This is a genomic window from Caballeronia sp. LZ008, assembly GCF_031451435.1.
Taxonomy (GTDB): domain Bacteria; phylum Pseudomonadota; class Gammaproteobacteria; order Burkholderiales; family Burkholderiaceae; genus Caballeronia; species Caballeronia zhejiangensis.
Genome location: NZ_JARUXK010000002.1, coordinates 54576 through 110952, shown reverse-complemented (window position 1 = coordinate 110952; position 56377 = coordinate 54576). Strand labels below are relative to the sequence as shown.

Below are 56377 nucleotides of genomic sequence, written 5' to 3'. Positions count from 1 at the left end.
TGACCTCCAGTGGAAGGTGAGCGGCCGCCTCGTCCCGACGGATCAGTTCGAGGGCCGCGACCTCCGCAATGTCGCGGGTGTTCACCATTGCGACGCCCTTCGTTCCGATAGGCATCGGGTAGACGCCGTGCTCGATGACCACGTCCTTGATCATCAGTTCGTTGTCCATGAAGTACGCGGGCCGCAGGATAGTGGCGCTGAAGCCCATCGCCTCGATCATATGCTCCGCACCGGACTTGACGGCGAAATGCGGCACATTGACGAAGCGCTCTGCGTGCATCACCGACAGATACACGACGCGTTCGACGCCGGACTCGCGGGCGATATTCAGCGCGATCAGCGCCTGCGTGAATTCATCGCCCGAGACCGCGTTGAGCAAGAACAATGTGCGCACGCCGGCGAACGCGCGGCGAAGTGAGTCGATGTCGAGCATTTCGCCCTGCACGACACTCACGGCGCTGGGAAAGTCGGCCTTCGACGGATCGCGCACGAGTACGCGCACGTCGGCATTGCGACGCACGAGCTGGTCGACGACCTGGCGGCCGACACGGCCGGTGGCGCCGGTAACGAGAATAGTCATGGTGTTGCTCCTTGAGCGTGGTTGGGATGGCTCAAAGGTACGTGATCCAAATTTGGTCCGGAAGATGCTATAAAGAGACGACGTGTCTCACCAATGGAACGCTGGAATAGCGCGAATGGATCTTCTTGCTCTTGCTGATTTCAACCTCGTCGCTCGTTACGGAAGCTTCGGCGAGGCGGCTCGCGCCGCGGGTCGTCCGAAGGCGACGCTTTCGCGAAGGGTGAGCGAACTCGAAAGCGACCTTCAAATCCGGCTTCTCGAACGGGGACCGCGAGGCGTAAAGCTCACGCAGGAAGGACTGGCGCTCTATGAGCGCACCGGTGCGCTTCTCGCCGAGCTCAACGCCAGTGCCGCAGCGATAGCATCGAGCAGCGAGCAGCCTCGCGGCCGCTTGCGAATCAGCGCACCCGCGCTTTTCTCGCAAATCGCCATGGGAAAACTGGTCGCCTCGTTCGCGCTGAAGTGGCCGGAGGTTCGATTGGAAGTCACGACGGAAGATCGCCCGGTCGACATGATCGAAGAAGGTTATGACCTGGTTATACGGGTCAACCCGGCTCCCGACGAGAATCTGGTTGGACGGATCATCCTGCACGACCGGCTCGTCGTCGTGGCGAAGCCCGGACTGGAGCCGCCCGAGGGAAAAGCGCGCGTGCCGGCAGTCATCCGTGGAGCGGCCGATCAAACGTCGTTCTGGGATGTCACCGGCGCCGAGGGGAGAAAGCGCATATTCGTCGAGCCATTCGCCAGACTGTCATCGCTCGTCATGGTGCGCGACACGGTCCGGCTTGGCGTTGGGATCGCGTGCCTGCCGCTGTCGCTCGTCAGCCGCGATATCGCCGCCGGTCGACTTTCACAGTGGGGCGAGCTGGACGGGTCCGACATCGCGCTGTGGGCGCTTTACCCTTCAAGGCGCTTTCTGAGCGCGCGCGTGTCCGCTTTCCTGAACCACCTCAAAGCATCGTTTCCCTCCGGCGCTCCGGAGGAATTGGCGGCGTTAATCGACGGGTAGGAGCGTCAGACGATGCGCTGATACGAGGGTCTCGCCGTTGCGTTCGTCTTCGAGCCGGCCGCAACAAGCTGCGCTGCGGTGAATCGCGCTCGGACGCTTCGCCCTCAAGCCTTTGCCCACGCTGCCGATAACAAACGCATGGTGGCGTCAGCGACGCAAGTGGATGATTATCGGTGCCGGACGACGGCGCGGCAGGATAGGAGTATGTCGGGGTTGCCCAACACATCGCGGGAGATTACGGAAGGCGCAACGATCGGCGTGGCTATCGTGGGCCGCAATGCGCGCGGCGGTCTGATCGTCAGGACCTGCAACGACGCGTTCATGCGCATGACGGACGCCTCGCGAGCGGACACGCCCGCGCTTCCCCTCGCGGTCGATGCCATGATGCCGGCCGAGGCGCATCCGATCCTCATCGAAAAGTTGAAGGCGTGCTTCGACGGCCAGACGCACACGCATCGATTCATCGACGGCGCGCGTTCGTGGCGTCTCACGCTCGAACCGCTCAGGGGGCCGGGCGCGCTCGAAGCCGTGCACGAAGTCATGATTTCGTGCATCGACGATACGCCGAAGAAGCCGCTCACGCGCGAAGTCGAATTCGACGCGTCGCGCTTTCGCGCGGTCGTGGACTCGGCGTACGACGCGATCGTGAGCATCGACGAGCGGCACGAGATCACGCTGTTCAATCGGGCCGCCGAAAATCTGTTCGGCTACACATCGGCAGAAGCGCTCGGGAGGCGCATCGAGATGTTGCTGCCGGAGCGCGCGCGTGCGCATCACGCGGACAACGTGCGGCAGTTCGCGAATTCGCCGATGACGAACCTGCGCGCGATGACCGCGCCGCGCATGGACGAAAGCAACAGCGTTTTCGGGCGGCATCGCGACGGCACCATCATTCCGGTGGAAATCGCCATCTCCAAGATCGACGTGGGCGGCGTGGTCGAGTTCACCGCGGTCATTCGCGACATCACCGAGCGCGCGCGGCTCATGGAACTGCTGAAGCAACAGGCCGTCACCGATGCGCTCACCGGTCTGCCGAACCGACGCGAGTTCATCGACTTCGTCGAAAAGCTGCTCGCGACCGACGAGATCCTGTCCGTCTTCATTCTCGACATCGATTTCTTCAAGGCGATCAACGATAACTACGGCCACGATATCGGCGATGAAGTGCTGCGCGTGCTCGCGAATGTCGGAAAGTCGATCCCGCTCGAATCCATGCTGTTCGCGCGCTGGGGCGGCGAGGAGTTCGTCGCGGCGCTGCCGGGCGCGGACGCGAGTGCCGCGCCGCGGATCGCGGACGCCTTGCGCCAGCGTCTGGAGCGGCAGGATGTCGAGCATGTCTGGCGCGTCAAGGCGATTCCTTTCACCGTGAGCATCGGCGTGGTGACACGCGAGCCCGGCGAGCGCGACGTGGATGCGCTCATGCGCCGCGCGGACCGGGCGTTGTATCACGCGAAGGCGGCGGGGCGTAACCGTGTAGAGGTCAGATGAACGCGGGCAGAAGCCCGGCCTGCACGAAGCGCGGGACCGCGCTCAATCCGTGAACAACGCCTTGCGGATGATCGCGTGCACGCCCCAGTTGCCATCGACGACTTGCGTGACGCCGAAGTCCACCGCCACCGACATCAGCGAGATGGCTTCGTCTTCGGTGAGTCCCTTGGTGGACATCAGAAACCGCCGCGTCTTGATGAAGGCATCGCGCATGGCCTGATCCAGCGTGGACTTCTGATAGACCTCGCTTTGCGCGCTGGTGCCGAACTCGGCCAGATAGTCGGGATGGCTGAAGCCGTGCAGCACCCATTCATCGGCGGTTTCGACGAGCGGATACGTGAGGTCCGCGAACGACTGCGAGGCAAGCGTGTGCTTCTTGTGCAGGATCAGTTCGAAGTCGCCGGTGAGCGAGCATTCGATGGCCGTGCCGCACAACTCGGAATCGCCTTGCGACGCGTGCGGGTCGCCGATCGACAAGAGCGCCCCGGCCACGCCGACCGGCAGAAACACGCTCGCACCGGGACCGACGCGCCAGTTGTCGAGATTGCCGCCGAAGGCCGAAGGCGGAATCGAATCGATCAGACCGTTCTGCTGCGGCGCCACGCCGATCACGCCGAAGTGCGGTCGCACGGGAATGGTCACGTTCTTCAGCACGTCGTGATTCTCGACGACGCTCGCGTGATCCACCGGCACGCCCGGATAATCGATGATCGGATGCAGCACGCCGAAAGGATCGCGCTGCGGCGTCCAGCGGTAGTTGTAGACGGCGCGCGCATAGGCGCTGTCGTCGCGCGCTTCGTCCGTGTGGATCTCGTAGATGGTCACGACTTCGCGCGGCTTCGGTTCGGTGAGCAGTTCGCGATAATGAAAGCCCCACCACGCCGCGACGTTGCTGCCGAACGCGCGGCCGTGGAACTTCGGGTTCCGGCAGCGGCGAGGATGAATATCGACGATGCGCACTTCCAGGACATCGCCCGGTTCCGCGCCTGTCACCGCAATCGGCCCGGTGCAGATATGCACGCCGAAGCCTTCGCCCGCGCCGCGTCCATAGATGGAGGCGTTCATCGGGCCCGCGCCGCGACGGTCCACGTTCTTGCGTTCGGCTGTCCAGTGGAACACGCTCTCCGCGCCGGGATCGCCCGCGATCATGCGGTCCCAGTCATCCGACGCATGCTGCGTGAGCGTTTCGACCGTCACCGTATCGCCGCTCGCGACTTCGAGCACGGGCTTGAGATCGTGGCTGAAATAGCCCCAGTGCACCGTGTTCGCCGTTGCGCGCAGCAAATGATGCCGCGGCCTGCCGCCCGTCCGCGCAGGCCGCGCTTGCACGGCATCGCTTTCGTCGCGCACGGCGACGAGCGTGTCGCCCGTCTCTTCGCTGCGCGCCTGCGCGATCAGACTCGCGGCGTTCACCGGCAGCCCGCGCGATAGCGAATGCACGAGATGGCGCGCGAGTTCCAGGTTCGCTTCGTGCCGGAACGTGCGCGGCGATGCGCCATAACGCTCGCGGAATACGCGGCTGAAGTGCGCCGGATCGTTGAAGCCCCAGCGAAAGCAGATGTCGGATATGGAGACTTTCTCCGAGAGCGGATCGGCCAGTTCCGCGCGGCAGCGTTCGAGGCGGCGCGAGCGCACATACGTCGAGAAACTCTGTCCGGCGAGTTCGAACAGCTTCTGCACGTAACGCGGCGACACGCGTTCGTCTTTGGCGAGCGAGGCCACGCTCAGGGTCGAATCGGCGAGATGCGTTTCGATGAAGCGGCACAGTCGCGCGAACAACGCCGACTGCGGCGGCGTCAGCCCGTTGAACGAACCTTTGCGTTCCTGTCCGGCGAGACAGGCCACGAGCATTTCGGCGAGCGCGAGTTCGGTGGGACGCAACTCCTCCGCGCTCAGCGTTTCGAGGCTTTCCACGACCGAACGCAGAAAGCCCGAGAAGATGTGGCCGATGCCCGTCGCGCCCGGCAACAAGGCCACGCGCAGCGAGAGCGGCGAAATGAGACGCGCGTTGATGGCGCTCCTGGGCGCCCGCACGATGAACGCGCGAAAGCGTCCCGCGAAAACCAGCGACGCGCTCTGGCCCGGCGCGGCATAGACGATGTCATGCGGGCTCACGCGCTCGCGCAGACCATCGGCGACGAGCGTGGCGTCGCCATCGATCAGCAGCACGAGCATGAGACTGTCCGCGTGATCCGCGCTCATCTGCAGCGTCTGCGCGGCCGAGGCGATGGTCGTGAACTCGATCCCGCCCGCCGATACGCGCGATGTCAGCGTGCCGTGCAAACCGCGTTCGCCGCCTTCGATCTTGCCGCGCCATCCGAGACGTGCGAGCGCCGCGTTCCATTCATGCCGGCGCTCGAACTCGGGATACGACTCGGTAGTGAAGCGCGACAGATTCAACGAAAACTCCACGATAGGCGAAGCAGCAAGCGCTTTTCAAAAGCAACCTTCGCGCCATCGCGATGCTGACGGCGGCGGGTGCATCGCGTATCGAAGACAGTGCATACATGCGCCATCGCGGCGCACGTCTGCACTTGCGCGCATCACCCGACGCGCGGCCTCATGCGTTCTTGGACGAGCGTGCACGCCAATACCAGCAGTTGTGCGCAGCCAGTCAAGTTCGCGGGATTTCGGTCGCCTACGCTCTGGGCATCGCAAGTCAATCGTCATCAGCCGTCAGGAGCGTATCGATGCAAAGGAATCTCGTGGGCCGTTTATCTCGCGCAGGACTTGGCGCGCTGTGCGCGGTGTTGTTCGCCTTCGCGGGACAGGCGCACGCCGCCGCGCCCGCCGAATGCAGCGCGTTGCAGGCGAAGTACCCGCAGTTCAAGGGCAAGACACTCACCAATGCGATCAATCCGCATACGCCGGGCTATGAAGCGCTCGACCCGAACGATCCGAGCAAGTACATCGGCTTCGATATCGATCTGGGCGAGTTGATCGCGCAATGCCTCGGCTTCACGATGGCCTACAAGCCCGTGACCTTCGCCGCGCTGCTCACGACCTTGCAGAGCGGTCAGGCCGATATCGTCATCTCCGATATCTACGCGACCGAGGAGCGCGCCAAGGCCGCCGACTTCATCACGTACTCGAAGGTGTTCGACGGCGTACTCGTCGCCAAGGGCAATCCGAAGAAGATCACCGGCATCAACACGTCGATGTGCGGCACGACAGCCGCCGAAAACACGGGCTATGTGGAAGTGCCGCTGATTCAGGCACTGGCGCCGCAATGCAAGGCGGCCGGCAAGCCCGAAGCCACCGTGCAGCTCTACGACAACAACGCCAACTGCATCCAGGCCATTCTCGCGGGCCGCGCGGATACGTACATCAACGACGTGAACACGGTCGACCAGGCGGTGAAGGCGTATCCGGACAAGCTGGAGAAAGCGACCGCCGTGACCTTGCCGTACTTCGTGGGCATCGGCGTGCCGAAGGACAAGCCCGATTTCCGCGATGCCGTGATGGCCGCGCTCGTCGCCATTCAGAAGAGCGGCGCGCAGTCCGAACTGCTGAAGAAGTGGGGCCTCGGCGTCGAGAATCTCGCGACGCCGCAACTCGTCGTTGCCAAGTAAGCGCGGAAGCATCGGCATATGGACCTGTTCCTTCACTATCTCGGCCTGCCTTATCTGCTCGACGGCATCCGCTTCACGATCACCGTCACCTTGCTCGGACTCGCGGGCGGGCTCGTGCTGGGACTCGTCCTTGCCGCCATGCAACTGAGCCGAATCGGACCGCTCGCGGCCATCGCGCGCGGCTATACGGTGATTTTTCGCGGCACGCCGCTGATTCTGCAACTCGTGTTCGCCTACGACGCCCTGCCGCATATCGGCATCAAGCTGAGCGCCATCGGCGCGGCGGGCCTCGCGCTCGCCGCGAACGAAGCGCCGTTCATCGCGGAGATATTCCGCTCGGGCGTGCTCGGCGTGGATCGCGGACAGACGCTCGCGGGGCAGGCGCTCGGCATGACGCCTTCCGTGCTGATGCGCCGGATCATCGCGCCGCAGGCCCTTCGCTCGATGATTCCCGCGCTCGGAAACGAAACCGTCAGCGCGTTGAAGAACTCTTCGCTGGCTTCGGTCATCTCGGTGGGCGAGCTGACCTTGCGCAGCACGCAGCTTGCTTCGTCGACGTTCGACTTCTTTTCGATCTTCTTTGCGTCGGGTCTCTTGTATTTGTGTCTGACGGGCGCGATCGCCGCCATTCAGCTGATGATCGAACGCGCGCTCGATCTGGACCGCGCCAGCACGCGCGGCGGCTTCTGGGGACGACGCCGGAGCACGCCCGTACCGACGAAGCCCGCAGGCCCGACCGATCTGCCGCCGGTCTTCGTCCCGGCTCGCGTCACACCCGGCGACCGCGCACGCCGCTACGACGCGCTGTCTCGCAACGGCACCGCCGTGCAGATCAATGGCGTACACAAGCGCTACGGCGAGCAGCCGGTGCTCAATGGCTTCGATCTCGACATCCGCTCGGGCGAAGTCGTCGCGTTGCTCGGACCGAGCGGCTCGGGCAAGAGCACGCTGCTTCGCTGCATCAATCATCTGGAACAGTGGGAACAAGGCGAGATACGCGTGGGCGGACGGCGCCTGGGCTTTCGCGATGACGGGCGGCGCATGAATCCGCGCGAGCTTGCGAAGGAGCGCGCGAGTCTCGGCGTCGCCATGGTGTTCCAGCAGTTCAATCTTTTCGGCCATCTGACGGCGCGCGAGAACATTGCATTGCCGCTCGTCTGGGTGCACGGCGCGACGCTCGCCGATGCCAACCGACGCGCGGATGCCCTGCTCGAACGCGTGGGCCTCGCGCATCGCGCCGATGCGTTGCCGCGTCATCTGTCGGGCGGCCAGCAACAACGCGTGGCGATTGCGCGTGCGCTCGCGCCGAATCCGCGCGTGCTGCTGCTCGACGAGCCGACTTCCGCGCTCGATCCGGAACTCGTGGGCGAAGTGCTCGAAGTGATCCGCCGCCTCGCGCTCGACGATGGCCTGACGATGATCATTTCGACGCATCAGTTGCGCTTCGCCGATGAAGTGGCCGACCGCGTCGTGTTCCTGAGCGGCGGGCGCGTCGTGGAGGACGGACCCGCGCATCAGGTCTTGACGCGGCCGCATCATCCGTTGACGGCGCGCTTTCTCAACGTGATGGGCGCGGGGAGCACGCTCGAAACCGTGCACTGAATCGCATCGATAACACAGCCACTCGCCGAGGACGAATCAATGAAGCATTACACGCTGCCCGTTTCATCATCCACCGTGCATTGGGGATACTTCAGCAAACGGGTAGAACCGCGCCTCACGCTGAAGTCGGGCGACCGCGCCACCATCGAAACGCTGACGCATCACGCGAACGACGACCACGAGCGCATGATCGCGGGCGATCCGGGCGCGCAGAGCGTGTTCGAATGGACGCGCGAGCACAAGGCCGTTTCGCGGCGCGGCGCGGGTCCGACCGAAGGACCGTTCCGCCTCGGCGCTGGCGAAGGCGTGGGCGTGCATCTGCTCACCGGTCCGGTGGCAATCGAAGGCGCCGAACCCGGGGACGTGCTCGAAGTTCGCATCCTCGACGTCAGGCCGCGGCCGAGTTGCAGCGCGTGTCATGCGGGCAAGTGCTTCGGCTCGAACGTGGCCGCGTCGTGGGGCTTTCAGTATCACGATCTGATCGAGGAGCCGAAGCCGCGCGAAGTGGTGACCATCTTCGAACTCGATACTTCCGGCGAGCCGTATGCGCGCGCGGTCTACAACTATGTGTGGACGCCGCAGACCGACCCGGATGGCATCGTGCACGCGACGATCGATTATCCCGGCGTGCAGGTGGATCACCGGCTCGTGACGAAGCGCGAAAACATCTTGCCGGATATCCGCGTGCCGGCGCGACTGCATTTCGGCACCATGGGCGTCGCGCCCGCCGAAGCGGACTATGTCAGTTCGATTCCGCCGAGCTACACGGGCGGCAACATCGACGACTGGCGCATCGGCCGGGGCGCGACCATGTATTACCCGGTCGCGGTCGAAGGCGCGCTTTTCTCGGTGGGCGACCCGCATGCCGCGCAGGGCGACAGCGAACTGGGCGGCACCGCTATCGAAACATCGTTGACGGGGGACTTCGAATTCATCCTGCACAAGAAAGCGGATCTCGAAGGCACGCTCCTTGAAGGGCTCACGCATCCGCTGCTCGAAACGGATCAGCAATGGTCGGTGTACGGCTTCACGTTCCCCAACTATCTGGCCGAACTCGGGACGAACGCGCAAGTGGAAGTGGCGCAGCATGCGAGCCTCGACAAAGCCATGCGCGATGCCTTTCGCAAGCTGCGCCGCTTTCTGATGACGGTGCACGGCTTGAGCGAAGACGAAGCCATTGCGCTGATGTCGGTAGCGGCGGACTTCGGCGTGACGCAGGTGGTCGACGCGAATTGGGGCGTACACGGTTCGATCCGCAAGGAAGTGTTCAAGAACTACAAGAAGCGTTGATCGACGCGATTCAAGACATCGATCCATAGCCTGTCAATCAGCGCGCACGCGCGCGTCGCTTGCCTGACTGAGGCGAGCGGCCTGTCCATCCATCCATAACGTTCACGAAACCCTCGCCAAGGGAATGCCGGGTCGCGTCCGTTCGTATCGGCGGGCGAGAAGAGGGCATCGCCTGCACTTCGGCGATGCGCGTCGCGCACCAATGTGTTTCGTCGCCTTACGTGCGTTTTTGTCCGTCCGTGTCGCTTCGGAACAGAACGGACATGCGCTCATGCACGCCGCGCCAAGTATCGCCCGATGGCGGCCAAGCGCGGGAAATCGGAACGGAAGCCGCTAAAGGGTAGGCGTTCCTAATCGACGCACGCGAAGGATAACCCTCATGCGACCCGCCAAAGTGCCTGCCACTGTCATTACCGGTTTCCTTGGAGCCGGCAAGACCACGCTCGTGAATCACCTGCTCGAATCCACGCGGCCGATGCAGATCGGCATCGTCGTGAACGAATTCGGCGAAGTCGGTATCGACGGGCAGTTGATCGTCGCCGATGAACGCGCCGTGATCGAGATCAACAACGGCTGCGTCTGCTGCACGGTCCGCACCGATCTCGTCGCCAGCGTGCGCGACATGTTGATGCGCTTCGGCGATCGGCTCGCGCGTCTCATCATCGAAACGTCGGGCCTCGCCGATCCCGCGCCGGTGCTGCAGACCTTTCTCGCCGATCCCGACGTGCGCGAGCGCGTGGAACTGGAATCGGTCGTCGCCGTGGTCGATGCAATGCACGCGCAATCCCAGCTACATGACGACATCGCGCGGGAGCAAGTGGTGTTCGCGGACCGCATCGTCATCAACAAGACCGATCTCGTTTCGACCGATGCCGTCGATGCGCTCGTCGCCGGGATTCGCCGGCTCAATCCCACTGCACGCATCGAGTACGCGCAGCGTTCGAGGATCGACGCCCATGCGCTTTTCGGCACGCGGAGCTTTTCGGTCGACAACCTGCTCGCCATCGAGCCGAATCTGCTCGACGAAGACGGCCACGATCACGAACACGACGACAGCATTGCATCGTGCGCGATCGTGGTGCCCGGCGGCATCGATGCGACGCGTTTCAACCGCTGGATCAATCAGCTCGTGCAAACGCAAGGCACACAACTTCTGCGCATGAAAGGCGTGCTCAACATGCACGACGAACCGCGACGCCTGCATTTCCATAGCGTGCATATGTTGCTCGACACCACGTTCGGCCGTGCGTGGATGCGCGACGAAACACGAGAGAGCCGTTTCGTGATGATCGGCCGCAACATCGACGCCGCGCGAATGCGCGATGGCCTTCTGAGTTGCATGAACTGAAGCCTTCATTCATTTCTTCTTCAAGGAGCTACGCATGAAAAAGCCAGAGGCATACACGGTGAGCATCGGCGTATTGGCGGTCGTCGATACATGGCTCACCGGCACGATCTTTCCGGTTCCGGTTTGGGTGACGTTCATCGCGTGGGCGTCGTTCTTCGTGCTCGGCGGCGGGCGCGCGGGCTTCGTCAAGAGCGTGGCGTCGAATCTCACGGGACTCGTCATCGCTTCGCTTACCTTGCTCTGCATTGCGACGACGAGCGGCGGCGCGATCGCGGTGGCCGTGCTGGTTGGCATCGGCAGCGCGGCGATGGTTCAGGCGTCGAAGATCAAATTGCTCGATGTCTTGCCCGCGATCGTCTGGGGCTTCGCCTCGACGGTCGGCACGATGGTCGCAACGGGCAAGGCGATCACCACGGCGGGCATCGGCAATCCTGCGCTGGTCGCGGCCGCCGCGCTCGTTACCGGCGCAGTGTTCGGCTTCGTCTCGGAAGTGGTCGGCGAAGCCCTGCAATTCAGACGCGAGCATCGGCTCGGATAAGACCGTTTCCATTCAAGCGGAGCACAACATGAAGCTGCAACATCATCTCGGCGGCATCGAAAATCTGGGGCCGGTCAGCACTGAAAAGCGCGTATTCGTCGAGCCGTGGGAGAAGCGCATCTTCGGCATTCATACGGTGATGATGGCGGAGAGTGCGCATCTGTCGGACACGCCGCATCGCTATCCGGTCGATACGCTGCCCACCGCCTTCAAGAGCAACTGGACCTGGGCCTCGCTGCGCACCGGCGCCGAAGACATGCAGCCGTTCGAGTACTTCAAGTATCGCTACTACGAGAAATGGCTCGGCGGCATTGCGCAGTTTTTCGTCGATCAGGGGTATGTGTCGGCGGAGGAACTCGCTGAGAAAACCGCCCACTACAGCGCGCACCCGGACGCGCCTTTACCCGATCGCCCCAATGCCGAACTCGCGGCGCAGATCGACGCCTATTTGCAGCACGGCGACTCGGGCTATCACGCGCTCGACGGCGCGGCGCGCTTTCGAGCGGGCGATGCCGTGCGTATCGCCGATCCCGAAGCGGTGGACCACACGCGCTTGCCGGGGTATTTGCGCAACAAGACCGGCGTGGTGGATCTCGTCTATCCCGGCGCGTTCTCCTATTTCGTCTCGACGGGCGTGGACGGTATCGGCGCGCCGATGCCTGTGTATCGCGTTGCCTTCGACGCCGCGTCGATCTGGGGCGCCGGCAAAAGCGAGCCGAACACGACCATTTACGCCGACCTGTACGAAGCCTACGTGCAGGCCGCCGATTGAACTCGAACATAAGCCAACCCCGAGCGAACCCATGAGCCAACTCTTCGAATTTACCGGCGACCGCGAAGCATCGAGCGCCGCCAAAGTGCGTGCGCTGGAAGCCTTGCTGATCGAAAAAGGCGTGATTGCCACCGACTCCGTCGATGTCGTGCTCAAGCACTTCGAGACGATGGCCGGCCCGTTCAACGGCGCGAAGATCGTCGCGCGCGCATGGGTCGATCCCGACTACGCGAGACGTCTCGTCGAAGACACACCGAAGGCGATCGCCGAACTCTCGCTTCCGCTCGGCATGGCGGGCGCGGAAGGCGAGCATATGGCGGCGGTCGCAAACGACGCGAACGTGCATAACCTCATCATCTGCACGCTGTGTTCGTGTTATCCGTGGCCGGTGCTCGGCCTGCCGCCGTATTGGTACAAGGACCCTGTATTTCGCGCGCGCGGCGTGCGCGAACCGCGCGCCGTCCTGCAGGAATTCGGCGTACAGGTGCCCGCCACGAAGGAGGTGAAGGTGTGGGACAGCAGCGCGCAGATTCGCTGGTTCGTGGTGCCCGAGCGCCCCGCGAACACGGAGCATCTGAGTGAGGAAGAACTCGCCGCGCTCGTTACGCCCGAGTCGATGATGGGCGTCGCACTCGTCGAAGCGCCCGCAGCCTGAGGAGCGTGCCATGTTCACGCGTTTCGAAGAATACGCTGCCGCGTCGATGCTCGGCGCAACAGATTCTCCGCCGCGTCTCGACGGCAAGCTGCTGTTCACCAATCGCTGGGAGCGCGATGTGTTCGGCCTCGCGCTCTCGCTATCGAAGGCAGGATGTTTCGAGTGGGAGGACTTTCGCCAGAGCCTGATCGCGTCCATCGCGAAGTGGGAAGCAATCGAATGCGCGAATCAGCCGCGCTGGGACTACTACGAGCGTTTTCTCGAAGCGCTGCTGAACGTGGTCGAGACGAGCGGCGTGCTGTCGCGCCGCGAGATCGAAGCGATCGTCGCGGCGCGCAGCCGTTAACATTTTTCCGACTCTTTTGGAGGTACTTCATGAATCAAGCTGTCCTGCATTCCACTGACACGTTCGAACCGATTCCACTGCGCGAACTGCTGCCGTGGACGATCTTCGGCGGATTGCTGATGCTGCTGGCGCTGTATTTCGTCGGCGCGGAGCAGGGTGCTACCGCGGTCTTTCAGGGCACCGCCATTCACGAGTTCGTGCATGACGGACGCCATCTGTTGGGCTTCCCCTGCCACTGACGAGGAGACGACGATGGTCGGCAAACTGTTGATGCGCGGCATGCTCGCGGGCCTCATCGCGGGACTGCTGGCGTTCTGCTTCGCGCGGGTGGCGGGCGAGCCGCAAGTCGAACGCGCGATCGCTTTCGAGGCCCATGAAGCGCACGAGCACGCTCACGCCGGCGATGCGCCCGAGCCTGAAATCGTCAGTCGTGAAACGCAAGCGGGCGTGGGCTTGCTGACGGGCGTACTCGCGTACGGCGCTGCATTCGGTGGGCTCTTCGCGTTGTGCTTCGCCTATGCGTGGGGACGCGCGGGAAGCATGGGCGCGCGGCCGCTTGCAGCATGGCTTGCGCTCGCGGCTTTCGCCGCCCTGGTGGTGCTGCCGGCGCTGAAATATCCGGCGAATCCGCCTTCGGTGGGCGCGGCGGAAACCATCGGCGTGCGCACCGCGCTTTATTTTTTATGCATGGGGATTTCCGTCGCCATTACACTGCTGTCGATAGCTTTGCGCCAAGCCCTGTCGCGCAAATGGGGCGATGCCAACGCGACGCTCGCCGGTCTGCTGGCTTTCGCGATCATGGCCGCCGCGATGCTCGCGCTGTTACCGGCTATCGACGAAGTGCCCGCCGAGTTTCCCGCCACGTTGCTGTGGCAATTCCGGGTGGCGTCGATCGGCATGCAGGCGATCATCTGGACGGTCATCGGCGCTGCGTTCGGCGTGGCGGCGGAGCGCATGGCGTTGCCCGGCGCTGCGCGCGTGGGTCGAGGCATGACCATGAGCAAGTCTGTTCTCAGAGGATCCGGATATCCGCGATGAAACGCATCAAGGTCGGAATGCTCGTCTTTCCTGGATTTCAGCTGCTCGACATCGCCGGGCCGAAGGATGCGTTCGCCGAAGTCAAGGTGCTGAGTTCAGGCGAGTGCGAGTACGAAATGATGATGGTCGGCACGACGCGGGGCACGGTGCAATCGTCGAGCGGCCTGACTACCGTGCCGGATCGTACGATCTTCGATCCGTGCCCGGAGTTCGACACCATCATCGTGCCGGGCGGGCTCGGCATCTTCGACGCCTTCGACGATCCGGCGCTGAGCAACTGGCTGCGCGCGCAGCATCGGCAGTGCCGCCGCGTGTCCGCTATCTGCAACGGGTTGTTCGCCCTCGGCTCGGCGGGGCTGCTCGACAACAAACTGGTGACGACTCACTGGATGGACGTGCCCCGGCTCGCCAGCACTTTTCCGAAGGCGCGCATCGAGCCGGATCATATCTTCGTTCGCGACGGCAGCATCTACACGACGGCCGGTGTCACGGCGGGCATCGACCTCTCGCTCGCGATGATCGAAGACGACTTCGGCCGGCAAATGGCGCTCGATGTCGCCAAGTATCTGATCGTCTATCTGCGGCGCTCGGGCGGGCAGTCGCAGTTCAGCCCGCTGCTGGAAACGCAGGCTTCGCCGGGTTCGCAGACTATCGAAGTCCAGCAATTCATGCTGGATAACCTGCATGTGGATCATACGGTCGCGTCGCTCGCGGAACGCGTGCATATGAGCGCGCGCAATCTCTCGCGCATCTTCGCCAAGGATTGCGGCATCACGCCGATGACTTACCTCGCCAATGCGCGCATCGATGCCGCGCGGCGCTACCTGGAAGCCACGGACTTGCCGCTGAGAGTCATCGCACACCGATGCGGCTTCGAGGACACCGACAAATTCCGCCGCACCTTCCTGCGCCGTCTGCAGATCAGTCCGGTCGATTACCGCAACCGGTTCAGATCGATGAACAAGCAAGAGTCGCTCAGTGCGGTCTGAAGAGACTCGCCACGCGGGGATGATGCGCTGAGCGTGACTTTTCCGGCACTAAACGCGTGCATGGCCATGCACTTCTTCGGGGCTAAAGCGGCGCACTAAGACTTTAATTAAAGGTTAATTTTGGCGAGCCGTAAGAGGCGTAATAGATAGGTGGGCGAACACGATCGCCGGCGGCCATTCGCTGCCCTGTGAACGCCCGCCTGCATGACTCTTCTTGCACGTTTCCAAACGTCTCGCCCATGAAACGGAATCCTTTCTTCAAGCTGCTCGCGCGTTTGCGCGTGGGGCACAAGTTGCTGCTCATCTACCTGCTCGATCTCAGCGCGGTGATCTACATCAGCGGGATTCTGATTCACGAAAAGTATCTGGCGATCGATTTTTCGAACAAGGAGATTGTCGGCAACGCGTATGTTCACGAGGTCGAACATGGCATCACGTCCATCGCGATGGCGGGCGCGGGCAAACCGCCGACGGCGGCGCAACTCGATGCCGAGATCGACAGGCTCGTTCGTGCCGAGCAGCAATACGGCGCGCAAATGGGAAGCGCGGAGCCGAGCAACGCGCTGCGGACCGCTCTGCAGACGATGGCGCACGAACGCGAGGTCGGGATCGCGTCGACGGACCAGGCGCTGACGGCCTCCCGCGATCTGATAACGCGCATCGGTAATCAGTCGAACCTGATTCTCGACCCGGATCTCGACAGCTACTACGCGATGTCGCTCTCGATCTTGCGCTATCCCGCGCTGCTGACCGCGGTGAACAGCATCGGGCGCCATCTGCACGACGGCGCTCACGCCCGCTCGCGAGAGGAAGTGCGTTCGCGCTATCTGGTCCTCGAAGGGCAACTCGACGGGGTCATGCAAGGTTTGCGGTCGGACTACGCCGAGGCGGGGGCTGCCAATCGTCAATTCGAGCGCACACTCAGCCCGTCGTTCGATCGAATGCGCATTGCCGTCGAGGCATTCAGGCATGCGGCGCGCGTGGTGGTGGACGACAACGTGGCGCCGGATGCAGCTGTGCTGATGATCGTCGACAGCGCGCAGCAAGCGCTCGTTCAAAGCGTAGACGGCCTCTGGCGCGATACCGGCGAGCAGCTAGACGGCCTGCTGCATGCACGCGTGCAAGCCCTGTTTTCGCGCATGTGGCTGCATTTGGGCACGGCGCTTTTCCTGCTCTGCGCCATCCTGACACTGGTTTATTGCGTCGCGCAGCAGATTTCGTCGCCGCTACGCAAACTCGCGCGCGTGATGGATGTGGTGCGCCGCACCGGCGATCACACGAAGCGCGCCGACTGGGACAGTCAGGACGAGATCGGCCAACTCGTGCGCGGCTTCAACGAAATGCTTGCGCAACTGGATCGCGAACGCGTCGTGCAGAAGGAATTGGCGGCGACCGCCCGCGCGTCGGCCGCGCAATCAGCGCTCGTGGAAGCCACGCCCGTGCCGATGGTCGTCACCGCCATTCCCGGCCACGAGGTATTGCACGCCAATGCGCCTGGACTCTTCTGGCTCAATGGGAGCAGCACCGACCCGTGGGCTCAGGGTCTCGACTCCGCGACCCGCGCGCGCTTCTTTCAGCAACTTTCCGACCGCGAAGCCATCGACGAATTCGAAGTTCACTGGAAAGCGACCTCGCAGCCGAGCTGGGCGATGCTGTCGGCGCGCCGTCTCGACTTCCAGGGACGCGACGCCATTCTCACCGCCTTCACGCCGATCAATCAGATCAAGCTCATGGAGCAGCGGCTGGAACTGTGGGGCAAGGTGTTCGAGGCATCGTCCGAGGCGATCGTCATCCTGAACGCCGAGGCGCGTCTGCTCACTGCGAATCCTTCGTTCTTTCGCGCAACCGGTTATCGGATGGACGACGTGGCGGGCAAGCCGCCGGCCTTCATCGACACGCAGGCGCAGGAAGACGAAAACGGTCCGCTGGGTAACCTCTTGCAACGCGTCGGGCGCAGCAGCACCTGGCACGGCGAAGCGCAAATAAGCCGCCGCGAGGGCGGTGATTATCCGGCGTGGCTCATGATCAGCGCGGTACACGACAAGCGCGGCACCGTATCGCATTACATCTGCACGCTGATCGACATCACGGACCGCAAGAAGAGCGAAGCGCGCATTCAGTTTCTCGCGCAGCATGACGTGCTCACCGAACTGCCCAACCGTGCACTCTTTGCCGCGAAGCTCGGCGTTGCCATCGCAGCAGCGCAGCGAACGCGGCAGCGCGTCGCGGTGCTGTTCATCGATCTGGACCGCTTCAAGAACATCAACGATTCGCTCGGACATCACATCGGTGATGGCCTGTTGCGGTCCGTGTCGCGACGCCTGCTCAATGCGGTCGGCACCCACGACACCGTGAGCCGCCTGGGCGGAGACGAGTTCACGGTGCTGCTCAACGGAGTCGGTCACGCGAGCGAAGTGGCGCGCAGCATCGAACAGCGGCTGCTCCCGCTGCTTCGCGAAGCGCATGAAGTGAGCGGGCTGACACTGCAGGTTGCGAGCAGCATCGGCGTCGCACTGTACCCGGATGATGGCGAAGACATCGATACGTTGATGCAGAACGCCGACGCCGCGATGTATCAGGCCAAGTCTGCCGGACGAAATCAGGTCAAGTTTTTCTCGGCCGACATGGCCGAACAGGCGAGGCATCGGCTCACGCTGGAAACGTGTTTGCGCACGGCTATCGAGTTCGGCGAGTTGCGGCTCGAGTGGCAGCCGTGCCTCGAAGCGCGGTCCGGTGCGCTCGCGAGCGTCGAAGGACTGCTGCGCTGGAAGAGCGCGGTACTGGGTGAAATCGGTCCGGCTGTGTTTATCCCGGTGGCGGAGGACACGCGCCTCATCGTTGCCATTGGCGCGTGGGTGATCGAGGAAGCGTGCCGGCAGCTTGCCGCCTGGCGCGACGAAGAGGGCCTCGAAATACGCGCGTCCGTCAACATTTCGGCGCTCCAGCTACGCGAGCCGGAGCTCGTTGCGGCGCTTGGCACGAGTCTGCTCGCGCATGGCGTGCCGCCGCATTGCCTGGAACTCGAAATCACCGAGACGGTTCTCATGGATGGCGCCGAACACTACGCGCAAGCCATTCACGCCATTCGCGGGCTAGGCGTCAAGCTCTCGCTCGACGACTTCGGCACCGGCTACTCGAGTCTCAGCTATCTGAACCGGTTTCCGCTCGACCGTCTGAAGATCGACCGCGCGTTCGTGCGAGACATGCTCGACGCATCTGCCGATCTTGCCATCGTCAAGGCGATCGTCGATCTCGGGCATGAGCTTGGTTTGCGCGTGGTGGCCGAAGGGGTGGAAACCGGCCATCAAGCGCAAGTGTTGCGCAAGATCGGCTGCGATGAGTTGCAAGGTTTCCTGTTCGCACCGGCGATCCCAGCCGAGGAATTGGTGCTGTGGAACAGGGCGCGGCAGGACGAGGCGCTCGATGCTTCGCCGGCTTGAGGCGAAGCATCGAGGCCGGCGCCCGTGCAGCCGTCGAACTCTGCTGGAATGACGAGCGGGATTGAGCAAACGGCCGAATTTGGCCGATCCCGCTCGAGACAGCGCGCCCCCTTTACTTGCCTAATTTCTCAGCCTCGCTCGGCTCCTCTCTGGGGTTGTAGCGCGGCGTGGGCTGTGGCAGCAGAAAGAAGGCGATGGACAGCAGTGCAATGGCCACGCCGATGCGGCACGCCGCGATCGCGACGGGAACTGCAGCGATCTGAACCAGCGTCGCAGCGCCGTAGCGGCGCGTCATCTGCTGGAGGAAATCCGGCGCGAGCCGTTCGTCCATCAGCCGGCGGCCTGGCATTGCATAGAACCACTTCGCCATCCAGGTGCAGGCGGTCAGGGCAAGACCGGCAACGAGGGTTACTGATGCGACGGGCTCGAAGCCCGTGCCCAGGTGAAAGCACCACACGCGGATCGGATAAGGAATGACGACGATCGCCAGCAGGAACAGGAGGTTGATTACGCCGAACCAGTGATCGCTCTTTGCATAAATGCGACCCGAATAATGGTGTTGCAGCCAGTAGGCTCCGATCACGACATAGCAGAGAACGAGCGCGAGATATTCGCGCCACTGCTCCGCCATGGCGCTTGCCAGGTCGCTGTAGTCATGCGTGCCCTCGGGGGATCCGGGAACCTTGATCTCGACGATCAGCAGGGTCAGCGCGATCGCGAACACCGCGTCGCTGAATCCCTCGAAGCGGTCGAGTCCGCGCTCGGCACCATGCGTTTCCGTGTCGGCAGATTTACGCCTGTTACGTAGCATCATCTGAGTCCTTTCGCGCTCGGCAAGATCAGAATCACCGGCCGAAAAACGGCAACGCTTTTCCTTTGCGTGCCGCCTTCATTGGCAGCCGACGAAGCACGGCCCGGACGACTCGCGCGTTCGCAAGGCTGACTCGAGCGCCGAACCCGTCTGACGCGGCCCCGCTACGACGGCGTCGCGGCGGAAAGACTCGAAGCATTCGGTGTGCCGCCCACGCGTTCGCAAGCGGGGGTTGGGCATCACGATACCGGCCGACCAGACGTAGTTTGGCTTGAAAGGGGTCAAGTCGACCTTTGAACACGTCCGACGGGGGAACGCTCGCGTACCGCGGCAGCGTGTCCGCAGCGCGTCCCGCGGTCGGCCAGACGAAAACCGGATGTCCGCCGCGATCCTCGACTCAAGTGCTTGCGGTTAGTGCCGTTAGCAGGGAGGACGCCGCGAATTGCCGCGACCACAACCATGCACACGGAATCTGCAATGAAAGTTTCTACTCGGCTGACACTGTTAGCCGTCACAGCGCTTATCGCTTTGCTCGTAGTCGGAGGATACAGCGTCTATAGCGAGCGACGCGCAATGCTCGATGCGAAACAGGCGGAGATAGTCAACCTGTTGAAAATGGCCGAGCACCTCGCTGAGTATTATCACAATCAGGAAGTTGCCGGTGCGATGACTACGGAGCAAGCGCAGTCCGCAACGAAGACCGCTTTGAACAGGATGAATCATTCCGATCAGAGTTACTTCTGGGCCCGCCTCCCGGATGGGACCTCGCTCGTTCATCGCAAACAGGAGAACATCGGCAAAATCCTGCTGGGCAAGGCGCCGGACGGACGGCCAGACACGGAGTTCTATCGCGAGATGCTCGCCAAGGAGCACATCCCCGTGGTGATGGTGGTCACCGCCCACCCATCGACCGGCGTCATGACAGGCAAGATGAACGGCATTGTCGAGTTCAAGCCTTGGGGCTGGTGGATCGGCACCGGATTCTTCACCGACGATATCAGCGCCACCATCCTGCATACGACGCTTCAGACTGCCGGCTTGATAGGCGTAGCGCTCTTGGTCATTGCTGCGTTGGCGTGGAAAATCATACGCAGCGTCACCGGAGCCCTCGGCGGGGAACCAGAGTTTGCCGCGCGCGTTGTTCGGGAGATTGCAGGCGGAGACCTCGGTTCGCCAACGCCCTTGAAGGACGGTGATGACCGCAGCCTTCTCGCGGCAGTCGAAAGCATGCGCCGTGGTCTGCAAGACATGGTTATCACGATCCGCACAAGTTCGGAATCCGTATCATTGGGCGCTGTTGAGATTGCGGCTGGCAATACCGACCTCTCGAGTCGCACAGAGCAGCAAGCGGCATCGCTGCAAGAAACCGCCGCGAGCATGGAGGAACTGACGGCGACGGTTAAGCAAAACTCGGAGAACGCCCAGCAAGCGAGCGGACTGGCGGACAATGCGAATGCGGTCGCCAACGAAGGAAGCGCCATCATCGGTCAGGTGATTCAGACGATGGATGGCATCGAGCAGAGCTCCGAAAAGATCGCCGAAATCATCGGGATTATCGAAGGCATCGCATTCCAGACCAACATCCTGGCGCTCAACGCTGCAGTCGAAGCAGCACGCGCCGGCGAGCAGGGCCGCGGCTTTGCCGTCGTTGCGAGCGAAGTGCGCAACCTTGCGCAGCGGTCATCGACGGCCGCCAGGGAGATCAAGGATCTCATCGAAACGTCAGGCGGAAGAGTCCAAGAAGGGACCGTACTCGTCGCACAGGCAGGCGAGACGATGAAGCGTGTGGGCGCGGCGATCCAGCGAGTCACCGACATCATGGGCGAGATCGCGTCCGCATCCAACGAGCAAAGCCGTGGCATCGAGCAAGTGAATCAAGCTATCTCGCAGATGGACGAGGTGACGCAGCAGAACGCCGCGCTCGTTGAAGAGGCAGCGGCCGCGGCAGGTTCGATGGAGGACCAGGCGAAGCAACTGACCGCCGCCGTAGGCGTGTTTCGCACCGGTCAGACGCTCGCCGTCAAGCCAATCAGTCATCGCGCTCCTCAGACGCCGCGATCCGCACTCGCCGAAAAGAGCGGGACGACGCCGCGCGTGCCGAAGCCTTCGAGCGGGCAGAAGCCGGTTACAGTCGCGGCGGCGGCTGACGGCGACTGGTCGACGTTTTGAGCGTGGCGGGCGGCCGATGCCTTGGCCTGAGTCGGCGGCGAAGGCTTGCGTCGAATTCGACGCGTCGTCTCGATCGGACGTCCTTGGGCTCGCTCAACACCGTCGTCTCGAAAGGCGGCCGTTGTAGTGAATCAATAGTGCGAAGCATCTTGCAGGGGTGATAGCCAATACTTGCGAGCGCTTCTTTAAATGAAGGAGAAGGAAAGGGTGGTAAATGCTCACACGCGTTTGTTGGTGGTCGATGACATGGCCACCATGCGCAATCTGATCCGGAAAATGCTGAGAGCGATCGGTTATACGACCATCGACGAAGCAGAGGATGGAGTGTCAGCGCTCGAAAAGTTGCGCACGCAACAGTTCGATCTCGTCATAACTGATTGGAACATGCCCAATATGGACGGGCTGACTCTCCTGCAGGAGATCCGCAAGTCCGATCTGGCCGAACTGCCGGTATTGATGGTGACCGCCGAAAAGCGGCGCGAGAACGTGCTCGCCGCGATCAACGCCGGTGCGAGCGGCTATATCGTGAAGCCGTTTTCAGAAGCCGCGCTCGCAGACAAGCTGGCTCAAATTGCGCCGCCTTTAGCCAGCGCCGCGCCGACAGGTAAGGACACATCCGGATTCGGCGCGATCTTCGAGAGAACCCTATGATGGCGCGAGCGCTCTGCTTGGTCGCTCGCAAGCGACACAAGAGGATTTTTTCGGCGTCTGCGAGAAGCGCTCGAGCGTAGTTTCTACATAACCGGCGGCGTAGACGGCAGGGCGCTGAGCATGGAGCGCGACCGGTGGCCGGATGCTGACTCGCGTTTAATCGACTACGCGATGCGTCTGGCTGGCCGTCGCTGGGACTCACCATCCGCCTCGGTGCGCGCGTGAGGGCCGTGCCGATGCTGCGGATGTCGCGCTGAACCTGCATCGCGTGCGCCCACCCGAGCAGGTGCGCCCGCCGTTTGCATTCGACGATGGACCATGACCAGCCTCCGTGAGCCGGCCGTCAACGTTGTCCTTCATTCGCGCCAGTGGACGGCACGCCGGCCGGACTTGGAGGATCGCGTAATTCAGCGTCTTCGTTAGCGCGGTGGGGCGGGTTCTTGGGCTGTGCCGGACCGAGATCGGTGAGCCCGTCGAAATCGATCGGATTCTGAGGCGGCTTGCTGTTTTCCGTTCGTGCGGCGCACATGATCGGCTCCATCGTTGTCTTGATTCTCAAGAACAGCAAACGGTGTTCCGGCCGTTGGGCATTCTTCGTGCTGCAGTCGATGTTGCGCGCCTCGAGGCGCTCACATTCACGTACCGATTGGAGCCGATCATGACCATTCCGCAGAACGAACCCGGCACTGACGTTGTCGATACCGACAAGACGAAGCAACCCGATACGAAGCCCGCCGAACCGAAACAGGATTTGCCGTTGACGGAGGCTGATGACGGCAACACTCGGACGCCGCCGAATCCATCGTGACCGGCAAGGGACCGGCCATTAGCAAGCGCCCGAAACGCCCTTTGCACGTCATTCCCGCACCAGGCGCGCTTCTCGATCAGCACCCAAAAACTCGATGCGGAAATCGTGATGGATGACCGCCCAATCCATCCGTTCGAGGTCGCATGACGCGATCGGCGCGGAGGCGCTACGGCGCATCACGCGTCTTCAAAACTCTCGCCGCGCTCGGCGATCAGCTTGCCCAGTTCGCGCGTCGATAAGACGCGTCGCATGGGATTGGTCGAGCCCGACTCATCATCCGCGAGATTCTCGATGATCGTGAGCAGCACCTTGCGCGCTGTCTTGATTTCGCGGTCAGTCAAACCCGTCACGCTGATCTCGTTAACTTCCTCGGCAAGCGGAACCAGTTGGTCTTTCAATGCGCGCCCTTCGGCGGTGAGGAACACATGCGTGTTCTTCTTGTTGTCCGGCCGCTGCTGACGCTCGACGAGTCCCAGCTTCTCCATCGCAGTGACGGCGGCGAAGGTCGTCGGCGCCATCACGCCGGCCTGTTCGCTCAATTCGCGCTGCGTCAGGCCGTCTTTCTCCCACAGAATGCGCAGGAAAGTCCAGTGCCCGAACGACACCGAGTGCTCGGCGAGCCGCATCTGCAGTGCGCGCACCATCGAGCGCGTGGCGTCCTTTACAAGGTGCGCGAGGCGATCGTTGGGCACCGATTCGTGCCAATGGCGCAGCATCTCCGCGGTCTCGCGGGGCGCGCCCTCCACAGCCTTCTTTCGTGTCATGGCGGTTCGTTCCCGAATGCAGTTGGTCTTCCCGACATCATAGCCGCGCAGCCGTCGCGCCCGCATCCGTTGCAAAGCGCGCAGAACTCCGTGCAAACCCGAACTTGTCCGCGCGCGCCGGTCTCCTTACCATAATGATTAGATATCGAATAAAAATAAGGTATGTCCGGGTCGCGGGAGGCATCTTTCTGCGCCAGGGCATCGTCCTCATGAGCATGGGAATCGGAGACGCTTTGTGGCCAAATCCACAGTCACGCAATTCATATCGGAATCGGACGCGGCGGCAGCGCGTGTAGAGGCCACGTATCACAAGGTCACCTGGCGGCTGATGTCGTTCATCTTCGTCTGCTGGGTGCTCAATTATCTGGATCGCGTGAACGTCAGCTTCGCGCAACTGCATCTGAAGCAGGATCTCGGTCTGTCCGACGCCGCTTACGGTCTCGGCGTGAGTCTGTTCTTCATCGGCTATATCCTGTTGGAAGTGCCGAGCACGCTGTGGCTCAAGAAGATCGGCGCACGCCTCACGATTTCCCGCATCATGATCCTGTGGGGCGGCATCTCGACCGCGATGGCCTTCATGACCACGCCGGCGCAGTTTTATATCGCGCGCATCCTGCTCGGCGCGGCGGAGGCCGGGTTCTGGCCCGGCATCATTCTCTATCTGACGTACTGGTACCCGGGCGCGCGGCGCGCGCGGATCACATCGCGCTTCCTGCTGGCGATTGCCGCGGCGGGCATCATCGGCGGGCCGCTCTCGGGCTGGATCCTGCATAACTTCGTCGACGTGCTCGGCTACAAGAACTGGCAGTGGCTCTTCTTTCTCGAAGGCCTGCCTGCGCTGCTGATGGGCATCGTCGCGTTCTTCTATCTCGTCGATCGCCCGCAAGACGCGCGCTGGCTCGACGAGGAACAGAAGAAGATCATCCTCGATGCGCTCGCCGCCGACCGCGCCGAGAAAAAGCCCGCCAAACATACGCGTCATCAGTTGCTGGCGGCGCTCAAGGATCCGCGCGTGTATATCCTCGCGGCGGGCTGGGGCACGGTGCCTTTGTGCGGCACGATCCTCAACTACTGGACGCCGACCATCATCCGTCAGGCGGGCGTGTCGGACGTGCTGAACGTCGGTTTGCTGTCCGCGCTGCCGTACATCATCGGCGCGCTCGGCATGTTCGCGGTCGCGCGCAGTTCCGACGTGACGCTGGAACGCCGCTGGCATTTCTTCCTGTGTACGGCGGTGGGCGCGCTGGGCGGCTTCCTGCTGCCCGTGCTGGCCGGCAATACGACAGCGGCCATCGTCTGTCTGGGCATGATCTCCATTTCGTACTTCGGCGCGGCCGCGATCATCTGGTCGATTCCGCCGGCCTATCTCTCCGATGACGCCGCCGCTGCGGGCATCGGCGCGATCAGTTGCCTGGGGCAAGTCGGCGCGTTCTGCGGACCCATCGCGCTCGGCTGGATCAAGACGATGACGGGCAGTCTGGCCATCGGGCTATCGGCGATCGCGGCCATCGTCATGCTGGGCGGACTCGCCGTGCTGATCGGCGTGCCGGCCAACACGCTGCGCGAGCACGCGGAAAAGCATTCGTAAGCATCGATTCTCGCAGCAGCGGCGGCGCCTTCGTCATGAAGGCGCCGTTTTTTCTTGTAACGAGGTGACGCGTTTCAGGGAAAACCCGCTTGCCGATAAATGATTAGATATCTAATATAAACGTCATGGTGATCGACGCTGGGAAGGCTCGATCGAATGAGGCGACAAGCAGGGGAGCCGGTGCAATGAACGACGAACTGTCATTCAGGACGCTCGTGGTGACGAAGAAGGATCAGGTGGCGGAAGGCATCTTCCGTTTCGAGTTGCGTGACGGCGCAGGCGGCGAGCTGCCTGCGTTCACGGCCGGCGCGCATCTGACGGTGCGCGTGCCGAACGGCGCGAATCGCAGCTATTCGCTCTGCAACGATCCGGCCGAGACCGACCGCTATGTGATCGCCGTGAAGCGCGACGCGGCGGGTCGCGGCGGCTCGGTCAGCATGGCGGACGACCTCGCGCAAGGCGATCGCATCGACGTCTCGGAGCCGCGCAACGAATTCGTGCTCAACGAGCGCGCGCGCAGTTTCGTATTCGTTGCGGGCGGCATCGGCATCACGCCGATTCTCTCGATGATGCGTTATCTGAAGGCCATCGACGGCCCGCGTTTCAAGCTCATCTACGTCTCGCGCAGCCCTGAGACCACCGCTTTCATCGACGAACTGTCGGGCCCGGAATGGAAGCCGCATGTGGTCATTCATCACGACCACGGCGACCTCGCGCAAGCGTTCGATTTCTGGCCCGTGTTCGAGAAGCCCGCGAGCGGCGCTCATGTGTATTGCTGCGGCCCGCGCGCGTTGATGGACGGCGTGCGCGACATGACCGGGCACTGGCCGACCGGCAGCGTGCACTTCGAGAGCTTCGGCGTGGATCAGTCGCGCGCAGCCGACAACGCGCCTTTCAGCGTGAAGCTGGAACGCTCGGGCCGCTCTTTCGAGATTCCGAAGGACCGCTCGATTCTCGAAATCTTGCGGGACAACGGCATCCGCGCGCCGAGCTCGTGCGAAAGCGGCACTTGCGGATCGTGCCGTACGACGCTGTGCGCGGGCGAAGCGGATCATCGCGACATGGTGCTCGGCGAGGACGAGAAGCGCGATCAGATCATGATCTGCGTATCGCGTGCGAAGAGCGAAGAACTGGTGCTGGATCTCTGAAGAACATTCCCCACTGCATAGGTTGGTCAGGAGAAGCGTAAATGCTCACGCATGAAGAAAATGAATTGCTGTGCCGCGTCGAAGGCGATGCGCCGATGGGTCAGTTGATGCGCCGTCACTGGACGCCGGTGTGTCTCATCGAAGAAGTCAGCGAACCTGACGGGGCGCCGGTGAAGGCGCGTCTGTTCGGCGAGGATCTCGTCGTCTTCCGCGATACCGACGGCAATGTCGGCGTGATGGACGAGTACTGTCCGCATCGCCGGGTGTCGCTCGTCTATGGACGCAACGAAGATTGCGGTCTGCGCTGTCTCTATCACGGCTGGAAGATGGACGTGAAGGGCAATGTGATCGAGATGGTCTCGGAGCCTTCGTGCAGCGACATGACGAAGAAGGTCAAGCACAAGGCCTATGAAACGAAAGAGTGGGGCGGCTTCGTATGGGCTTACATGGGCCCGCAGGACGCCATTCCCGAGTTCGTGCCGCCGGCATGGGCGCCGACCGAAGACACGCGCGTGAGCATCGCCAAGGCGATCCTGCCGTGCAACTGGGCGCAGATTCTCGAAGGCGCGATCGATTCGGCGCACAGCTCCAGTCTGCACTCGTCGGACTTCGTGCCGGCGCGTGTGGGCGGCGCGGAAGCGACCTCGAAGAACTGGCTGCGTCCATCGACGGACAAGGCGCCGCGCCTCCAGGTGCATCGCACCGAATACGGCTTTCGCTATGCCGCGCTGCGCCGCCCGATACAGAACGCGGCTACGCATGACTACGTGCGCTCGACCGTGTTCGTCGCGCCGGCAACCGCGCTGATCCCGCCGAACAACCTCTACAACGTCGCGAACATCAACGTGCCCTGCGACGACCACAGCACGGCGTTCTACTTCATGGCGTGGGGCCATCCGGACAAGACGCCGGAAACCGAGACGTGGCGCAAGTTCCTGGGGCAGCAGGTCGGCATCGATCTCGACGAGTACTATCGGCCGCTGCGCAATCACGACAACCGTTTCTGGCAGGATCGCGAAGCCATGAAGGCCGGCAACTTCACCGGCATCAAGGGCTTCCCGAATCAGGACATCGCCATGTGGGTGACGATGGGCGCGATCGCGGATCGCACCGAAGAGCGCCTCGGCGCGAGCGATGTCGCCGTGGTCGAGTTCCGCCGCCGCATGCTCGATGCGCTCGAGGCGTTCAAGTCCGGCGAGGCGGCCATCGGGACCGGCGAGAAGGCCATTCCACGCAGCGTGTGCTCGTTCCAGGCGATGGTGCCGAAGGACACGGACTGGAAGCAATACGCGGCGCATCCGGTCTGGATGGAGTCCGTCGACAAGGAAGCGCCGGAACTCGAATCGAACTATCAGGTTCAGGTCTGATGACCACGATCAGACTCGGCATCGTCGGCCTCGGCCGCGCCTTTTCGCTGATGCTGCCGACGTTTCTCGCCGACGCGCGCGTGCGACTCGCCGGGGCGTGCGATCCGCGCGAGACGGCGCGCGCGCAGTTCGAAGCGGATTTCGACGCGCCCGCTTTCGACGACATCGAAGCGCTCGCGCGCCGCGCCGATATCGATGCGCTCTACATCGCGAGTCCGCATCAGTTTCATGCGGCGCATACGCGAATCGCGGCGGCGCACGGCAAGCATGTGCTCGTCGAGAAGCCGATGGCGCTGTCGCTCGCCGAGTGCGACGACATGATCGCCGCATGTCGCGAGGCGAACGTGCATCTCATCGTCGGTCACTGCCATAGCTTCGACACGCCGTATCTGCGAACGCGCGAGTTGATCGCATCGGGCGCGTTCGGCGACGTGAAGATGATCCAGGCGCTCAACTACACCGACTATCTCTACCGGCCGCGCCGTCCGGAGGAACTGAAAACGGAAGAGGGCGGCGGCGCCGTTTTCAGTCAGGCGGCGCATCAGGTGGATATCGTTCGAATGCTTGCGGGAAGCCGTGCTACGCGCATCCGGGCTGCCGTCGGCAACTGGGATACGGCGCGTCCGACCGAAGGCGCGTACACCGCGACGCTCTGGTTCGAGAACGGCGCATTCGCGACGCTTGCCTATAACGGTTACGGACATTTCGATTCCGACGAGTGGACCGGCTGGATCGGCGAAATGGGTCAGACGCGCAACGCCGACGAGTATGGCGCCGCGCGGCGCAAGCTCGCGAAAGTGGCGTCGCGCGAAGAAGAGGCGCGTCTCAAGGCTGCGGGCACGTACGGCGGCAACGCCTATGCGCCCGCCGCCAAGACAGCCGATACCCGCAGGCATCAGCACTTCGGGCCGCTGATCGTGTCGTGCGAGCGCGGCGATCTCCGGCCGATGCCCGATCGCATCGTCGTGTATGGAGACGAACGGCGCGAGCGCATCGAGCTCGATGCGCCCGAGGTGCCGCGCGCGGAAGTCATCGACGAACTCATGGCCGCCGTGCACGGCGAGACCGCTCCGCTGCACGATGGCGTCTGGGCGCGCGGCACGCTGGAGATCTGCCTCGCGATGCTGCGTTCGAGCGCCGAACAGCGCGACGTGCTCATCGGCGGCGAAACGTCAATCACAAAGGAAAGTTGAATATGGGCAAGCTCAATCTGTCGGTCGCGGTGGGGAACTACGATCGCATGCGGCCGCTGGTCGATGGCGAAGTGCAGATCGACGGCGTCGATCCGACCTTCATGCTGCAGGATCCGGAAGAGATCTTCTTTCGCGCGTTTCGCCACGCCGACTACGATATCTGCGAACTGTCGCTGTCGAGCTATAGCGTGAAGACGGCGGCGGGCACGAGCCCGTATATCGGCGTGCCGATTTTTCCGTCGCGCGCGTTCCGGCATACGTCGATCTATGTGCGCAACGATCGCGGCATCGAATCGCCTGCCGACTTGAAGGGCAAGCGCATCGGCGTGCCGGAATATCAGCTGACGGCGAACGTGTGGGCGCGGCTCTTTCTCGAGGAAGATCACGGTCTGAAGCCGTCGGACGTCACGTGGGTTCGCGGCGGCTATGAGGAAGCCGGCCGGCTCGAAAAGATCAGTCTCAAGCTGCCCGGCGACGTGAGGCTCGAAAACGCACCGGAGAACCAGACGATCTCGGGCATGCTCGCATCCGGCGAGATCGATGCGCTCATCGGCCCGCGCGCGCCGTCGTGCTTCACGAACGGGCATCCGAACGTCAAATACCTTTTCGACGATCCGCAAAAGGCTGCCGCCGACTGGTACACGCGCACGAAACTGTTCCCGATCATGCATCTGCTGGGCGTGCGGCGCACGCTCGCCGAGCAGCATCCGTGGCTGCCCGGCGCGGTGGCGAAGGCGTTCGAGAAGAGCAAGGCGCTGGCGCTCGCCAGACTCAGCGATACGTCCGCGACCAAGGTGACGCTGCCGTTCGTCGAAGAACAGTTGCGCAATGCGCGGCGTCTCATGGGCCACGATTTCTGGTCGTATGGCTTCGAGCCGAACCGGCACGTGTTGTCGCGGTTCCTTGAGCGGCATCATCAGGAAGGCTTGTCCAGCCGGCTGCTGCAGCCCGAGGAACTCTTTCATCCCGCGACGCTGGAAAACTTCAAGATCTGAGCGTGACATGGCCGCGGCGACGCGGCCTCACATCTTCGATAGCGCCTCACATGCCGGTTCCGGCATCTTCCGTTCAGTCTGGACTCACCGGATGACGGCCGTCGCGGCCGTCCATTGTCGCCACTCAGGCAACACGGTGTACGCACTCGCGACCCTACTGGCCTTCGCTACCGCTTCCTACAATCCGTCACACGCTCGGTCGAACGCGAGCGAAAGGAAGCGCAACGCGCGCTCACGCCATCAAATTTCCAGGACTATCGAAGATGAGCCAGACAACCCGCAATGTGCAGCCCGTTATCGCCAAGCTCGGCAAAGAAGGATCGGGCGAGCTCGTGTCTTCCCGATACGCAGTTCGCATAGGCGATATCGATGTCGTGCTGATCAGCGACGGCGTGCTGCCGCTGCCGACCTCCACCATGTCCACGAACGTGAGCGAAGCCGATCGCAACGAATGGTTCGATGGCCGTTTCCTGCAACGGGACACGTTCGACTGGGCGTTGAATATCGCGCTCGTGCGCAGCGGCGAACGCCTGATCCTGATCGACTCGGGCGTAGGCGATGGGTTCGAATACTTCTCGCGCGCCGGTCAGTCGGTAATGCGCCTGGAATCGGCCGGTATCGACCTGGCTGCCATCACCGATATCGTGATTACGCACATGCACATGGATCACGTCGGCGGGCTGAATGTCGATGGCGTCAAGGCGAAGCTGCGTCCCGACGTGCGCATTCATGTGTCCGCCGCTGAAATCGCGTTCTGGAAGAATCCGGACTTCAGCAAGACGGTGATGCCCGAAGCGGTTCCTCCGGCGCTCCGCGAGGCTGCTGCGAAGTTCGCCAAACGCTACAGCGAGAACATCGTGCAGTTCGATCAGACAGTTGAAGTCGCACAGGGCGTTTCGGCGCGGGTGACGGGTGGCCACACGCCGGGGCACTGCGTCGTGGACGTCGCATCGAACGGGGAGAAGCTGACGTTCGTCGGCGACGCCATTTTCGAAGTCAACTTCGACAACCCCGATTGGCAGAATGGCTTCGAACATGATCCCGAAGCCTGTGTGGACGTGCGTATTGCGCTGCTCGACGACGCCGCTGACACCGGCACGCTGCTCGCTGCTGCGCACGTCGCGTTTCCGTCGATCGGTCATGTTGCAAAGAGCGGTGAGCGTTACCGCTTCGTGCCGGTGCAGTGGGACTATTGATCGATACTTCGCGGCGCATTGCGAGTTGGATTCGAGGACATCCGCGTCACTGGCAATGATAGTCAGTGAGCGGCCTTCTTCTACTGGTTCTATACAACGGACACGATATGGAACTCAACGGTCTCCTGCCAGCCGTGTGCTGCACGGCTTTGCTTGCAACAGTACCCGCCATTGCGGTTGCAGATTCCTTCACTGTCAAGGTCGATGGGCTGAATCGCGGTCGGTTCGAAAATGAACAGGTGTACGGTCAATTCGGCTGTCATGGCGAAAACGTCTCTCCGCGCATTTCGTGGTCGCATGTTCCGGCCGGCACGAAGAGCATCGTCATCACCATCTACGACCCGGATGCACCCACCGGCGGTTTGGGCTGGACGCACTGGCAAGTGGCAAACATTCCGCCGTCGCAAACATCGATTGAAAAAGGCGCGTCGGGCAATGCCCGAGTGCTGCCGATAGGTGCAATCGAGACGCTGACCGATTTCGGTGCTTCGGCGTATGGCGGACCGTGCCCGCCGCCGGGCAATGCGCATCGATACATCGTGACGGCTTCGGCTTTGACCGTTTCGAGCCTCGATGTCAAAGCGGATTCAAGTCCCGCGCTTGTCGCCTATCAGATGCATGGGAAAGTCATCGGCCAGGCGCGCTACGTGGCGCGCTATCACCGTTCGGCGGACTGAGCAGACCTGCAAGGCGATAGTGATCACCGGTCCGGCTGTACACGCTTGGTCCATCCGGCGGCTCTCCGATGCGAACCGGCACGCGGGTTGCGGAACATACGCGATCAACCCACGGAGAGCACCATGAGCCAACTGACTTTGCACGATCTCGCAACCAAGATGGCGGAGATCGACTTCGCGATGCTTTCGACGCGCTCGCTGAACGGCAAGATCGCCGCGCGGCCGATGAGCAATAACCGCGATGTCGAATACGACGGCGACAGCTACTTCTTCACGCTCGAAGAAACGCATACGGTGCAGGAGATCAAGGCCGATGCGACCGTGGCGCTGACTTTCACGAGCAGCGCGAACCCGGACGGCGCGCCGCCGCTTTTCGTGGCCGTCGAGGGCCGCGCGGAGCTCATTCGCGAGAAACCGGCGATGAAGGATCACTGGAACGAAGACATCGAGAAGTGGTTCTCGGAAGGCTTCGAAACGCCGGGGATCGTACTCATCAAGGTTCGCGCCGAGCGCATTCACTACTGGATGGGCGAGGACGATGGCGAGATCACGCCTGACTGATTGCCGTAGCCGCTGACAGAATGATCTTGCCGACATTCGTCGACGATTCCATCCGCCGATGCGGGTCGGTTGCACGCGCGAGCGGATACGTCGAGTCCACGACGCGGATTGCAGCGAGCGAGGCTGCGCATTCAGCGGCGCTTCGACAGAAAGGGCACAACCAGTCCCGCGCCGAACGCCAAATAGACAGCGGCGATGTGCGCCGCGGGCAGGTGATATTCGAAGCCGGGCGTGAAGCGCTTGGGGACGACGATATAATCGCCGGCCGCTGCGGCAAGCGTCGTGGCTGCGGCGAGTGCGACGCGTTGTCCGTGAGTCGGCGCGGCACCGCCGCGCAGTCTCGGCGATGTGCGCGCGGCCGCGACAGCCAGCGCATTGCAGGCGGCCCAGCCGATCGACATCGACTGGTGAATGGCGAGACCGGCAAGCAGATGGCGCCATTCCGGCCGCGCGGTCTGGTTTGCTTCTTGCGGCCATAACCAGTGGCTGACGGCGCTGATCGGCGCGCTTGCGCGTTTGCCGTGCAGACGCCCACAGATCGCAAGGGCCGCCGTCGATAACAGTCCGGCAACGGAGCCGGGAATCAGGATATCCGTCACAGGGTCGATGTCTTCAGTCATGGTCATTTTTCTGACAGGCGCCACGGGGCTCCTCGGCTCGCGCATCGCGGCGGCGCTGGTTGCGCAAGGACACGCGGTGAGGTGCGCCGCGCGCCATGCGCCTGGCGGCGAAGGCGCCGTGAGAGGCTGCCGTTTCGTGGCGCTCGATTTGAGCGATGAACTCGACCCAGCAAGCGTGATGCCGCTGCTCGAAGGCGTCGATGTGGTCATCAATGCCGCCGGCATCTTCGAGGACCGGACCGGACACGACTTCTCGCGCATCCATACGCGTTCGCCGATCGCGCTGTTCCAGGCGGCCGTGATGGCAGGCGTGGGCCGCATCGTGCAGATATCGGCGCTTGGCGCGGATGCGGGCGCACAGACGCCTTATCACCGCTCCAAGAAAGCCGCCGACGACGCGTTGCGCGCGTTGCCCATCTCGTCGTTGATCGTGCAGCCTTCGCTCGTGTTCGCCGAAGACGGACGCAGCACGCAGTTCTTCGCCGCGTGGTCGACGTTGCCGGTCGTGCCGCTGCCGGGGTCGGGCGCGCAGGTCGTGCAGCCGGTTCATGTGGACGATGTGGTCGAACTCGTGACGCGCGGCGCGTTGACGCGCGCAAGCGCAGCCCCCGCGAGCGAGACGGTGGCGGCTGTCGGTCCGAGACCTGTGACGATGAAGGAATACTTGCGTCTGCTGAATCGGCTTTGCTCCGCCGGTGCCCCCTTGTTCATGCCGGTGCCGATGCCGCTCGTCAAGACGGCCGCCGCGTTATGCGCGCGCTTGCCCGGCGCGCTGATGAGCCCCGATGCACTCGCGATGCTGGAACGGGGCAACGCGGCATCGGCGGATGGCATGCAGCGATGGCTCGGCAGGCCGCCCCGATCGCTCGGCGACGAGCCGTCGAAACGCGCCACGCTTGGCCTGCGTGCGAAGCTCGCGTGGCTCGCGCCGCTGCTGGCGGGCGCCATCGGCGCGGTGTGGATATGGACCGCGATCGTGTCCGCCTGGCTTTATCCGCGAGCGGCGAGCCTCGACTTGCTGGCGCGAGTCGGCGCGCCCGAAGGCACGCGCCTCTTCCTGCTGTATTCGGCCGCGCTGCTGGACCTGCTATTGGGCGTGCTGTGCTTCGCGTGGCCCGCGCGGCTCGGACCGCGACGCCGTCTCTGGTGGGCGCAGATCGGGTTGATCGTCGTCTATTCGGTGCTGATTACCTGGCGCTTGCCGGAGTTCTGGCTGCATCCGTATGGCCCGCTGTCGAAGAATCTGCCGATGATCGCCGCACTCTTACTGCTGATGAACATTGATGGAAAGGGCTCGACGTGACTTATCTGACGATCAAGTGGATCCATGTGATCTCGTCGACAATCCTGTTCGGCACCGGAATCGGCTCCGCGTTCTATCTGCTCGCCGCGAGCATCGGACGCGATGCACGGACCGTCGCGCGCGTGTCGCGGCTCGTGGTGCTGGCCGACTGGCTTTTCACGACGCCGACCGCCATCGTTCAGCCGCTCACCGGCTATCTGATGATGCGGCTCACGGGCTTTCCCGTTTCGAGTCCCTGGCTCGCCTGGTCGATCGGCCTCTACGTTTTCGCGATCGCGTGCTGGCTGCCCGTCGTGTGGCTGCAGATGCGCCTCGCCGCCGAGGCGCAAGCCTGCGCCGTATCCGACGCCGGGCTGTCGAGGCGCTACTGGCGCCTCATGTCCGCATGGATCGCGCTCGGCGTGATGGCGTTCGTCGCGTTCGTCGGCATCTTCTGGCTGATGGTCACGAAGACGCTCTAGGCACGCGGTTCAATCCGTCCGGCTGTAATAAACATACGAAGGTTGTCTCAGCTCGCCTTCCTTCCCGGCGACATCGCCGGAATTCGGAAACTGTGGAAGCTTGTCCCACAGCAGCGCGCGTCCGAGCATCTGTTCGCGATCCAGTTCGGGATGATCGTGCTTGAGCCGATTCAGAAACTGCTCGAAGTCCGACACATAGAGATCGGTCTTGACGGCGTGCTCGCGCCGATGAAAGAGACGCTGCAAGAAACTCATCGCTTGCTCCTCGGGGTGCGGCCCGGGCTATTCGCGCTCCAGCCTGAACACGTGCGATGCGCGTGAACCGTTGCGCTCTTCGGCGTACACCGTTTCCGTAACGACGACCCGATAGCCCGGCTTCGGCAAGATGGAAGGGAGATTGCCCGTCACGCGGCTATCGATGCCGCCCAGTCCTGCGGCCGGCGCCGGCACGTTGTTTTCGAGCGTCGCGTTCGATGTGATGACGTTGTCGTGCCAGCCCGACAGATCGCGGCGCGCCTCGATCGACTTCGCGTCCGCGTCCACGGTATCGTCCGTCGAGCCCATGCCTTGCGAATCCACGCCGACGATGCGGCTGTTCGCCCGCTGCACCGGATCGCCGGAATCCCGCGCGATCGAAGCATGGTCGATGTCGGGCAGCGGCGACGGGTCATTGCGCTGCCCGGGCTCGGCCGAGCCAGCATTGCGGTCGCGGCCGAACTCCGCTGCCTGCGTGGCGGCATCGGGCGATGCGGTGCCTGTCGCTGGTGTCTTGGCGGGGCTTTTTGCCGCCATCTCGTTCTGCTGGGCCTGGGTCGGGTTGCCTTCGGCGTTCTGCATGCTTGCTCCAAGTCGTCGTTTCTCGCTGCACGACTCGGTCTGCGCATGGCGCGTGCCTAGCGCATGACGGACTCGCTGGCGGCATCCGTCTTCCGCCGTTGCCGCTTGCGCGAAGCGCGGATAGACGCTGCGAGTTCCATCGCGTACGGCACGGCGCCGAATATCGCGCAGAGCATCAGCACGGCTGTGACGGTCGTCGAGGACAGCGGAGGATCGCGCCATGCGGGCGTGTAACCAGCGGCGTTATCGAACAGTCTGGGGAAGACATCGGGATGTGCGAGACAAATGATGGCTAGCCCGACGATCGGCGCCATCTCAAGAACGCTATGTACCATTTGCTCGACGGGTGTAATGACGCGCGTCGCGGATGCGTAGCGCAGATCCGCATACACGGTGAGATGGTGGGCGACGATGAGCGCGGCCATCGCAACGATCGCGAACGCGTTGATTTGCAGGAACAACGCGCACAGCACGACACCGGCGCCTTCGGTTAGCTGGGCGATATGCATCAGCGATTCGCGCACGCCGGCAGTCTCGGGAAGATTCGCCCAGCGGTGACAAAGCGCGTCCGCGGTGCCGGCGGCGAGCCACAACGGAAGCACGCCGTAGAGCAGGAAGTGCTGCGCGAGCGCCGGATTCATGTTTCGCTGCCGCCGGGCGATGCCGCGGCCTGACACAGTTGAAGCGAGACGCCGCCGACGAAGTAAAGCGACGCGAGATGCTCGGCGCAGCGCCTGAGCGCGCCGACGTCGGCCTCGCAAACGAAGTTGATGCCATCGGGTGCGACGCGGGCATCGAGAACGGCGACGTGGCGCTGCATCAGTGCGGTTACAGGTCGTGCTCGGGGAGCGACTCCGCTGTCATGGTTCGAATAGTGATGTTGGCTTTAGGCATGTTCGACTGGTTTCACCACAGGTACGTGCTCATTGTCACGGGCACTGCCGCCCGTCACAACTCAGCGCGCATGTACGAAATGCGAGGAAGCGGAACGTCAACGCGGAAGTACAAACGCGGGCGTCCACAAACCGCGCGATCCGAACACCGAGGGTCTGCCTGGCAGCAGAGCGCTCGCGGATGACAAGGCGACCGGCGTCAGCCTGCCGCTGTTTCAAGAAGTGAACCCGGCCTCTTATATTCAAGACGCGTGCTGAAAGTTGCACGGCCACCGATCCACAGACGGTTGGCCGACCGGCTCGCGACACAATGTCCGAACATCGGTGCACCGTTCAGTGTGAAACACAGTCGGTCGGAACGCTGTGACAGGCGGACGGCGGGTTGCCTTTGGCCACCGAACCGCGCACCCGTTCTGATTGCTGGTTGATCTGGCGTCGCGATCATCCCACCCACAAGCGGGCGGCGGCGCTGCCCGCGCGAACGTCGGTGTCCTTCCCACGAAGCGCTCTTTCGGTGCCTCGACCTGAGACTGAGACGAAAGACGAGATTCGCTTTTCGACGAAGTCGACGGCTGCCTGGGCTGCCGCGCACGAGACCCGCTTGCTAACTCCGGGCATGTCGAATCGGCAGCGTGGCTCGACGGGTCGGGTGCTTGCGACCCTTACGCACTGTCGCGATCACTTTGATTGTCGGGTTCCAACATGGGACTTTTGGGAATCGGAATTGCTCAACCCTGCCACGAAGGCTTGTTAGTGAACCGCGCACCGTGTTGATTCGGCTATGTCGGTTGTGCAAGAAGGAATCGATGATGGATCAGGCTTTTGACTGTGTTGTTATCGGCGGCGGTCCGGCTGGGTTGACCGCTGCACTCTATCTTGCCCGGTTCAGGCGCTCGACCCTGGTTATCGATGCCGGTCAGAGCAGAGCGTCGCGGATCCCGATCGTGCGTAACCTTGCTGGTTTTGAAGGCGGCATCAGCGGCAAGGAACTCATCGTCAAGATGCGTCGACAGGTCGATTGCTACCCGGTGCCGATAATCGCCGGCCGAGTCGTCGCGATACGACAGGTGTCCGCCGGCTTCGTCGTGGACTACAGGAGCAGCGGCGATGCTGACAGGCAGAGCGCTCTGGCACATCGTGTCCTGCTCGCGTTCGGGATCCGCGATAGGCTACCGCCGATCGTCGGAGCCGAACGGCTTACCGAAAAAGGATTGCTCAGGTTGTGCGCGATATGCGATGGCTTCGAGGCGCAAGGCAAACGGGCGGCGATGCTGGGTTCCGCGTCACGAGCGCTGTCGCACGCTTTGTTCTTCCGAACGTTTTGCAGGCAGGTAGCTGTCGTCGCGCCCGACCTTTCGGCGCTGACGCAAGAGGAGCGCGCGTCGGCCGTAGAGAACGCCATAGAATTGGTGCCGTTGGGTGCGCTCGAAGCTTCGGCTAACGCTGACGGGCGCTTGAGCGTTGTCTGCCCGGATGGGCGGCGACAGAGGTTCGATATTGTCTATCCTGTGCTTGGCTCTCGCGAAGAAACTGAGCTATTGAGTGGCTTGAACGTCGAACGGGATGAGGACGGCATGATCGTGGCGGATAAGCGGCAGCGCACTAGCGTGGCCGGCATATTTGCCGCGGGCGATGCAGTCAATTCGTTGAATCAGATCTGCGTGGCAGTCGGCGAAGCCGCGATCGCCGCGACGGCTATCCATTGCAGCTTGCCAGGCAATCCGCTTTGAAGCGGCGGCAGGCCGCTGCGACATCAGCATCGGCGTGAGTAGGCTAACTGCGCCGCATCTTGCTTCGCACTGTCGCGGCTCAGAGCGAGGGAATCTGTGAAAAGATGGTCTGGCCGGGCCGGGACGCTCACGGCGCGGCTCACCCAGCTTCATGGTAGCCTGATCACTTGTCACGCAACGCGTTACGCTTGCCACCATGGCTTCCACGTCGATTCCCGGCACCACCCGCTATCAGGACGAGGCACACCATCCAGGGGATCTTCTCAAGATCTTTGTGCTGCCCCATTTGGGCCTCTCGGTGAGCCAGGCGGCCCGAGATCTCGGCGTGGCTCGTCAAACGCTTCACCGGATCTTCGACGGCAGCGCGAGCATCACGCCCGAAATGGCGGTGCGTCTCGAGGCCTTTTGTGGCGTGCCGGCGATGCACTGGTTGGAACTGCAATCCGCGCATGATGTCTGCGACGCTCGTACTTCGCTCGAGCAGGCGCTGACGAAAATTCCGAAACACAGGCTCTCCCGTGTTGCAATGAAGCAGCTTGGAGCAACAGATGAACGATAGTACCGTAATGCCCCAATACGCTCGCACGGGCGTCCCGGGGCTCGACGACATTCTCGTTGGCGGACTGAGCCGGGGCAACTTGTTCCTTCTCGAGGGAAGTCCGGGCACGGGCAAGACGACCATCGCGCTGAGTTTCCTGCAGGCTGGCGCCGAACTGGGGGAGCCATGCCTTTACATCACGCTCTCCGAGACGATGGAGGAACTGCGCAACGGCGCCTTGTCGCACGGATGGCGGCTCGGTCCACAGATCAGCATCTTCGAAGTCAGCCCGTCCGAAAATCTGCTTGACGCCGATCAGCAGCAGACGCTGCTCTATTCCTCCGACCTCGAGCTGGGCGAGACGACGCGGCTCATCCTCGGCGAGTTCGAGCGCGTGAAACCGAAGCGCGTGGTCATCGATAGTCTTTCGGAGATTCGCTTGCTTGCGCAAAGCTCGCTGCGCTACCGCCGGCAGATCCTGGCATTCAAGCATTACTTCGCGGGCCGCGACGCCACGGTGCTCATGCTGGACGATCTCACCTCCGATGCGGCGGACAAGACTGTGCATAGCGTGGCGCACGGCGTCATCAAACTGGAGGAGTTATCGCCGCAATATGGCGCCGAGCGCCGGCGCCTAAGGGTGCTCAAATACCGCGGTCAGCATTTTCGTGGCGGCTATCACGATTTTGCTATCCGACACGGCGGGGTGGCGGTGTTCCCGCGACTTGTCGCCGGTGAGCACCGAACCAGTTACGTGCGCACGCAAATGACAAGCGACGTCGCGGAACTCGATGCTTTGCTCGGCGGGGGTGTCGAGCAAGGATCCAGCACGCTTATCCTTGGTCCCGCAGGGACCGGCAAGAGCCTCTTCGCGATCCAATTCGTCACGGCGGCCGTGCGGCGGGGCGAAAAGGCTGCGCTCTTCGTCTTCGATGAAGAGCTCGGCCTTCTGTTCGACCGTGTGCGCCCAATGGGCATCGACCTCGAAGCCATGAGAGATGCCGGTGACCTGCACGTCGAACAACTGGACGCGGCAGAGCTGTCGCCGGGCGAGTTCGCGCATCGCGTGCGTGCGAGCGTCGACCGCGCGCGTGTAAAGACGGTTGTCATCGATAGTCTGAACGGGTATCAGGCCGCCATGCCTGAGGAAAATGCGCTCGTACTGCACGTGCACGAGTTGTTGCAGTATCTGAATCGGCAGGGCGCGAACACCTTTTTGACTGTCGCCCAGCACGGCCTCGTCGGCGACATGAAGGCGCCGGTCGACGTGACCTATCTTGCTGACACGGTCATCCTGCTTCGTTACTTCGAAGCGATCGGGCGCGTTCGACGCGCGGTGTCGGTCATCAAGAAGCGCACCGGGGCTCATGAGGAATCGATCCGCGAGTTCCGTATCGGTTCGGAGGGGCTCACGCTCGGAGAGCCGCTGGAAGATTTCCAGGGGGTGCTTCGAGGCGTGCCGACGTTCGTCGGAAAGTCGGCGCCTCTGCTGACGCCGAAGACTGCAACCAAGGACTGACGATCGCATGGCCGAAACCGAGCGATGTCCCGTGCTGCTCCTCACCCCGTCGGGACGCGACTGCGTCGTTGCGCAGGCGCTGTTGGGGGCGGCCGGGATCGACGCAGAGCCGTGCAAGAACGTAGCGCAACTCGGCGAGACGTTGAGAGACGACGTCTGCTGCGTTATCGTCGCCGACGAAGCGTTGAACGGCGCCGACCTCGCCACGCTGGCGGGATGGGTGTCGTCGCAGCCGCCGTGGTCGGACCTTCCATTTGTCGTACTCACACAGCGCAGCGGTCCCGTTCGCAGACCGATGGCCGAGCGGTTGATTACGGCACTCGGCAACGTCACGTTCATCGAGCGTCCGTTTCATCCGACGACGTTCGTAAGCGTCGTCGAAACAGCGGTGCGGGGCCGGAATCGCCAGTTCGAGGCTCGGGCTCGAATCCGAGAACTCGATGAGGGCGAAGCGCATCTTCGCATAGCACTCACGGCCGGACACCTCGGCTCCTGGAGCCTCGATCTTTCCAGCAACACGCTGACAGCATCGACGACTTGCAAAGCGATATTCGGCCGCTTGGAGACCGACAACTTTACTTATGAAGAACTGATTGCAAGCACTCATCCCGAGGATCGCGAGCGGGTGCAGGCAGCCATCGCGGTCAGCGCGGAAACCGGCTGCGACTATGCGATCGAGTATCGCAACGTCTGGCGGAACGGGACCGTGCACTGGGTTGAAGTCAGGGCGCGTGTCGTGCGCGACGACCGGATCGTTCGGCTCGTCGGCGTTTGCTCCGACGTGACGCTGCGCAAAACGTCGGAAGATCAGCTGCGCCGGGTGAACGAATCGCTCGAAGTCAAGGTGCTGGAGCGCACCGCGCAACTGGAAGACGCGCATCGAACGGTGCTCGAGGAAATACGGCAGCGCGAGCACACAGAGAAGCTGCTGCGGCAGGTCCAGAAGCTCGAGATGATCGGCCAGTTGACGGGCGGCATCGCGCACGACTTCAACAATTTGCTGATGGCGATCATGGCGAATCTCGAACTCGTGCGAAAGGAAGTGCCGCCGGAAGAGCGAGTGGGTCGGTTGGTCGATGGCGCGCTGAAAGGCGCTCAACGCGGCGCCGCGCTCACTCAACGGCTGCTCGCGTTCGCGCGACAGCAGGTCCTTAAGGTCGAGCCTGTCCAGATGTCTGCGCTGGTTCACGGCATGGCCGACCTTCTGGACCGGTCGATTGGCTCGATGATCGAACTGGTCATCGATACGCCCGAAGAAGTGCCGTTTACTCGCGTCGATACAAATCAGATTGAACTGGCGATACTGAACCTGGTAGTCAATGCGCGCGATGCGATGCCCGATGGCGGCGCAATCCAAATCAGCGTCGATACCGCGCATTCTGCGGGCGATGGCGACCTGCGAGCCGGCGACTACGTGCGGGTGACAGTGAGGGACACCGGTACTGGCATGGACGCCGCGACACTCGCCAAAGCGACGGAACCCTTCTTCACGACCAAGGAAGTGGGGAAGGGCACGGGGCTTGGCCTTTCGATGATTCACGGTCTCGCGCGTCAGCTACAAGGCGCGCTTCGTCTAGAAAGCACGTATGGAAAGGGCACGCGTGCATCGCTCTGGCTTCCTGTCACGGGTCGCCCGGCTGCCGAGGAGCGTATCGCCGATGACCCGAAGGACGACGGTCCGGCCGCCGACGCCAGCGAGCTGCGCGCCACCGTACTAGTCGTCGATGACGACCCACTTATTTTGTCAAGCACATCTTATCTCCTGCAGGACCTTGGACATGAGGTGATCGAGGCCGCATCAGGGGACGCCGCGCTCCAAGTCCTTCGCGCAGGCCAGAAAGTTGACGTTCTGCTAACTGATTTCTCAATGCCCAAGATGACCGGCGTTGAATTGGCCAATGCGGCGCGGGCACTCAGGCCCGTCCTGCCTGTCATACTCGCAACCGGCTACGCGGAACTGCCGGAGGGCACCGGAGCGGATCTACCGAGACTACGCAAGCCGTATCAACAGAGCCGGCTTCTGCAAGAGATCAGGAACGCCGTGAAAAGCTTGGAATCGCCGCAATCCGGGGCGCAGTAAGCTGTCCATCGCACGAGCCAGCGAACGGGCCGCCTTCCGGACACGTAACAGCCTTGACGAACGAACGACGTCTGCAGAGACGGTTGCCGCTTAACGCATATGGCTGCACGAATTTACTTCCTCACCCTTTCGTTAGCTGGTTGGCCGTTGTGCTAAATTCCGCAACCGGCCGGTTTCTGCCGTTCGACCAAGTCGCAGTGTGACCGCTCCAGCGGCCGGTTCAGGTCGAGACCGGACCGACGCCGGACCGGTGTACATTGGGTTGCATCAACCGGTTGAAACGGCCCCGAACGCGTTCGTTGACAGACGACTGCCAGCTAATCAGCGGATCGGCACGCCAAGATCCTCCTCCAGGAAGCGCAGAATCGCCTCCGCCAGCGCCTCACGAGGATACGCATTCTGTGTAACGAAGAGCGCCCCGATCGTAGGGTGGGTCCGCGCAACAGGCACCGCGAGCGCCCAGTGATCCGCATTGACGTAGGCGAGCAGCGTGCTTCCGGGGACAACCTGATCGTAAAAGATGACCTGACTGTCGTTCCGCGAGTCGACGCGCGCGAGCTTGTCATAGCTCGACTTCAGGATCGAGGAGATTCGCTCGGGCTGCGGGAACGTCACGACCGAGTAGTAATGCAGATCAGCCGGAAGCGGATGCTGCGCGAGCCACGCTTTGCGAGTCGCAGGTCTCAAACTCTCTACGGCACCACCATCGCCCGATGTGCAGGTTGCGCCCGGAACATATCGCAACAAGTCGGCCTGATATTGGTCGGCGTCGTTGGCGAGCGGGGAGCCGCCGATTGCACCGGCGGCACTCACCACCGCCGCCACGCGGCTTCGTATCTCAGGATAGGCGACCAGTGCTTCCAAAATGTCGGGCGCCCCCTTCGAATAACCAATCAACACGAGCCGCGGCGCGTCCTCCGATGCCGGCATAGCCATGATCGCGTCGCGAATTTGCCGTGCATTGTTAGTGGAACTCGACAGCGCGTCGACGTTGATGAGCGCTGCATCGAAGCCATACTCGCGAAGATGCGTCACGACGGTATCCGGCGTATCCAGCCAGGGATCGAAGCAATCGTAGCCGACGCCATGCACCACCGCCCCAATCAGGTGCCGCCTGGACTGGCCAAGTTCGACGGGCTCGCCGGTGCCAGGGGACTCTGCGCCGACCCGCGTCAGCGCTTGCTCGCACGGGCGGTAGTCGGGTAGCGCTGCACCGCGTGCTTCGAGGACCGCGCAATAAATTTCCCGAAAGCGCCCTCGCTTATCCATGACGCCAGCCTGAGACGCGGGCATGAGAACCATCGGGGGTGTATCGGCCGAGTACGGGATAAGCGGCTTCGCCGCGCATGCGCCGAAGAGAACGCACGACGTGATCGTCGCTAACCAAGCGCTGATCTGGCGGCACGCATCGAAGGCAGCGGCAACCTGACGCTTGAATTGAATGAGCGCCCATCTCGATCTCGAGTCACTGACTCGCATTGCCGGTTGCTCCAGTTTGACGAGTATCTGGCTCTTCCAGATAGGGGACCCACTCAAGAAAATCGACATCCGACAGACTCCGTGGCCGGGTGGCGAAGAACACGACCGCGCGCAATCCGTCCGTATAGTAAGTCGCACCGTCAAGGGTTATACGAGGACGAGTCGGCGGTGCGGGGCCAACACCGTTCACAAATCCGAGCTTTTCGAGGCCGCTCGAATACATCAGGTCCTGCATCAGAAAGTTGCGTGCCTCGTCGACGTTCTCGTGGAGAGTGAGGCGTTTTTTATCGCGGGGTGCAAAGCGCCCGCCGACAGGGCGGCCGACCTGCGCGACGTAGACCAGTTGTCCCTGAAAGCGGATCGGAGCGAGCCATCCCCGGATCCAGTTTGCGGGCGCCCCGGCCTGCGCCTGCTTGCGCATGACAAAGTCCGGTTCCCGACCGAAGACGCGCTGCGCGAGGTCAAACTCCCGCGCATCGCGCCGATAGTCGCGCCGCACCAGCGCTGCCCCGATGTCGGTGAGCTGGCCAATGCCAATGGCATTTAGCGGATCGGCCTGAATAGTCCCGCTCGGGTCGGTGGCACAGCATGGTAGGCGCTCGAGCGCCGCGCGCAGCGACGCCAGGTCCTGGTAGTCCGTGATTCCAGTGGCAGAGGGTGGCAGAGGGATCTGCGACAGCCGTGGATCCATCGTGCCGCCTGGCACACGCAGAAAGATCGAGAAGGGCATCAGCGTCTGGTTTCCCAGCAGATCGACATTGACGAGCTTGATGCCTTGATCGGGGTTGGTGAACAAAATGCCCGATCGTGTCTCCCCCGCCGGGATGGGGTTGTTGAACCTGAGATCACGGAAATAGTCGTCCATGCGCTTGTTGCTTGCGCCGCCAAACAGCGTATGCATTGACCATGCGACTTCATGAGGTGAAAAGTAGTCCGGGTCCGTGCCCGAGCGTAAAAGCCACAGCGCCTGCGACGTCCCATTCTGCACTTCGAGCCAAAGCGGCTGCACTCCCGTTCTGTTGACGTCGGCACCATACATCCGCTTGCTGTCTTCCTCGCTAAGCACCGTTGCGCTCACGCGTACGCCGCGACTGGAGGCGCTGACCTCGCGCTGACGCAACGGCTCAGCGTCCGCCTCGGGCGGAACTTGCCATGTCGAGCAGCCGGCCAGCGCGAGCGCCAGGCATAGCGCGAGTCCTGCATTAGACCGTCGCCTGCGCAAGGTCTGCTGGATGGTCATGGCCTCGCTCCTGGCGTCACCCGCAGTACCTTGTACGGAGTGATCCACGGGAAGATTTCGATCTGCGATAACGGCCTCGGCGTGCGATCGAACACCAGCACGACGCGGAAGCCGTCGGTGTAATACGGGTCGGTCGTCAAATTCCTTCGCGGCGCAGCTTCCAACACGGCACCCACTCCCGTCACTAGTCCCATCTTGAACAGGTTCTGCGAATACGCCATGTCTTCGGTCAGCGCAGTGCGTGCCTCATCCACCTCCGGGTCGATCTTGTGTGTCGTGAACGTTGACGAGTGCCACGTCAGGCGAATCCCGATATCGCGGCTGATCTGTCCAACCCACACAGGCTTGTCGTGATAGCGCATCGTGCTGAGCCAGAGCCGCATATGGTTGCGCTGGTGAATGTCGCCCCGCGCCTTTTGAAGCGCGAGGTCTTGGGCGCGTCCGAACAGATGAAGGTCGCTCACTGGCGCGTTGACGTACGCTTGGCCCGACAACGCGGCGCTGATCATCCGCTCGATTGCCCCCGACCACTTTCGTTCCGTGAGGCTCCAGCCCCGCCGCACCAGTGCGGGAAAGGCGTCGTCGAGGCTGCCGACGATCACCAGGTTGAGCGGGTCGCCCTTCTTTGAGCCGTCCTCGTCAGTTGCGCAACAGGGCAGTGCTTCGAGCGCTTCTCGAAAGCTCGCGTCGTCCGTGTAATTTACAGTGGGCTCCTGCGGATCGGTCGCCCGTCTGAAGACCTGACTACGCTTGTAGTCGGCTTCAAACCCAGGTACGGATACGAAAACGGAGAACGTCCGAGCGTGTCCGCTCGCGACGAGATCCAGTTGCACCAGCTTCGCGCCCGCGTTGAAATTCGTCAGCACAAACCCCGCGACCGTCTCTCCGGGACGCACGGGGTTATGAAAAGCGAGACTACGGAAGCGGCGCGCGAGCTCGGAACGCTGGTCGGGCGAAGCATCGCTGCTGAAAGCCTCTGCCGCCTCCGATGCGGGAAAGAAGTTTGGATCCAGGCCGGGTGACAGGAGAAAGTAGTTGTGGTCCTCGCGATTGCGGACCTCGATCCAGACGGGCTGAATTCTTCTTTCGGCAAGCGGGACACCGTACACCGCCGCGCTTTCCTCTGAGGACAGCACGGCTGTTGAAACCTCGATGCCGGCCTCGTCGCGTGTCACGGCCCGGTTTTGGTAAGCCGGTATTGCGGCTTCTGGCGGAACCGCAGCGCAACCGACCACTAGATAGCCGACGGAAATCGCAATCAGCATCCTGGTAACGACGCTGTTCATCAAGTCAACTCCGGGGTTGACACCGTGGCGTTCGGTCGCGCGGATCAGCTAGCTAACTGCGCGCCGCCCTCACTGAGCTTGCAGGAGTACGCTACCCAGTTTAGTAGAGGTTGGGGCGCCGAGACGGGGTAGCGACCGTGGATCGCATCCGTGCAGCACGGAGTTGATGATCGCAAAGTCTTGATTGCTTTCCGGCCGCGTCCCTAAGCGGCTTGCACGGATCGGCGCCGGCCAAATCAAAGCAGATGGCCCGCGGCGATTTCCGGGGGCGGAAGCACCGCAAAAAGATCGATCTGACAAATTCACTCACTAAGCACTGGCAAAACGCCGTCGACGCGACAGGCGTCGGTTGTCGTGGCTATGCGACAGACCGTCTGCGGATAGCAAAGCGTTGAGAGGGCGAGTGCAGGACGGCGAGTTCGCCGGCTTCCCGTCCCGACTCTGCTACAAGCATTCCTGCGCTTGCTCAGGTAACGCGCACGAACTACCCTTCGGCGAAGAACCACTCCGACATCGTCCGCGCTAGTTCGCGCACGACCTCCGCGTCGGTCCGGCCGGAGGATGCGCGCACGTGAAACGAATGATCTGCGTCGTCCACCACATGCAGCGTGGCGCGCGGCCCCAGCGTCTCGACGACCGACCTCAGCAGGTGAAGCTCGGCCAGCTTGTCGCGCGTGCCCTGCAGGAAGAGAATCGGCACCGTGACGTCCGCCAAGTGCCGCGCCCGCTCGACGCCGGGCGCCCCAGCCGGGTGCAGCGGGAACGCGACGAAAGCGAGGCCACGCACGCCATCGAGCGCGGAGATGGCTTGGGCCTGGGACGTCATGCGGCCGCCGAACGACCTGCCGCCCGCGAAGAGCGGCAGGGCTGGCAGCCGCCGGCGGGCCTCTGCGACGGCTGCCTGCACGGCAGCATGTGCCACGGCCGGCGAGTCCACCCGCCTGGAGCCCCGCTCCATGTACGGAAACTGGTAGCGCAATGTGGCGACGTTCGCCGCGGCAAGCGCGTCGGCCAAAGACGACATGCCGGCGTGCTGCATGCCCGCCCCAGCGCCGTGCGCGAAGACATATAGCGCTCGCGCGTGCTCTGGCACTTGAAGGAGCGCAGAGACCTTAGAGCCGTCGGGTAGTGCGAGCGAAAGCGATTCTGCGTCGTCCATGGTATTCAGGTCGTGTCGGTGTGGTCTTTGCGCCGATTCTGCATCAATGAGGCATCGGGAGCCGCTTGTGGCAGCTTCCGGCAAGGCATTGCTCGGGCGGACTTTGCCGGCCGATCCATGGAGCGCGCGCATCGCGGAGGGCGCCGCAGTCGCGATGTGTCGGTTGACGACCGAAAGCCCGACAGCAATGTGATCTGCGCTTCGAGACATTCGCGTAATAGCACGCCTGCATCATTGTTAGCGAGCTGTTACGACACTGCAAGCAGCGTCAAAGGAAGTTCCCGGAGGGCGGTTCATTTATCGGGCTCCCTGAAAGAGCAGGTCCGGCAGCAAGAAGCTCTTAGTCGACGCATGGTTGGCCGCGTATGGCCGCGACGCGGGTACGTCGCTCGCTAACGCCGGGACCATCGAGCGGCAGCGCGTTCGACGCTGCGCTAGCGTCGGCTCGATCCCGCCTGATGTGCCGCGAACAGACACAGCATCTCGTACATCATCGTTGCGGCGACGAGCGCGGTGTTGCCGCTCGGATCATACGGCGGCGACACTTCAACCACATCGCCGCCGACCCAGTTCAACCCGTCGAGTCCGCGCAGCAACGCAAGCGTTTCGCGCGTCGTCAATCCGCCGATTTCCGGCGTGCCGGTGCCAGGTGTGAACACCGGATCGAGCCCATCGACATCGAGCGAAAGATACACGGGCGCATCGCCGACCACGCGCCGCGCTTCTTCGACGATCGCCGCCGGGCCGCGTTCCTCGAACTCTTCGATGAACACCACGCGCATGCCGTGATCCAACGAATAACGCCAGCCTTCGTCGGTATTCTGCGCGCCGCGTATGCCGATCTGAATCGTGCGCGTGGGATCGAGAAGACCCGCTTCGACCGCGCGTCGGAACGGCGCGCCGTGCGTGAATTTCGAGCCCTTGAACGCGTCCCACGTGTCCGTGTGCGCGTCGATATGCACGAGCGCGAGCGGCTGCTTCGGCGCGATCGCCTGAAAGACCGGATAGGTGATCGAGTGATCGCCGCCCGCGATCAGCGCTATCTTCCCTGCGCGGAATACCGGCTCGAAAAAGCGGCGGATATCGGCGTGCGCGGCTTCTAGATCGTAGAGATGCTCAAAGGGCACATCGCCGATATCGGCCACGCGGCACGCTTCGAACGGATTGAATCGCGTGACGTGATGAATCGCGCGCATCATCGTGGACATGTTGCGGATCTCGCGCGGCCCGAAGCGTGCGCCAGGACGCGCGGTGACACCGCCATCGAAGGGCACGCCCGCCAGCGCGATATCGAGCGCCGCGAGGTCGCGCTCGAACGGCACGCGCATGAAAGTGGGAATGCCGGCGAAGCGCGGCAACTGCATCTGCGAAACATCGGTGCTGGCCATGATGAGTTCCCGCTGATCAGAACGTGGGCGGCGTGTTGACCCAGAGTATGCGCGTCACCGCATCGCCCGGATTGCGATAGCTGTGCGGCTCGGTGCTCGGAAAATAGAACGAATCGCCCGCCTTGAGCGAATAGCTCTGATCGCCGAGCGTGAGTTCCAGTTCGCCTTCGAGCACATAACCCAACTCTTCGCCGACGTGATGAATCTGCTCGTCGCTGCGGGCAAGCGGCTCCAGTACGTGGATGTCGCCCTGAAGCAACTGGCCCGGACTCGGCACGACAAGGCGTTCGAGCATGATGGAGCCCTCGGCACGTCTGCGTTTGCCGGCCGCCGGAGCGGCCCGCGCGCCCGGAAAGCGCACCGAGGGCCGCTCGCTCGCACGCTGAACGGGCGAAGCCGTGAGGGTCGGCGCGGACAGCAGTGCCGCGATGTTGGTGTCGAGCGCAATGGCGAGCTTGTGCAGCATGGCGAGCGAAGGCGTCGCGTGGCCGCCTTCGACCTTCGACAGAAGACTTTCCGAGCAACCCGCCGCTCCCGCGAGCACCTTGAGCGTCATCTGTCGCACCATGCGCGCATGACGCAGACGCGTGCCGAGGCCATCGGCGGCGGACGCCGGCGCGGCGTTGGCTTTAGGTGAAGTACGCGCTGCAGTTGAGGAAGGTCGTTTGCTGGCCACGAATGAACACCATCGAAAAGAAGAAGGGCGCGCTTATCCGAGCACCGTGAACTCGACTTCGAGCGGGTTGAGCGCGTTGATCGGAATGATATCCTGCGGGCACGCCGACATGACCACGACGCAGTCCATCGCGGCCCTGATATCCACGTAATCGCCGGACTTCGACACGGGCGGCAGCCAGTCAATCGAATAATCCGGCTTGACGGGAATGTTCATCCAAAGATTGAACGGCTGGGGCACTTCCTTCGTGCGCAAGCCAATAGCCTTCAGCGCAAGCCGCAGGTTGTCCGCGCAGTTGTCGTGATAGTGCTCGACGCCGAGATTGCGATAGCGGTACAGATCGCACGCGGCGATGAGCGTATCGTGCACGCCCGGCGACGTATCCGTGACGAGTTCGGCAATCGGGCGGCGCTGGTTGGTCACGAGCGGATCGCCCGGCTGCGGAATGATCTTGTCGATGAACGCGCGCGTATGTTCGAACGACAGAAACTCGTTCAGATGCTGCGCGTTGAAGATCCACGTATCGCACACTTGCGTGCCGTGCGGATTGGCGATGCGGATGGTCTGCCCGGCCTTCACGCGCACCGCGCGGCCGCAGCGCGCGGGCACCGTATACGTCATGCCGATTTCAGGCGTGCCGTCCGGGGAGATGGGTTCGTTGAGCGTGGCGTTGACGCCGGTTTCCTGGCCGTTGTCTTCGGTGCTTGCAAGAGTCGTTGCGGATGCGTTCATGTGGGCTCCTTCAGTCGTTGCAGAGTGTGGTGAGGCAATGAGCGAGCGCGCGTGCGCCGAGCACGAGATGTCCGGCGTCCGTCGCTTCGGCGGGGTTGTGGCTGATGCCGTCTATGCTGGGCACAAAGATCATTCCGCTCGGGCAATGTTTCGCGAGATACATGGCGTCGTGGAATGCGCCCGAGGTCAGATGCAGCGCGCGGGTATCGAGCGCGCGGCAGGCTTCGTCGATGCGCGACAACACGGACGGATTGAACGCGACGGGCGCATGGGCGAACAGCGCTTCGATGCGCGCGCCATGAGATTGCGCGATGGCCTGCGCGTGTTCATCGAACGCGCCGAGCACGCGCGCGTCCGGATGGCGGAAGTCGACGGTGAAACTCACCGCCGACGGAATCGTGTTGATCGAATTCGGCGCGATGTTCCAGCGGCCGAACGTGACGCGCGTATCGGCGCGGCCGAGTTCATGGGCGATGGCATCGAGTTCCCGATGCAGCGCGATGGCGAGCGTCATCGCGTCGCGGCGCAGTGGCATCGGCGTGGTGCCCGCGTGGGCGGCGATGCCCTGCACATGGAACGCGTACCAGCGCACGCCCTGAATGCCGCTGACGACAGCGAGCGGCACCTCGGCCTTTTCGAGTTGCGGACCTTGTTCGATATGCAGTTCGACGAAGGCATGCGCGGCGTCTTGCTGCGCGCGCGGCGGCAGTTCGGGGAACGCGCTGACGTGGCGTTGCAGCGCCGCGCTCAGGGTTGTGCCTTCGGCGTCCTGCACGTGCGCATAACGCGCCATCCGCGACGGCTCCACGAAGGCGCTCGATCCCATCGCGCCCGGCGAGAAGCGCGTGCCTTCCTCGTTGGTCCAGATCGCGACTTCGAGCGGGCGGCGCGTGGGCACGTTCGCATCGTTCAACGCGGCGAGCACTTCGAAGCCCGCAAGCACGCCGTAACATCCGTCGAGCTTGCCGCCGGCAGGTTGCGTGTCGATGTGGCTGCCGGTCATCACCGGCGCAAGTGCTGCGTCGCCCTCGCGGCAGAAAAACAGATTCGCGCACGCATCCACATGCACGCTGCAGCCGAGCGCACGCGCGCGGTCGATCAGAAAGCGCCGCGCTTCGATATCGCGTTCGCCGAGCGCGGGGCGGTCCACGCCGCCGTCATCGCGCGCGCCGAATGCAGCGAGGGCTTCGATCGATTCGAGCAGGCGCGCCGCGTTCACGGCATCCGCCACTTGTCTTGCGCTCACGATGTCACTCCTTCGCTCACGAAATCGAGGCTGCGTTCCAGCCACGGTTTAAGGAACTGCTGCAAGCGCGGTGTGCGCGTATTGCCGAACAGTTGCGCGGGCGGTCCGGCTTCGACGATTTTCCCGGCTTCCATGAACACGACCTTGTCGGAGATCTTCGCGGCGAAGCTCATCTCGTGCGTGACCATCACCATCGTCATGCCTTCCTGCGCGAGCGAACGGATCACGTTGAGTACTTCCTCGACGAGTTCGGGATCGAGCGCGGATGTGGGTTCGTCGAGCAGAATCACTTCGGGTTCGATGGCCAGCGCCCGCGCGATGCCCACGCGCTGCTGCTGCCCGCCGCTCAGCCGCGCGGGATACGCGTCCGCCTTGTGCTCGAGACCGACACGCGTGAGCGCGGCCAACGCTTTCGTGCGCGCGTCGCGCCTGCTCATCTTCTTGGCGAGCACGAGCGGCGTCGCGACGTTGTCCAGCGCGTTCATGTGCGGCCAGAGATTGAATTGCTGGAAGACCATCGAAATAGGACGGCGCACGTCGGCGATGCTGGCTTCGCTGTCACGATCCTTCGCCGTGCGTCCTGTCGATCGATAGCCCAGCAACTGGCCTTTGATCCACACTTCGCCTTCGTCATAGGCTTCGAGAAAATTCATGCAGCGCAGCGCGGTGGTCTTGCCCGAACCGGACGGCCCGATCAGCGTGACGATCTCGCCGCGCATCACATCCAGGTCGATGCCCTTGAGCACGCGGTTCTCGCCGTACGACTTGCCCACGGCGCGCAGCTTGAGTATCGGAAGGTCGCTCATGATGTCTTCTTCAGAAACGGAATGCGGGAAGTCGCGGCCTGCGCGATCACCGACACGGCTTGCGTCAGCAGCCAGTAACATGCGATCAGCAGCGCATACGGACCGATATACGTGTAGCTCGATGCGACGATATCGCTGGCCGTCATCGTCAATTCGGGCACCGTGATGATCGACGCGACCGCACTCTCCTTGATGACGAGAATCGTCTGGTTCGCGATCAGCGGCGCCGCGAACGCGAGCGCCTGCGGCAGCTCGATGGAGCGGAACGCGTCTCGCCGGCCCACGCCGAAAGCGGCGGCGGCTTCGAGCTGACCGCGCGGAACGCTCGCCCATGCCGCGCGAAAAAGCTCCGCGAAATAAGCGCTCGAATAGAACGCGAGCGAAAGGATCGTGGCCTGCACGGCCGACAACGTCACGCCTAAAACCGGCAGCCCGAAGTACACGATCACGAGCTGCGACAGATAAGGCGTGCCGCGCACCAGCCATACGAACGCGCCATAGACGAGCGCGAACGGACGGCCGAACGCGAGCCGCATCGCGTTGATCGCGAAGCCCGCGACGATGCCGATGAAGGCCGCCAGCACGCTCACTTCGAGCGTGATGCCCATCGCTTCGATGAAGCGCGGAACGAGTGCGATGAAGTTGTTCATGCCGATGCCTCACGGACGCCGTGCCACACGCAGCGCGTACACATGACCCGCGCCCGCGAGCAGCGACGTGATTGCCAGATAGAACATCGCCGCCAGCGCGTACACTTCGAGCGGCCGATACGTCGATGACGAAAGCTGCTGTCCTACGCGCATCAGATCCGTTACGGATATCACCGACACCACCGCCGACGCCTTGACGATATCGATCATTTCGGAGACGAGCGCGGGCAGCGTCGCGCGCACGACTTGCGGCACTTCGATATGCCACAAGGTCTGACGCCGCGTGAGATTGAAGGTCGATGCCGCCTCGATCTGCCCGGGCGCGATGGAGCGAAAACCCGCGCCCAGAATCTGCGACTGATACGCGCCCGTGTTGAGCGACAGCCCGATCGCGGCGGCAGCGAGCCCCGGTAACTCGAGCCCGAGCGCGGACGGCACGTAGTAGAACACCAACAGTTGCGCGAGTACGGGCGTGCCGCGCAGCAGGCTCACGTACACGCGCGCCGTGCCGCGCATTAGCCGGCTGTCGCTGACCGACATCGTGTAGACGAACACGCCGACGAAGAAGCCGCAGCAGACAGCAACCGCCGACAGCACGAGTGTCGTCAGCGCGCCGTCGAGCAGTTGCGGCAAGTAGCCGATGCAGCGCGTAAGCAGATCGGGACCGTTCATCGCGATGTCAGATAGACGGTGCGGGAAGCGTGGCCGGAACGTCCATCGTCGAGCCGAACCATTTCTCCTGAAGCTTCTTCATGGTGCCGTCGCTGTTCGCTCTCGCGATGCCATCGCTGAAGAGCTTGAGGAGGGCAGCGCTGTCGGCGTCCTTGCGTGCGACCCAGGCGAAGTAGCTCTTCGGACCGATGGTCTGCGGCAGCACCGCGAAAACGCCCGGACGCGACTTCAGCAATGGCCCGAGATTGGCGACGGACTGCGCGACGGCATCGAGCCGGCCGACGGCGAGGTCGGCATAGGCTTCGTCGAACGCGACGTATTGCTTGATCTGCTTGATGCCGGGACCGCCTGCTTCCTTCAGCTTCTTGTCGAGCGCCATCAGCGCCTGCAATTGTGCAGAGCCGGTCTGCGAGCCGACCACCTTGCCGTTCAGATCGTTCGGCGCTTTGATGGAGGTATCGGCGGAGCGGGTGAGTACGCCGGTGGTCGCGTCGGCGACGGGAACAGTGAAGGCGAAATGATCGGCGCGGTCCTTGTTGACGGTCACGGCCGTCACGACGAGGTCGAAGCGCTTTGCATCGAGACCGGGTAGCAGACCCTGGAAGGGCAGGTCGAGCTGCTTGACCTTCACATCGGGCAGAGACTTGAGGACGTAGGCCATCAGATCGGCGTCATAGCCGACGATCTTGCCGTTATCGACGTATTCGAAGGGCGCGTAACGCGCTTCCGTCGCGATCGTGATTTCCTTGTTCGATTTGATGCGGGCGAGCAGATCTTCCGCGTGCGCAAGCGACGGCGCGGCGGCGTTGAGCGCGAGCGCGCCCGTCAGTGCGGCCAGCAAATGGCGAAGACGTTTGTTCATGACACTCCCCTTGCGTATGGGCTATGTTGAAGGCAATCGGAATTTCATTCAAGCAACTTGAATGTAATTCATTAGGCATGAAGTGTGCCAACGCGAAGCGCCCGGACCTGCGGGGCTTCGTCTTACGACATGCACTGAAAGGGGGGTGTCGAAGCGGGCGAATGCACCGCCGCGCACGGCGATGCACCGGTTTGAAGTATGAAGGGAGTGATTGCGAGAGTCAGTGGGGTCCGCAATAGGGACGCAAGACGTCACACGAGCGACAGGGCGTCCGGCGGCCGCGGCTTAACCAGCAGCGGGGACATGGAGATGGATCCTCGATGCGTCGCGCGCAAGGGTTCGACTAGCAAGCTCGCAACGTTTCGTCAGTCTGGAGATTGCGAACTCGGGTACCCGGCGTACGATCGTACGTTCCGCGCGATCGACGCCCATCGTCCTGCTGCAAAATTGGCACTCGGCCTAAAGCTCGGCCGCCGCCAGTGCGGTCGCGACCAGCCGTGCTTGTTCCCGACGATGCGCCGCGACGGAAGAATGCGCGCCGGCTGGTGTCGCGGTGCGGCAGACATCGCGTAAGGCGCAATCGGCGGGAAGCACGGTCTCCAGTTCGTCGCGAACGAATCGCCATGCGCCCTGATTGCGGTCTTCCTCCTGCGCCCAAACGATGCTGCGCAAGCTGGTGAACCGGGCGAGCACGCGCCGGAGTGGGTCATGCGGGAACGGATAGAGCTGCTCGATGCGGATGATCGCCGTCGATTCGTCGCCGGACCCGTCGCGAGCATCGCGCAATTCGTAGTAGAACTTTCCGCTGCATAGGACGACGCGTTCAACCGCACTTGCATCTGCGATGCGTTCGTCGCCCAGTACGCATTGAAATGCGCCATCGATCATCTCGCGCAGCGTCGAGTGCGACGCGACGTTGCCGTAAAGCTTCGACTTCGGAGACATGACGATGAGCGGCGTCCGACGTTTCGTCGTCGCCTGCTGGCGAAGCAGATGGAACCATTGCGCCGAGGTCGAAGGTACGACAATCCGCATGTTTTCGTCCGCGCAAAGCTGCAGGAAGCGGCCGAGATAGCCGCTCGAATGCTCCGGACCGACGCCCTCATGGCCATGCGGCAGCAATACGGCGAGCGCCGACTCATAACCCCACTTGAACTCGCCGGCCGCGATGTACTGATCGATGAAAACCTGCGCGCCGTTGACGAAGTCACCGTACTGCGCTTCCCAGACGGTCATCGTGGTCTTCGTTTGAACACTGTAGCCATACTCGAATCCAAGCACGGCCTCTTCGGTCAGCGGCGAGTTCACGATGTCGAACCGTCCCTGCCTTGCCGCGATGCCACTGAGCGGCACATGACGGTGGTGAGTGCACGTCAAGCACGAAGACGCGGCCGAAGCGCGCGCCCAAATCGCCATAGAGCTTCCCGGTGAGCAACAATTTCAAACAGGAAGCGCGGCCAATTTCCATCCTTGGCTTTACATAATCAACATTATCAGAGTTTTAAGTGTAGGAGCAACATGAGAATGTCGTGTTCTAGCAAGATACAAATGTCGTGTTTTTGCGACCACTGGCAAGCTGGCGACTGACTGCACCACTGCAGGAGC

53 protein-coding genes and 1 pseudogene (1 of these 54 running past the window's edge) are annotated in these 56377 nt (G+C 62.8%); 31 read left to right on the top strand and 23 right to left on the bottom strand.

Annotation, left to right across the window (positions count from 1 at the left end; translation table 11 throughout):
* A protein-coding gene (locus tag QCE49_RS14820) for an SDR family oxidoreductase (protein WP_250437892.1) crosses the window boundary here: on the bottom strand, positions 1–580 show its 5' portion. The gene continues 305 nt to the left of window position 1, outside the view; 580 of the gene's 885 nt are visible here — the first part of the coding sequence; its start codon is at positions 578–580; its stop codon lies beyond the left edge, outside the window.
* 115 nt (positions 581–695) lie between these two features.
* Here QCE49_RS14820 and QCE49_RS14815 point away from each other — a divergent pair, with 115 nt between their 5' ends.
* Together QCE49_RS14815 and QCE49_RS14810 are read left to right on the top strand one after the other, a co-directional pair.
* Positions 696–1589, top strand: coding sequence for a LysR family transcriptional regulator (locus tag QCE49_RS14815; protein ID WP_250458418.1), 894 nt, complete (start codon positions 696–698; stop codon positions 1587–1589).
* 204 nt (positions 1590–1793) lie between these two features.
* Positions 1794–3077, top strand: a complete 1284-nt coding sequence (locus QCE49_RS14810) for a sensor domain-containing diguanylate cyclase (RefSeq protein ID WP_250458408.1) — start codon at positions 1794–1796, stop codon at positions 3075–3077.
* Between the two features lie 42 nt (positions 3078–3119).
* Here QCE49_RS14810 and QCE49_RS14805 read toward each other — a convergent pair whose 3' ends face one another.
* The gene (locus QCE49_RS14805) at positions 3120–5477 is read right to left on the bottom strand and encodes an acetamidase/formamidase family protein (protein WP_250458406.1); all 2358 of its coding nucleotides are present in this window, start codon (positions 5475–5477) and stop codon (positions 3120–3122) included.
* Positions 5478–5767: 290 nt separating this feature from the next.
* Between QCE49_RS14805 and QCE49_RS14800 the strand changes: the two genes are divergently transcribed.
* The 12 genes from QCE49_RS14800 (at position 5768) to QCE49_RS14745 (ending at position 18667) form a co-directional block, all read left to right on the top strand.
* Entirely contained in the window at positions 5768–6649 is an 882-nt protein-coding gene (locus QCE49_RS14800; protein ID WP_175982137.1) for an ABC transporter substrate-binding protein, read from the top strand.
* Positions 6650–6667: 18 nt separating this feature from the next.
* Positions 6668–8251 carry an amino acid ABC transporter permease/ATP-binding protein gene (locus tag QCE49_RS14795; RefSeq protein ID WP_250458404.1) on the top strand — a complete coding sequence of 528 codons (1584 nt, stop codon included), beginning with the start codon at positions 6668–6670 and terminating at the stop codon, positions 8249–8251.
* Positions 8252–8290: 39 nt separating this feature from the next.
* A complete protein-coding gene (locus QCE49_RS14790) occupies positions 8291–9541 on the top strand; it encodes an acetamidase/formamidase family protein (protein ID WP_250442233.1) in 1251 nt (416 codons plus the stop codon).
* 379 nt (positions 9542–9920) lie between these two features.
* Positions 9921–10889 (top strand): GTP-binding protein, encoded by a 969-nt coding sequence (locus QCE49_RS14785; RefSeq protein ID WP_008345613.1) that lies wholly within the window; start codon positions 9921–9923, stop codon positions 10887–10889.
* A gap of 34 nt (positions 10890–10923) precedes the next feature.
* Complete coding sequence (locus QCE49_RS14780; protein ID WP_008345611.1) at positions 10924–11427, top strand: DUF1097 domain-containing protein; 504 nt, start codon at positions 10924–10926, stop codon at positions 11425–11427.
* A gap of 28 nt (positions 11428–11455) precedes the next feature.
* On the top strand, positions 11456–12199 hold the full coding sequence (nthB, locus tag QCE49_RS14775) for a nitrile hydratase subunit beta (protein WP_175982133.1): 744 nt from the start codon (positions 11456–11458) through the stop codon (positions 12197–12199).
* A 31-nt stretch (positions 12200–12230) separates the two neighbouring features.
* Positions 12231–12854 carry a nitrile hydratase subunit alpha gene (gene nthA, locus QCE49_RS14770; RefSeq protein WP_250437897.1) on the top strand — a complete coding sequence of 208 codons (624 nt, stop codon included), beginning with the start codon at positions 12231–12233 and terminating at the stop codon, positions 12852–12854.
* A 10-nt stretch (positions 12855–12864) separates the two neighbouring features.
* The gene (locus QCE49_RS14765) at positions 12865–13200 is read left to right on the top strand and encodes a nitrile hydratase accessory protein (protein ID WP_250458402.1); all 336 of its coding nucleotides are present in this window, start codon (positions 12865–12867) and stop codon (positions 13198–13200) included.
* Between the two features lie 29 nt (positions 13201–13229).
* Positions 13230–13439 (top strand): CbtB domain-containing protein, encoded by a 210-nt coding sequence (locus tag QCE49_RS14760; RefSeq protein WP_008345603.1) that lies wholly within the window; start codon positions 13230–13232, stop codon positions 13437–13439.
* A 13-nt stretch (positions 13440–13452) separates the two neighbouring features.
* A complete protein-coding gene (locus QCE49_RS14755; RefSeq protein ID WP_250458400.1) occupies positions 13453–14238 on the top strand; it encodes a CbtA family protein in 786 nt (261 codons plus the stop codon).
* Complete coding sequence (locus tag QCE49_RS14750) at positions 14235–15227, top strand: GlxA family transcriptional regulator (RefSeq protein ID WP_008345598.1); 993 nt, start codon at positions 14235–14237, stop codon at positions 15225–15227. The genes QCE49_RS14755 and QCE49_RS14750 overlap by 4 nt, the downstream gene beginning before the upstream one ends.
* A 239-nt stretch (positions 15228–15466) precedes the next feature.
* Positions 15467–18667 (top strand): EAL domain-containing protein, encoded by a 3201-nt coding sequence (locus QCE49_RS14745; protein WP_250437899.1) that lies wholly within the window; start codon positions 15467–15469, stop codon positions 18665–18667.
* Between the two features lie 112 nt (positions 18668–18779).
* Here QCE49_RS14745 and QCE49_RS14740 read toward each other — a convergent pair whose 3' ends face one another.
* A complete protein-coding gene (locus QCE49_RS14740; protein ID WP_008345595.1) occupies positions 18780–19481 on the bottom strand; it encodes a TMEM175 family protein in 702 nt (233 codons plus the stop codon).
* Positions 19482–19955: 474 nt separating this feature from the next.
* Here QCE49_RS14740 and QCE49_RS14735 point away from each other — a divergent pair, with 474 nt between their 5' ends.
* Together QCE49_RS14735 and QCE49_RS14730 are read left to right on the top strand one after the other, a co-directional pair.
* On the top strand, positions 19956–21647 hold the full coding sequence (locus QCE49_RS14735) for a methyl-accepting chemotaxis protein (protein ID WP_250458398.1): 1692 nt from the start codon (positions 19956–19958) through the stop codon (positions 21645–21647).
* Positions 21648–21854: 207 nt separating this feature from the next.
* A complete protein-coding gene (locus QCE49_RS14730) occupies positions 21855–22298 on the top strand; it encodes a response regulator (RefSeq protein ID WP_144403563.1) in 444 nt (147 codons plus the stop codon).
* 343 nt (positions 22299–22641) lie between these two features.
* On the opposite strand, the gene QCE49_RS14725 is transcribed toward QCE49_RS14730, so the two are convergent.
* Complete coding sequence (locus tag QCE49_RS14725) at positions 22642–22839, bottom strand: hypothetical protein (protein ID WP_250437901.1); 198 nt, start codon at positions 22837–22839, stop codon at positions 22642–22644.
* A 117-nt stretch (positions 22840–22956) separates the two neighbouring features.
* On the opposite strand from QCE49_RS14725, the gene QCE49_RS14720 reads away from it, so the two are divergent.
* A complete protein-coding gene (locus QCE49_RS14720; protein WP_250437902.1) occupies positions 22957–23106 on the top strand; it encodes a hypothetical protein in 150 nt (49 codons plus the stop codon).
* Positions 23107–23282: 176 nt separating this feature from the next.
* On the opposite strand, the gene QCE49_RS14715 is transcribed toward QCE49_RS14720, so the two are convergent.
* Positions 23283–23870 (bottom strand): MarR family winged helix-turn-helix transcriptional regulator, encoded by a 588-nt coding sequence (locus tag QCE49_RS14715; protein WP_033535651.1) that lies wholly within the window; start codon positions 23868–23870, stop codon positions 23283–23285.
* A 235-nt stretch (positions 23871–24105) separates the two neighbouring features.
* Here QCE49_RS14715 and QCE49_RS14710 point away from each other — a divergent pair, with 235 nt between their 5' ends.
* The 8 genes from QCE49_RS14710 (at position 24106) to QCE49_RS14675 (ending at position 32595) form a co-directional block, all read left to right on the top strand.
* Entirely contained in the window at positions 24106–25458 is a 1353-nt protein-coding gene (locus tag QCE49_RS14710; RefSeq protein WP_008345585.1) for an MFS transporter, read from the top strand.
* A gap of 185 nt (positions 25459–25643) precedes the next feature.
* Positions 25644–26606: a PDR/VanB family oxidoreductase gene (locus tag QCE49_RS14705; protein WP_008345583.1), complete on the top strand. Its 963-nt coding sequence runs from the start codon at positions 25644–25646 to the stop codon at positions 26604–26606.
* Between the two features lie 41 nt (positions 26607–26647).
* A complete protein-coding gene (locus QCE49_RS14700) occupies positions 26648–27973 on the top strand; it encodes a Rieske 2Fe-2S domain-containing protein (protein WP_175982127.1) in 1326 nt (441 codons plus the stop codon).
* Positions 27973–29166 (top strand): Gfo/Idh/MocA family protein, encoded by a 1194-nt coding sequence (locus QCE49_RS14695; protein ID WP_250458396.1) that lies wholly within the window; start codon positions 27973–27975, stop codon positions 29164–29166. Before QCE49_RS14700 ends, QCE49_RS14695 begins: the two co-directional genes overlap by 1 nt.
* Positions 29167–29168: 2 nt before the next feature.
* Entirely contained in the window at positions 29169–30161 is a 993-nt protein-coding gene (locus tag QCE49_RS14690) for an ABC transporter substrate-binding protein (RefSeq protein WP_250458394.1), read from the top strand.
* A gap of 263 nt (positions 30162–30424) precedes the next feature.
* Positions 30425–31357 carry an MBL fold metallo-hydrolase gene (locus tag QCE49_RS14685; RefSeq protein WP_008345578.1) on the top strand — a complete coding sequence of 311 codons (933 nt, stop codon included), beginning with the start codon at positions 30425–30427 and terminating at the stop codon, positions 31355–31357.
* A gap of 107 nt (positions 31358–31464) precedes the next feature.
* The gene (locus QCE49_RS14680; RefSeq protein WP_250458381.1) at positions 31465–32034 is read left to right on the top strand and encodes a YbhB/YbcL family Raf kinase inhibitor-like protein; all 570 of its coding nucleotides are present in this window, start codon (positions 31465–31467) and stop codon (positions 32032–32034) included.
* Positions 32035–32157: 123 nt separating this feature from the next.
* Entirely contained in the window at positions 32158–32595 is a 438-nt protein-coding gene (locus tag QCE49_RS14675) for a pyridoxamine 5'-phosphate oxidase family protein (protein WP_250458379.1), read from the top strand.
* A 131-nt stretch (positions 32596–32726) separates the two neighbouring features.
* Here the strand turns inward: QCE49_RS14675 and QCE49_RS14670 are convergent, their stop codons facing one another.
* Positions 32727–33215 carry a hypothetical protein gene (locus QCE49_RS14670; RefSeq protein ID WP_175982124.1) on the bottom strand — a complete coding sequence of 163 codons (489 nt, stop codon included), beginning with the start codon at positions 33213–33215 and terminating at the stop codon, positions 32727–32729.
* On the opposite strand from QCE49_RS14670, the gene QCE49_RS14665 reads away from it, so the two are divergent.
* Together QCE49_RS14665 and QCE49_RS14660 are read left to right on the top strand one after the other, a co-directional pair.
* Complete coding sequence (locus QCE49_RS14665) at positions 33214–34518, top strand: SDR family oxidoreductase (RefSeq protein ID WP_250442243.1); 1305 nt, start codon at positions 33214–33216, stop codon at positions 34516–34518. The genes QCE49_RS14670 and QCE49_RS14665 overlap by 2 nt on opposite strands.
* Positions 34515–34979 (top strand): DUF2269 domain-containing protein, encoded by a 465-nt coding sequence (locus QCE49_RS14660; RefSeq protein ID WP_175982122.1) that lies wholly within the window; start codon positions 34515–34517, stop codon positions 34977–34979. The genes QCE49_RS14665 and QCE49_RS14660 overlap by 4 nt, the downstream gene beginning before the upstream one ends.
* A gap of 9 nt (positions 34980–34988) precedes the next feature.
* Here the strand turns inward: QCE49_RS14660 and QCE49_RS14655 are convergent, their stop codons facing one another.
* Genes QCE49_RS14655 through QCE49_RS14640 form a run of 4 tightly spaced genes read right to left on the bottom strand, consistent with a single transcriptional unit; the run spans position 34989 to position 36636 of the window.
* Positions 34989–35234, bottom strand: coding sequence for a DUF3460 family protein (locus tag QCE49_RS14655; RefSeq protein WP_250437908.1), 246 nt, complete (start codon positions 35232–35234; stop codon positions 34989–34991).
* Between the two features lie 27 nt (positions 35235–35261).
* Positions 35262–35816, bottom strand: coding sequence for a DUF3005 domain-containing protein (locus tag QCE49_RS14650; RefSeq protein ID WP_008345556.1), 555 nt, complete (start codon positions 35814–35816; stop codon positions 35262–35264).
* Between the two features lie 56 nt (positions 35817–35872).
* Positions 35873–36457: a diguanylate cyclase gene (locus QCE49_RS14645; RefSeq protein WP_250458377.1), complete on the bottom strand. Its 585-nt coding sequence runs from the start codon at positions 36455–36457 to the stop codon at positions 35873–35875.
* Positions 36454–36636 (bottom strand): hypothetical protein, encoded by a 183-nt coding sequence (locus QCE49_RS14640; protein WP_309806115.1) that lies wholly within the window; start codon positions 36634–36636, stop codon positions 36454–36456. The genes QCE49_RS14645 and QCE49_RS14640 overlap by 4 nt, the downstream gene beginning before the upstream one ends.
* Before the next feature lie 882 nt (positions 36637–37518).
* Here QCE49_RS14640 and QCE49_RS14635 point away from each other — a divergent pair.
* The 4 genes from QCE49_RS14635 (at position 37519) to QCE49_RS14620 (ending at position 42576) form a co-directional block, all read left to right on the top strand.
* On the top strand, positions 37519–38439 hold the full coding sequence (locus tag QCE49_RS14635) for an NAD(P)/FAD-dependent oxidoreductase (protein WP_250442246.1): 921 nt from the start codon (positions 37519–37521) through the stop codon (positions 38437–38439).
* Between the two features lie 196 nt (positions 38440–38635).
* Entirely contained in the window at positions 38636–38998 is a 363-nt protein-coding gene (locus QCE49_RS14630; RefSeq protein WP_008345543.1) for a HigA family addiction module antitoxin, read from the top strand.
* Entirely contained in the window at positions 38988–40496 is a 1509-nt protein-coding gene (locus tag QCE49_RS14625; RefSeq protein WP_250458373.1) for an ATPase domain-containing protein, read from the top strand. The genes QCE49_RS14630 and QCE49_RS14625 overlap by 11 nt, the downstream gene beginning before the upstream one ends.
* 7 nt (positions 40497–40503) lie before the next feature.
* Positions 40504–42576 carry a hybrid sensor histidine kinase/response regulator gene (locus QCE49_RS14620; RefSeq protein WP_250458371.1) on the top strand — a complete coding sequence of 691 codons (2073 nt, stop codon included), beginning with the start codon at positions 40504–40506 and terminating at the stop codon, positions 42574–42576.
* Positions 42577–42897: 321 nt separating this feature from the next.
* Here QCE49_RS14620 and QCE49_RS14615 read toward each other — a convergent pair whose 3' ends face one another.
* From QCE49_RS14615 to QCE49_RS14555, 13 genes and pseudogenes are all read right to left on the bottom strand, one after another.
* Complete coding sequence (locus QCE49_RS14615; RefSeq protein WP_008345539.1) at positions 42898–44055, bottom strand: hypothetical protein; 1158 nt, start codon at positions 44053–44055, stop codon at positions 42898–42900.
* The gene (locus QCE49_RS14610; protein ID WP_175982115.1) at positions 44042–45295 is read right to left on the bottom strand and encodes an LssY C-terminal domain-containing protein; all 1254 of its coding nucleotides are present in this window, start codon (positions 45293–45295) and stop codon (positions 44042–44044) included. Before QCE49_RS14610 ends, QCE49_RS14615 begins: the two co-directional genes overlap by 14 nt.
* On the bottom strand, positions 45292–46581 hold the full coding sequence (locus QCE49_RS14605) for an LssY C-terminal domain-containing protein (protein ID WP_175982114.1): 1290 nt from the start codon (positions 46579–46581) through the stop codon (positions 45292–45294). Before QCE49_RS14605 ends, QCE49_RS14610 begins: the two co-directional genes overlap by 4 nt.
* A 484-nt stretch (positions 46582–47065) precedes the next feature.
* Positions 47066–47740 carry an alpha/beta family hydrolase gene (locus QCE49_RS14600; RefSeq protein WP_008345536.1) on the bottom strand — a complete coding sequence of 225 codons (675 nt, stop codon included), beginning with the start codon at positions 47738–47740 and terminating at the stop codon, positions 47066–47068.
* Positions 47741–48174: 434 nt separating this feature from the next.
* Positions 48175–49128, bottom strand: a complete 954-nt coding sequence (gene speB / locus QCE49_RS14595; RefSeq protein WP_250458370.1) for an agmatinase — start codon at positions 49126–49128, stop codon at positions 48175–48177.
* Positions 49129–49144: 16 nt separating this feature from the next.
* Entirely contained in the window at positions 49145–49696 is a 552-nt protein-coding gene (locus tag QCE49_RS14590; protein WP_008345534.1) for a cupin domain-containing protein, read from the bottom strand.
* A gap of 141 nt (positions 49697–49837) precedes the next feature.
* Positions 49838–50536: a DUF1989 domain-containing protein gene (locus QCE49_RS14585; protein WP_250458369.1), complete on the bottom strand. Its 699-nt coding sequence runs from the start codon at positions 50534–50536 to the stop codon at positions 49838–49840.
* Between the two features lie 10 nt (positions 50537–50546).
* Positions 50547–51782 carry a M20 family metallo-hydrolase gene (locus QCE49_RS14580; protein WP_008345532.1) on the bottom strand — a complete coding sequence of 412 codons (1236 nt, stop codon included), beginning with the start codon at positions 51780–51782 and terminating at the stop codon, positions 50547–50549.
* Positions 51779–52588 (bottom strand): amino acid ABC transporter ATP-binding protein, encoded by an 810-nt coding sequence (locus tag QCE49_RS14575; protein ID WP_008345531.1) that lies wholly within the window; start codon positions 52586–52588, stop codon positions 51779–51781. Before QCE49_RS14575 ends, QCE49_RS14580 begins: the two co-directional genes overlap by 4 nt.
* Complete coding sequence (locus QCE49_RS14570; RefSeq protein ID WP_250458368.1) at positions 52585–53238, bottom strand: amino acid ABC transporter permease; 654 nt, start codon at positions 53236–53238, stop codon at positions 52585–52587. Before QCE49_RS14570 ends, QCE49_RS14575 begins: the two co-directional genes overlap by 4 nt.
* 9 nt (positions 53239–53247) lie before the next feature.
* Entirely contained in the window at positions 53248–53910 is a 663-nt protein-coding gene (locus QCE49_RS14565; RefSeq protein ID WP_008345528.1) for an amino acid ABC transporter permease, read from the bottom strand.
* A 7-nt stretch (positions 53911–53917) separates the two neighbouring features.
* Complete coding sequence (locus QCE49_RS14560) at positions 53918–54772, bottom strand: transporter substrate-binding domain-containing protein (protein ID WP_175982111.1); 855 nt, start codon at positions 54770–54772, stop codon at positions 53918–53920.
* A gap of 459 nt (positions 54773–55231) precedes the next feature.
* Positions 55232–56131, bottom strand: a pseudogene (locus QCE49_RS14555) (2-oxoglutarate dehydrogenase E1 component); the annotation flags it as partial.
* Between the last annotated feature and the right edge of the window lie 246 nt (positions 56132–56377).

What these genes read in the sequence shown, in the direction of transcription:
- QCE49_RS14600 (WP_008345536.1), bottom strand. Translation starts at nt 47,740, where the DNA reads ATGGACGACGCAGAATCGCTTTCGCTCGCACTACCCGACGGCTCTAAG.
- QCE49_RS14705 (WP_008345583.1), top strand. Translation starts at nt 25,644, where the DNA reads ATGAACGACGAACTGTCATTCAGGACGCTCGTGGTGACGAAGAAGGAT.
- QCE49_RS14610 (WP_175982115.1), bottom strand. Translation starts at nt 45,295, where the DNA reads ATGACCATCCAGCAGACCTTGCGCAGGCGACGGTCTAATGCAGGACTC.
- QCE49_RS14735 (WP_250458398.1), top strand. Translation starts at nt 19,956, where the DNA reads ATGAAAGTTTCTACTCGGCTGACACTGTTAGCCGTCACAGCGCTTATC.
- QCE49_RS14760 (WP_008345603.1), top strand. Translation starts at nt 13,230, where the DNA reads ATGAATCAAGCTGTCCTGCATTCCACTGACACGTTCGAACCGATTCCA.
- QCE49_RS14670 (WP_175982124.1), bottom strand. Translation starts at nt 33,215, where the DNA reads ATGACTGAAGACATCGACCCTGTGACGGATATCCTGATTCCCGGCTCC.
- QCE49_RS14695 (WP_250458396.1), top strand. Translation starts at nt 27,973, where the DNA reads ATGACCACGATCAGACTCGGCATCGTCGGCCTCGGCCGCGCCTTTTCG.
- QCE49_RS14655 (WP_250437908.1), bottom strand. Translation starts at nt 35,234, where the DNA reads ATGAGTTTCTTGCAGCGTCTCTTTCATCGGCGCGAGCACGCCGTCAAG.
- QCE49_RS14625 (WP_250458373.1), top strand. Translation starts at nt 38,988, where the DNA reads ATGAACGATAGTACCGTAATGCCCCAATACGCTCGCACGGGCGTCCCG.
- QCE49_RS14640 (WP_309806115.1), bottom strand. Translation starts at nt 36,636, where the DNA reads ATGCAGCGCCACGTCGCCGTTCTCGATGCCCGCGTCGCACCCGATGGC.
- QCE49_RS14720 (WP_250437902.1), top strand. Translation starts at nt 22,957, where the DNA reads ATGACCATTCCGCAGAACGAACCCGGCACTGACGTTGTCGATACCGAC.
- QCE49_RS14815 (WP_250458418.1), top strand. Translation starts at nt 696, where the DNA reads ATGGATCTTCTTGCTCTTGCTGATTTCAACCTCGTCGCTCGTTACGGA.
- QCE49_RS14675 (WP_250458379.1), top strand. Translation starts at nt 32,158, where the DNA reads ATGAGCCAACTGACTTTGCACGATCTCGCAACCAAGATGGCGGAGATC.
- QCE49_RS14565 (WP_008345528.1), bottom strand. Translation starts at nt 53,910, where the DNA reads ATGAACGGTCCCGATCTGCTTACGCGCTGCATCGGCTACTTGCCGCAA.
- QCE49_RS14795 (WP_250458404.1), top strand. Translation starts at nt 6,668, where the DNA reads ATGGACCTGTTCCTTCACTATCTCGGCCTGCCTTATCTGCTCGACGGC.
- QCE49_RS14620 (WP_250458371.1), top strand. Translation starts at nt 40,504, where the DNA reads ATGGCCGAAACCGAGCGATGTCCCGTGCTGCTCCTCACCCCGTCGGGA.
- QCE49_RS14605 (WP_175982114.1), bottom strand. Translation starts at nt 46,581, where the DNA reads ATGAACAGCGTCGTTACCAGGATGCTGATTGCGATTTCCGTCGGCTAT.
- QCE49_RS14615 (WP_008345539.1), bottom strand. Translation starts at nt 44,055, where the DNA reads ATGCGAGTCAGTGACTCGAGATCGAGATGGGCGCTCATTCAATTCAAG.
- QCE49_RS14785 (WP_008345613.1), top strand. Translation starts at nt 9,921, where the DNA reads ATGCGACCCGCCAAAGTGCCTGCCACTGTCATTACCGGTTTCCTTGGA.
- QCE49_RS14645 (WP_250458377.1), bottom strand. Translation starts at nt 36,457, where the DNA reads ATGAATCCGGCGCTCGCGCAGCACTTCCTGCTCTACGGCGTGCTTCCG.
- QCE49_RS14590 (WP_008345534.1), bottom strand. Translation starts at nt 49,696, where the DNA reads ATGGTGCGACAGATGACGCTCAAGGTGCTCGCGGGAGCGGCGGGTTGC.
- QCE49_RS14725 (WP_250437901.1), bottom strand. Translation starts at nt 22,839, where the DNA reads ATGGAGCCGATCATGTGCGCCGCACGAACGGAAAACAGCAAGCCGCCT.
- QCE49_RS14740 (WP_008345595.1), bottom strand. Translation starts at nt 19,481, where the DNA reads ATGATGCTACGTAACAGGCGTAAATCTGCCGACACGGAAACGCATGGT.
- QCE49_RS14780 (WP_008345611.1), top strand. Translation starts at nt 10,924, where the DNA reads ATGAAAAAGCCAGAGGCATACACGGTGAGCATCGGCGTATTGGCGGTC.
- nthB (WP_175982133.1), top strand. Translation starts at nt 11,456, where the DNA reads ATGAAGCTGCAACATCATCTCGGCGGCATCGAAAATCTGGGGCCGGTC.
- QCE49_RS14685 (WP_008345578.1), top strand. Translation starts at nt 30,425, where the DNA reads ATGAGCCAGACAACCCGCAATGTGCAGCCCGTTATCGCCAAGCTCGGC.
- QCE49_RS14755 (WP_250458400.1), top strand. Translation starts at nt 13,453, where the DNA reads ATGGTCGGCAAACTGTTGATGCGCGGCATGCTCGCGGGCCTCATCGCG.
- QCE49_RS14635 (WP_250442246.1), top strand. Translation starts at nt 37,519, where the DNA reads ATGGATCAGGCTTTTGACTGTGTTGTTATCGGCGGCGGTCCGGCTGGG.
- QCE49_RS14585 (WP_250458369.1), bottom strand. Translation starts at nt 50,536, where the DNA reads ATGAACGCATCCGCAACGACTCTTGCAAGCACCGAAGACAACGGCCAG.
- QCE49_RS14575 (WP_008345531.1), bottom strand. Translation starts at nt 52,588, where the DNA reads ATGAGCGACCTTCCGATACTCAAGCTGCGCGCCGTGGGCAAGTCGTAC.
- QCE49_RS14680 (WP_250458381.1), top strand. Translation starts at nt 31,465, where the DNA reads ATGGAACTCAACGGTCTCCTGCCAGCCGTGTGCTGCACGGCTTTGCTT.
- QCE49_RS14560 (WP_175982111.1), bottom strand. Translation starts at nt 54,772, where the DNA reads ATGAACAAACGTCTTCGCCATTTGCTGGCCGCACTGACGGGCGCGCTC.
- QCE49_RS14765 (WP_250458402.1), top strand. Translation starts at nt 12,865, where the DNA reads ATGTTCACGCGTTTCGAAGAATACGCTGCCGCGTCGATGCTCGGCGCA.
- QCE49_RS14800 (WP_175982137.1), top strand. Translation starts at nt 5,768, where the DNA reads ATGCAAAGGAATCTCGTGGGCCGTTTATCTCGCGCAGGACTTGGCGCG.
- QCE49_RS14690 (WP_250458394.1), top strand. Translation starts at nt 29,169, where the DNA reads ATGGGCAAGCTCAATCTGTCGGTCGCGGTGGGGAACTACGATCGCATG.
- nthA (WP_250437897.1), top strand. Translation starts at nt 12,231, where the DNA reads ATGAGCCAACTCTTCGAATTTACCGGCGACCGCGAAGCATCGAGCGCC.
- QCE49_RS14700 (WP_175982127.1), top strand. Translation starts at nt 26,648, where the DNA reads ATGCTCACGCATGAAGAAAATGAATTGCTGTGCCGCGTCGAAGGCGAT.
- QCE49_RS14745 (WP_250437899.1), top strand. Translation starts at nt 15,467, where the DNA reads ATGAAACGGAATCCTTTCTTCAAGCTGCTCGCGCGTTTGCGCGTGGGG.
- speB (WP_250458370.1), bottom strand. Translation starts at nt 49,128, where the DNA reads ATGGCCAGCACCGATGTTTCGCAGATGCAGTTGCCGCGCTTCGCCGGC.
- QCE49_RS14630 (WP_008345543.1), top strand. Translation starts at nt 38,636, where the DNA reads ATGGCTTCCACGTCGATTCCCGGCACCACCCGCTATCAGGACGAGGCA.
- QCE49_RS14790 (WP_250442233.1), top strand. Translation starts at nt 8,291, where the DNA reads ATGAAGCATTACACGCTGCCCGTTTCATCATCCACCGTGCATTGGGGA.
- QCE49_RS14810 (WP_250458408.1), top strand. Translation starts at nt 1,794, where the DNA reads ATGTCGGGGTTGCCCAACACATCGCGGGAGATTACGGAAGGCGCAACG.
- QCE49_RS14715 (WP_033535651.1), bottom strand. Translation starts at nt 23,870, where the DNA reads ATGACACGAAAGAAGGCTGTGGAGGGCGCGCCCCGCGAGACCGCGGAG.
- QCE49_RS14650 (WP_008345556.1), bottom strand. Translation starts at nt 35,816, where the DNA reads ATGCAGAACGCCGAAGGCAACCCGACCCAGGCCCAGCAGAACGAGATG.
- QCE49_RS14570 (WP_250458368.1), bottom strand. Translation starts at nt 53,238, where the DNA reads ATGAACAACTTCATCGCACTCGTTCCGCGCTTCATCGAAGCGATGGGC.
- QCE49_RS14665 (WP_250442243.1), top strand. Translation starts at nt 33,214, where the DNA reads ATGGTCATTTTTCTGACAGGCGCCACGGGGCTCCTCGGCTCGCGCATC.
- QCE49_RS14750 (WP_008345598.1), top strand. Translation starts at nt 14,235, where the DNA reads ATGAAACGCATCAAGGTCGGAATGCTCGTCTTTCCTGGATTTCAGCTG.